General features: G+C 71.7%; 45 protein-coding genes and 2 riboswitches (1 of these 47 running past the window's edge). Of the genes, 19 read left to right on the forward strand and 26 right to left on the reverse strand.

The genetic code is table 11. The annotated features are described in order from the left end of the window. Positions 1–90 precede the first annotated feature (90 nt). The 4 genes from NE236_RS08370 to NE236_RS08385 all read right to left on the reverse strand — a co-directional run bounded on the left by NE236_RS08370 (position 91) and on the right by NE236_RS08385 (position 5,538). Positions 91–1,728 carry a dipeptide ABC transporter ATP-binding protein gene (locus tag NE236_RS08370; protein ID WP_252841276.1) on the reverse strand — a complete coding sequence of 546 codons (1,638 nt, stop codon included), beginning with the start codon at positions 1,726–1,728 and terminating at the stop codon, positions 91–93. Further along, entirely contained in the window at positions 1,725–2,714 is a 990-nt protein-coding gene (locus NE236_RS08375; RefSeq protein WP_252841277.1) for an ABC transporter permease, read from the reverse strand. The genes NE236_RS08370 and NE236_RS08375 overlap by 4 nt, the downstream gene beginning before the upstream one ends. Positions 2,715–2,837: 123 nt before the next feature. After that, positions 2,838–3,797 carry an ABC transporter permease gene (locus NE236_RS08380; RefSeq protein WP_252841278.1) on the reverse strand — a complete coding sequence of 320 codons (960 nt, stop codon included), beginning with the start codon at positions 3,795–3,797 and terminating at the stop codon, positions 2,838–2,840. A 37-nt stretch (positions 3,798–3,834) separates the two neighbouring features. Further along, a complete protein-coding gene (locus NE236_RS08385) occupies positions 3,835–5,538 on the reverse strand; it encodes an ABC transporter substrate-binding protein (protein WP_252841279.1) in 1,704 nt (567 codons plus the stop codon). A 230-nt stretch (positions 5,539–5,768) separates the two neighbouring features. Here NE236_RS08385 and NE236_RS08390 point away from each other — a divergent pair, with 230 nt between their 5' ends. Continuing rightward, entirely contained in the window at positions 5,769–6,698 is a 930-nt protein-coding gene (locus NE236_RS08390; protein ID WP_252841280.1) for a hypothetical protein, read from the forward strand. 243 nt (positions 6,699–6,941) lie between these two features. Then, complete coding sequence (locus NE236_RS08395; protein ID WP_252841281.1) at positions 6,942–7,640, forward strand: COG4315 family predicted lipoprotein; 699 nt, start codon at positions 6,942–6,944, stop codon at positions 7,638–7,640. A 4-nt stretch (positions 7,641–7,644) separates the two neighbouring features. Here NE236_RS08395 and NE236_RS08400 read toward each other — a convergent pair whose 3' ends face one another. Next, positions 7,645–8,382 (reverse strand): M50 family metallopeptidase, encoded by a 738-nt coding sequence (locus NE236_RS08400; protein ID WP_252841282.1) that lies wholly within the window; start codon positions 8,380–8,382, stop codon positions 7,645–7,647. Between the two features lie 143 nt (positions 8,383–8,525). Between NE236_RS08400 and NE236_RS08405 the strand changes: the two genes are divergently transcribed. Continuing rightward, the gene (locus tag NE236_RS08405) at positions 8,526–9,635 is read left to right on the forward strand and encodes a DegT/DnrJ/EryC1/StrS family aminotransferase (protein WP_252841283.1); all 1,110 of its coding nucleotides are present in this window, start codon (positions 8,526–8,528) and stop codon (positions 9,633–9,635) included. Between the two features lie 46 nt (positions 9,636–9,681). Here NE236_RS08405 and NE236_RS08410 read toward each other — a convergent pair whose 3' ends face one another. Next, positions 9,682–11,385, reverse strand: coding sequence for a substrate-binding domain-containing protein (locus tag NE236_RS08410; protein ID WP_252841284.1), 1,704 nt, complete (start codon positions 11,383–11,385; stop codon positions 9,682–9,684). A 336-nt stretch (positions 11,386–11,721) separates the two neighbouring features. Further along, the gene (locus NE236_RS08415; RefSeq protein WP_252841285.1) at positions 11,722–13,050 is read right to left on the reverse strand and encodes a tetratricopeptide repeat protein; all 1,329 of its coding nucleotides are present in this window, start codon (positions 13,048–13,050) and stop codon (positions 11,722–11,724) included. Between the two features lie 184 nt (positions 13,051–13,234). Between NE236_RS08415 and NE236_RS08420 the strand changes: the two genes are divergently transcribed. Next, positions 13,235–14,566, forward strand: coding sequence for a class II 3-deoxy-7-phosphoheptulonate synthase (locus NE236_RS08420; RefSeq protein ID WP_372494274.1), 1,332 nt, complete (start codon positions 13,235–13,237; stop codon positions 14,564–14,566). Positions 14,567–14,786: 220 nt separating this feature from the next. Here NE236_RS08420 and NE236_RS08425 read toward each other — a convergent pair whose 3' ends face one another. From NE236_RS08425 to NE236_RS08435, 3 genes are all read right to left on the reverse strand, one after another. After that, positions 14,787–15,815 carry an NlpC/P60 family protein gene (locus NE236_RS08425; RefSeq protein WP_252841287.1) on the reverse strand — a complete coding sequence of 343 codons (1,029 nt, stop codon included), beginning with the start codon at positions 15,813–15,815 and terminating at the stop codon, positions 14,787–14,789. Positions 15,816–15,820: 5 nt separating this feature from the next. Then, a riboswitch (cyclic di-AMP (ydaO/yuaA leader) is annotated at positions 15,821–16,007 on the reverse strand. A gap of 203 nt (positions 16,008–16,210) precedes the next feature. Beyond that, positions 16,211–17,200: a CHAP domain-containing protein gene (locus tag NE236_RS08430; RefSeq protein ID WP_252841288.1), complete on the reverse strand. Its 990-nt coding sequence runs from the start codon at positions 17,198–17,200 to the stop codon at positions 16,211–16,213. Then, positions 17,199–17,348, reverse strand: a riboswitch (cyclic di-AMP (ydaO/yuaA leader). It overlaps the preceding gene by 2 nt. Positions 17,349–17,612: 264 nt before the next feature. After that, entirely contained in the window at positions 17,613–18,992 is a 1,380-nt protein-coding gene (locus NE236_RS08435; protein ID WP_252841289.1) for an LVIVD repeat-containing protein, read from the reverse strand. 317 nt (positions 18,993–19,309) lie between these two features. Here NE236_RS08435 and NE236_RS08440 point away from each other — a divergent pair, with 317 nt between their 5' ends. The 5 genes from NE236_RS08440 to NE236_RS08460 all read left to right on the forward strand — a co-directional run bounded on the left by NE236_RS08440 (position 19,310) and on the right by NE236_RS08460 (position 24,571). Continuing rightward, positions 19,310–20,497 carry a glycoside hydrolase family 64 protein gene (locus NE236_RS08440; RefSeq protein ID WP_252841559.1) on the forward strand — a complete coding sequence of 396 codons (1,188 nt, stop codon included), beginning with the start codon at positions 19,310–19,312 and terminating at the stop codon, positions 20,495–20,497. A gap of 132 nt (positions 20,498–20,629) precedes the next feature. Further along, on the forward strand, positions 20,630–21,394 hold the full coding sequence (locus tag NE236_RS08445; RefSeq protein ID WP_252841290.1) for an SDR family NAD(P)-dependent oxidoreductase: 765 nt from the start codon (positions 20,630–20,632) through the stop codon (positions 21,392–21,394). A gap of 64 nt (positions 21,395–21,458) precedes the next feature. Then, positions 21,459–22,604 carry a galactonate dehydratase gene (gene dgoD / locus NE236_RS08450; RefSeq protein ID WP_252841291.1) on the forward strand — a complete coding sequence of 382 codons (1,146 nt, stop codon included), beginning with the start codon at positions 21,459–21,461 and terminating at the stop codon, positions 22,602–22,604. 25 nt (positions 22,605–22,629) lie between these two features. Next, entirely contained in the window at positions 22,630–23,442 is an 813-nt protein-coding gene (locus tag NE236_RS08455; RefSeq protein ID WP_252841292.1) for a bifunctional 4-hydroxy-2-oxoglutarate aldolase/2-dehydro-3-deoxy-phosphogluconate aldolase, read from the forward strand. Between the two features lie 88 nt (positions 23,443–23,530). Continuing rightward, a complete protein-coding gene (locus tag NE236_RS08460) occupies positions 23,531–24,571 on the forward strand; it encodes a sugar kinase (RefSeq protein WP_252841293.1) in 1,041 nt (346 codons plus the stop codon). 3 nt (positions 24,572–24,574) lie between these two features. Here the strand turns inward: NE236_RS08460 and NE236_RS08465 are convergent, their stop codons facing one another. Further along, a complete protein-coding gene (locus NE236_RS08465) occupies positions 24,575–25,234 on the reverse strand; it encodes an SDR family oxidoreductase (RefSeq protein WP_252841294.1) in 660 nt (219 codons plus the stop codon). Positions 25,235–25,282: 48 nt separating this feature from the next. Then, entirely contained in the window at positions 25,283–26,209 is a 927-nt protein-coding gene (locus NE236_RS08470) for an NADP-dependent oxidoreductase (protein ID WP_252841295.1), read from the reverse strand. A 155-nt stretch (positions 26,210–26,364) separates the two neighbouring features. On the opposite strand from NE236_RS08470, the gene NE236_RS08475 reads away from it, so the two are divergent. Next, positions 26,365–27,576, forward strand: coding sequence for an RNA-guided endonuclease InsQ/TnpB family protein (locus NE236_RS08475; RefSeq protein ID WP_252841296.1), 1,212 nt, complete (start codon positions 26,365–26,367; stop codon positions 27,574–27,576). A 100-nt stretch (positions 27,577–27,676) separates the two neighbouring features. On the opposite strand, the gene NE236_RS08480 is transcribed toward NE236_RS08475, so the two are convergent. From NE236_RS08480 to NE236_RS08530, 11 genes are all read right to left on the reverse strand, one after another. Beyond that, the gene (locus NE236_RS08480) at positions 27,677–27,934 is read right to left on the reverse strand and encodes a hypothetical protein (protein WP_252841297.1); all 258 of its coding nucleotides are present in this window, start codon (positions 27,932–27,934) and stop codon (positions 27,677–27,679) included. A gap of 50 nt (positions 27,935–27,984) precedes the next feature. Continuing rightward, positions 27,985–29,892: a TRAFAC clade GTPase domain-containing protein gene (locus NE236_RS08485; RefSeq protein WP_252841298.1), complete on the reverse strand. Its 1,908-nt coding sequence runs from the start codon at positions 29,890–29,892 to the stop codon at positions 27,985–27,987. Between the two features lie 4 nt (positions 29,893–29,896). Continuing rightward, the gene (locus NE236_RS08490) at positions 29,897–32,317 is read right to left on the reverse strand and encodes a GAP1-N2 domain-containing protein (protein ID WP_252841299.1); all 2,421 of its coding nucleotides are present in this window, start codon (positions 32,315–32,317) and stop codon (positions 29,897–29,899) included. Continuing rightward, on the reverse strand, positions 32,314–33,468 hold the full coding sequence (locus NE236_RS08495; RefSeq protein WP_252841300.1) for a TRAFAC clade GTPase domain-containing protein: 1,155 nt from the start codon (positions 33,466–33,468) through the stop codon (positions 32,314–32,316). The genes NE236_RS08490 and NE236_RS08495 overlap by 4 nt, the downstream gene beginning before the upstream one ends. Before the next feature lie 263 nt (positions 33,469–33,731). Beyond that, positions 33,732–36,257 carry a SaeA-related protein gene (locus tag NE236_RS08500; RefSeq protein ID WP_252841301.1) on the reverse strand — a complete coding sequence of 842 codons (2,526 nt, stop codon included), beginning with the start codon at positions 36,255–36,257 and terminating at the stop codon, positions 33,732–33,734. Further along, the gene (locus NE236_RS08505) at positions 36,257–37,846 is read right to left on the reverse strand and encodes an Hsp70 family protein (protein WP_252841302.1); all 1,590 of its coding nucleotides are present in this window, start codon (positions 37,844–37,846) and stop codon (positions 36,257–36,259) included. Before NE236_RS08505 ends, NE236_RS08500 begins: the two co-directional genes overlap by 1 nt. A gap of 1 nt (position 37,847) precedes the next feature. Then, the gene (locus NE236_RS08510; protein ID WP_252841303.1) at positions 37,848–38,486 is read right to left on the reverse strand and encodes a nucleotide exchange factor GrpE; all 639 of its coding nucleotides are present in this window, start codon (positions 38,484–38,486) and stop codon (positions 37,848–37,850) included. A gap of 557 nt (positions 38,487–39,043) precedes the next feature. Further along, a complete protein-coding gene (locus NE236_RS08515; protein WP_252841304.1) occupies positions 39,044–39,661 on the reverse strand; it encodes a GTP-binding protein in 618 nt (205 codons plus the stop codon). Beyond that, positions 39,642–40,004, reverse strand: coding sequence for a DUF742 domain-containing protein (locus tag NE236_RS08520; RefSeq protein WP_252841305.1), 363 nt, complete (start codon positions 40,002–40,004; stop codon positions 39,642–39,644). The genes NE236_RS08515 and NE236_RS08520 overlap by 20 nt, the downstream gene beginning before the upstream one ends. Positions 40,005–40,055: 51 nt before the next feature. After that, complete coding sequence (locus NE236_RS08525) at positions 40,056–40,460, reverse strand: roadblock/LC7 domain-containing protein (protein ID WP_252841306.1); 405 nt, start codon at positions 40,458–40,460, stop codon at positions 40,056–40,058. Then, positions 40,460–43,309 (reverse strand): sensor histidine kinase, encoded by a 2,850-nt coding sequence (locus NE236_RS08530; protein ID WP_252841307.1) that lies wholly within the window; start codon positions 43,307–43,309, stop codon positions 40,460–40,462. Before NE236_RS08530 ends, NE236_RS08525 begins: the two co-directional genes overlap by 1 nt. A gap of 395 nt (positions 43,310–43,704) precedes the next feature. Here NE236_RS08530 and NE236_RS08535 point away from each other — a divergent pair, with 395 nt between their 5' ends. From NE236_RS08535 to NE236_RS08565, 7 genes are all read left to right on the forward strand, one after another. Continuing rightward, positions 43,705–44,517 (forward strand): sirohydrochlorin chelatase, encoded by an 813-nt coding sequence (locus NE236_RS08535; protein WP_252841308.1) that lies wholly within the window; start codon positions 43,705–43,707, stop codon positions 44,515–44,517. 64 nt (positions 44,518–44,581) lie between these two features. Beyond that, positions 44,582–45,799 (forward strand): ABC transporter substrate-binding protein, encoded by a 1,218-nt coding sequence (locus NE236_RS08540; protein WP_252841309.1) that lies wholly within the window; start codon positions 44,582–44,584, stop codon positions 45,797–45,799. A gap of 9 nt (positions 45,800–45,808) precedes the next feature. Then, the gene (locus NE236_RS08545; protein WP_252841310.1) at positions 45,809–46,864 is read left to right on the forward strand and encodes an ABC transporter ATP-binding protein; all 1,056 of its coding nucleotides are present in this window, start codon (positions 45,809–45,811) and stop codon (positions 46,862–46,864) included. An 89-nt stretch (positions 46,865–46,953) separates the two neighbouring features. After that, complete coding sequence (locus NE236_RS08550) at positions 46,954–48,159, forward strand: ABC transporter substrate-binding protein (RefSeq protein ID WP_252841311.1); 1,206 nt, start codon at positions 46,954–46,956, stop codon at positions 48,157–48,159. Then, complete coding sequence (locus tag NE236_RS08555; protein ID WP_252841312.1) at positions 48,159–49,040, forward strand: ABC transporter permease; 882 nt, start codon at positions 48,159–48,161, stop codon at positions 49,038–49,040. The genes NE236_RS08550 and NE236_RS08555 overlap by 1 nt, the downstream gene beginning before the upstream one ends. A gap of 76 nt (positions 49,041–49,116) precedes the next feature. Then, the gene (locus NE236_RS08560; protein ID WP_252841313.1) at positions 49,117–49,923 is read left to right on the forward strand and encodes an ABC transporter permease; all 807 of its coding nucleotides are present in this window, start codon (positions 49,117–49,119) and stop codon (positions 49,921–49,923) included. Between the two features lie 54 nt (positions 49,924–49,977). Next, a complete protein-coding gene (locus NE236_RS08565; RefSeq protein WP_252841314.1) occupies positions 49,978–51,408 on the forward strand; it encodes a gamma-aminobutyraldehyde dehydrogenase in 1,431 nt (476 codons plus the stop codon). A 53-nt stretch (positions 51,409–51,461) separates the two neighbouring features. Here the strand turns inward: NE236_RS08565 and NE236_RS08570 are convergent, their stop codons facing one another. After that, positions 51,462–52,466 carry an aldo/keto reductase gene (locus NE236_RS08570; protein ID WP_252841315.1) on the reverse strand — a complete coding sequence of 335 codons (1,005 nt, stop codon included), beginning with the start codon at positions 52,464–52,466 and terminating at the stop codon, positions 51,462–51,464. Positions 52,467–52,539: 73 nt separating this feature from the next. Beyond that, positions 52,540–53,400 carry an aldo/keto reductase gene (locus tag NE236_RS08575; protein ID WP_252841316.1) on the reverse strand — a complete coding sequence of 287 codons (861 nt, stop codon included), beginning with the start codon at positions 53,398–53,400 and terminating at the stop codon, positions 52,540–52,542. A 212-nt stretch (positions 53,401–53,612) separates the two neighbouring features. Between NE236_RS08575 and NE236_RS08580 the strand changes: the two genes are divergently transcribed. Then, positions 53,613–54,539, forward strand: coding sequence for a LysR family transcriptional regulator (locus NE236_RS08580; RefSeq protein WP_252841317.1), 927 nt, complete (start codon positions 53,613–53,615; stop codon positions 54,537–54,539). A gap of 64 nt (positions 54,540–54,603) precedes the next feature. Next, positions 54,604–55,110, forward strand: a complete 507-nt coding sequence (locus tag NE236_RS08585; protein WP_252841318.1) for a DinB family protein — start codon at positions 54,604–54,606, stop codon at positions 55,108–55,110. Positions 55,111–55,219: 109 nt separating this feature from the next. Here the strand turns inward: NE236_RS08585 and NE236_RS08590 are convergent, their stop codons facing one another. Beyond that, positions 55,220–57,671, reverse strand: the 3' portion of a protein-coding gene (locus tag NE236_RS08590; RefSeq protein WP_252841319.1) for a DEAD/DEAH box helicase. Its footprint extends 1,178 nt past the window's final position; only the last 2,452 of its 3,630 coding nucleotides appear in the window; its start codon lies beyond the right edge, outside the window — the gene reads right to left on this strand; the stop codon is at positions 55,220–55,222.

A 57,671-nucleotide genomic window follows, 5' to 3' on the forward strand; every position in this document is an offset into this window, starting at 1 on the left:
CACGACCCGCATGACGTCCGGCGCCGGCCGCCCCTCCCAGGGCGGCCGGCGCTTCGGTTCTCGGCCTCGCACCCTGGCCGGCCCATACCGTCATGCCAGGACGGGCACCGCTGTGAGAAGCGCGCGGGTGTACTCGTGCCGCGGCGACGCGTACAGCTCGTCCACGTCGGCCAGCTCGACCAGCGCGCCCCCGCGCATCACCGCGACCCGGTCGCTCACCTGGCGGATCACCGCCAGGTCGTGGGACACGAAGACGATGGTCAGGCCGTAGTCCTCCTGGACGTCGCGCAGCAACTCCAGGATCTGGGCCTGGGTCGAGACGTCGAGCGCGGACACGGGCTCGTCGCAGACGAGCAGCTTCGGCCGCAGGGACAGCGCACGAGCGATGCCCACGCGCTGGCGCTGCCCGCCGGAGAACTCATGCGGGTAGCGATCGTGCCGCGCCGGGTCCAGGCCGACGCGCTCCATCAGCTCCCGCGCCGTCTGGCGGGCCTCTCCCGCCGGCACACCCCGCACCCGGAGCGGGTCGGCGATGCCGTCGCCGACCGTGCGCCGCGGATTCAGCGACGACGTCGGGTCCTGGAACACCATCTGCAGATCGCCCCGGATCGAGCGCAGGCGCTTCTCCGGCAGGCCGGTGACGTCCCGGTCCTCGAACGAGATCCGGCCCGAGGTGGGGGCGAGTAGCCCGACCATCATCCGCACGAGGGTCGTCTTGCCGCTGCCGCTCTCCCCCACGACGCCGAGGGTCTCGCCCCGTCGTACGTCCAGGGACACGCCGTCCACGGCCCGTGTCGTCTCACGGCGCAGCCCCCGGCCCGGCCGCCGGAACTCCCGGGTGAGGTCCGTGACGGTCAGCAGGGGATCGCCGGGTTCGCGCCGGGCCGCCCGGGGCGCGTCCAGGCGGGGAACGGCGTCGAGGAGCGCACGCGTGTACGGCCGCGCCGGGGCGCGCAGCACCTCCCGCACCGGCCCCTGCTCGACGGCACGGCCCCGGTGCATGACGAGGACCTCGTCGGCCGAGCGCGACACGACGCCGAGGTCGTGGGTGACGAGCAGCAACGCCATCCCAGTGTCGGCCCGCAGCTCGTCGAGCAGGTCCAGGATCTGCGCCTGCACGGTGACGTCGAGGGCGCTGGTCGGCTCGTCGGCGACCAGGATCTCCGGTTCGCAGGCCAGCGCCATCGCGATGAGGGCGCGTTGCCGCATGCCGCCGGAGAACTCGTGCGGGCGGGCCCGCGCCCGCCGGGCCGCGTCCGGGATGCCGACCCGGTCGAGCACCTCGACCGCCCGCGCCCACGCGGCCCTCCGGCCCGCACCCGAGTGGGTGCGGTACACCTCGGCGATCTGGTCGCCGATCCGGTAGTACGGGTCGAGCGCGGATAGCGGATCCTGGAAGATCATCGCGATGCGACGGCCCCGCAGCCGCCGAACCCCTTCGTCGTCGAGCGCGTTGACGTCGACGCCGCCCGTTCCATCCGTGATCTCCGCGCCGAGCAGGATCCGGCCGGTGACCCGGGCGTCGGTGTGCCGGTGCAGGCCGAGGAGGGCGAGCGCCGTGGTGCTCTTGCCGGACCCGGACTCGCCGACCACGCCCAGGGCGCCACCGGCGGCCAGGTCGAAGGACACCCCGTCGACGGCGCGGAGCACGCCTCCGCCGGAGGAGAACTCGACGGTCAGGTCACGCACCGACAGGACGGTGTTCCCATCGGCCCCGTTGCCGGTCACGCCAGGACCACCCTTCGGTCGACCGTCGCGTACAGCAGGTCGGCGGCGGTGTTGGCCAGGACGACGGCCAGCCCGGCGGTCAGCGTCAGTCCGGCCACGACCGGCAGGTCGACGTTGTTCGACGACTGGACGATCAGCTGGCCGATGCCCGGCAGCCCGAACAGGGTCTCGGTGAGCATGGCGTTCACCAGGACGACGCCGAACTCCACGGCGTTGATCGAGATCAGCGGGGTCAGGGCGCCGCGCAGCGCGTGCCGCCCGATGACGCGGCGTTCGGGCAGGCCGTACGCGCGGAAGGTGCGGATGTGGTCCTCCGAGAGGGTCTCGAGCATGCCGGTGCGCGTGAGCCGCGTGAAGATCGCGGACTGCAGGATGGTCAGCGTCAGCCAGGGCAGGATGAGGTTCCGCGCCCAGCCCGCGGGGTCCTCGGTCAGCGGCACGTACACCGGGAAGTCGAGCCACTGCAGCCATCCGCAGAAGACCATGAGCAGCAGCAGGCCGCTCACGAACACCGGGGTGCCCAGGCCGCCGAGCACGAAGACGGTGATGAGGCGGTCGGTGAGGCGTTTCTCGCGCAGGGCCGACACCAGGCCGAGCGAGACACCGGTGACCGTCCACAGCACGAGGGCGCCCGCGGTGAGCGACAGCGACACGGGCAGCCGCTGGGCGATCAGCGAGAGGACGGGCAGGTCGGTCTGGAAGGAGTAGCCCAGGCACGGCGCCGCGCAGTGGGTCACGTCCGGCCCGGAGCTGTAGTCCCGGCCGACGACCAGTCCCTCCAGGAAGTGCCAGTACTGCGCGGTGATCGGCTGGTCGAGGCCGAGCTTGTGGTGGACGACGGCGAGCTGGGCGCCGTCGCAGCCCTTGCCGCAGACCAGGATCGCCGGGTCGGCGGGGATGGCGTAGAAGATGCCGTAGACGACGGCGGTCATCACGACCAGCAGCACGAGCAGGCTGCCGAGACGGCGCACCAGGTAGAGGATCACGGGTGGCCTCGCAGTGGCTGCTTCGAGCCCGGGGGGACGGGCGGCAGGTACAGGGTCATCGGCGGCCTCGCCGGGGCCGCTTCGAGCCCGGGGCGACGGGCGGCAGGTAGGGCAGGCAGAGGGTCACCGGCGGCCTCGCGGGGACGCCTTCGGATCCAGGGCGGCGCGCAGTCCGTCGGCGAACAGCGTGAACGCCAGGACGGCGGTCAGCAGCGACAGTCCCGGCACCAGGACGTACATCGGATCGGCCCGGAACCAGGTGGTGGCGGTCGACAGCATCTGTCCCCAGGAGGAGGTCGGCGGGTGCACGCCCACGCCGAGGAAGGACAGCCCCGCCTCGGAGACCATGTTCGTGGGGAGCAGGATCGCCGCGTAGGTGAGCACCTGGGGGAGTGCGCCCGGCAGGATCTCGCGCAGGGCGATCCGCGCCGGTGACGCGCCCGACAGCCGAGCCGCTGCGACGTAGTCGCGGGTCTTCAGGGACAGCACCTGGCCGCGGGTGAGCCGGGCCGTCCCGCCCCAGTTGAACAGGCCGATGACCAGCATCAGCAGCACCGGCCGGGGGAACGACTGCGGCACGATCGCCAGCAGCGCGATCGCGAACATCAGCTGCGGGAACGAGATGGCCAGGTCGATGAGCCGGCCCAGCGCGGCGTCGGCGACGCGGCCGCCGAATCCCGCGGCGAGCCCGATCGCCACGCCGAGCAGCAGCTGCACGACGAGCGTGCCGAACGCGACCGTGAAGGAGATCCGCGCCCCGTAGAGCGCGCGTGCGAACAGGTCACGGCCGGTGGTCGGCTCGACGCCCAGCCAGTGGTCGGCGCTGACGCCGCCCAGGGCGCCGCGCGGCACGCCGCCGCGCGCCGAGTCGAGCAGCTGGATGTGGAACGTCGTGGTGTCCTGGCCCTCGATCGCGGCCAGCAGCGGGGCGAAGACGGCGGCCAGGATGAGCACGACCGTGACGACCAGGCCGGCCATGGCGGGCCGGTCCGACCGCAGCCGCCGCAGCACCTGGCGGGCACGGGCCGGCGGCCCGGACGCGGGGGCGCCCGGACCGCCGACCTCGGTGACGAGCTCGGTCACGGCGCCGCCCGGCTGCGCGAAGCCCTGCGAGGGCGCGTCATTTCACCGAGACCATGGCCACGTCGTACGAGCCGCGCCACTGGTCGAGGTAGGGGTTCTTGACGTTCTTGCCGTAGAGCCGCAGGTAGATCGGGTGGAACAGCGGCACCGTGAGCGCCTGCTCGCCGAGCTCGGCGTCCAGCGCTCCCCAGCGGGGCCGGGCCTGGACCGGGTCGGAGATCTTGTTGGTCGCGTCGAACTCGGCGTTCACCTTCGGGTCGTCGTACTGCGCGAAGTTGTAGTTGCCGCCGTCCTTGAGGATCTGCCGTCCGTCGAAGATCGGTGCCAGGAACGGCCCGCCGGTCGGCCAGTCCGCGCCCCACCCGGACAGGAAGATGCCCGGCTCGGTGGACGGCTTGGTCTGGACGGACCGGTAGCTCGCCTGGTCGTACGCCTTCAGGTTCACCGTGATGCCGGCCTGCTTGAGGGCCTCCTGGACCGCGGTGGCGACGGCGGGCCCGTCCTGGTGGGAGTCGCTGTTGCGATGGGCCAGCGTGATCGACAGGTTCGACTGCCCCGCTTGGGCCAGCAGCTCCTTGGCCTTCGTCGGGTTGCCCGTCGGGCCGGCGGGGAAGGCGTCGTACGGTTGGTAGCCGAAGGCCGCCTGGTCGGGCAGGAACGTCGTCGCCGCCGTGGCGAGCGAGCTGCCGCCGACGGCGATCACGGCCGCCTGACGGTTGACGGCGTAGGAGATCGCCTGCCGGACGCGTACGTCGTCGAACGGCTTGACCTTGGTGTTGAACGCGATGAAGTTCGTGTAGCCGAACTGACCGCGCACGGTGCGCTTCTTCAGGTTCGGGTCGGTGGAGATGCGCGCCAGCTCGGCCGGGCTCAGGTCGGTGTCCGTGGTGATCGCGTTCGCGTCCTTGCCGGAGCTCGTGCTGAGCCGCTGGTTGATCACCGCCGCGCTGAGGCCGTACGTCGCCTCGATCCGGTCGGGGCAGGCGAGGCGCTGGTCGTCGGCCGCTCGCGACCAGTTGGGGTTGCGCACCAGCGTTAGGCTCTTGTCCTGCACGTGGGTCTGCACCTTGTACGGGCCGCTGGAGATCGGGTGCTTCTCGAACGCGGTACCGCCGTCCTTGGCCTTGGGCACCGGGGCGAACTGCGTGGCCGTCGCGACGTACGGGAAGTCGCCCTCGGGCTTGCGCAGCTTGAAGACGATCGTCTTGTCGGTGGGGGTTTGGATCGAGTCGAGCTCCTTGCCCTTGTACGGGCCCGTGTAGTCGGCGCCGCCGACCAGCCAGTCGCGCAGGTAGGGGATGCCGCCCGGCAGCTCGGGTGCGAAGGAGCGCTCCACGCCCCACTTGACGTCCTCCGAGGTGATCGGCGTGCCGTCCTCGAACTTCAGGCCGTCGCGGAGGTGGTAGGTCCAGGTCTTGGCGTCGTCGCTCGGCGTGCCGGTGTCGGTGGCCAGATCGGGGGCCACGGTGGTGCCCGCCTCACCCGGCACCCGCTTGCGGGTGGTCAGCGTGCGGAAGACGAGGGACGGGACGGCTCCGCCGCCGGAGGTGTAGATCCGCGCCGGGTCGAAGTGCTCGTCGGTCGCCGAATCCTGGTTCAGGATATAGAGCGTCCCGCCCTGGCAGTTCTTCGGGTCGAAGGACGAGCCGCCGGAGGCGGAGGTGGAGCCGCCGGAGGAGCACGCGGACGCGGCGGCCAGGACGGCGGCGGCGGTGAGCAGGACGGGGACTTTTCGCAGCATCGAGGGTTTCTCATTCGGGAGGGAACGACGGCACGGCCCTGCGGTGGCAGGGGTGATCGGAATATATACTTTCTCGGTAGGGAACATAAAGATCTCTGCTCGTGTAGGTCCGCCGCACACCGCCACGGGTGTTCCTTCCCGGCCGGATCCATGGTCAACTGAGGGGCGTGCCGCCCGCAGTCCCGCGGCCGGCACCCGACCGTGACCGGGGACGCCAGGGACGGAGGGTGATGAATCCGCGGTGGGAGGCATGGGACCTGCTGGGCGGCGAGTACGACGTCCGGGTGCTGGAGCCGTCGCCGCCCGCCGTGACGACCCCGCCGTGGTACGCCGACGACCCCCTCGCGGGCCCGTACGGCGCCAAGCTGGTCACCCCCGTGTGCGGGCTCGGCCGCACCTGGGACGAGCTGGCCCGCGAGCGTCCCGAGCTGGCGGGCTTCTGCGCCGACCGCTGGCTGGGCGCCTGGCGCCGGCTGGCCCCGCTGCCCCGGGACTTCGCCGCGACCCGCCGGTCACTGCACGCCCTCGCCGAGCACGTGGTCGCGGCGGCCCGCCACACCGCCAACGGCAAGATCGGGCTGCGGTTCACCCGTGGCGGCTTCGGCACGCCGTACTTCGGCGCCGACCGGCAGGTGCGCGTGGAGGCCGGCCGGCTGGTCGTCGACGACGCCTCCCACGCCCCCAAGACCCTCGGCGAGGCCGCCGACCTGGCCGGTGTCCCCGTGGGGATGCCTCCGGACGTCTACACGCCCCAGACCCCGGCCGACCCCGAGCTGCCGCTCACCGTCGGCCCGCCCGCCGCCGAGGCGCTCGGCGCGTGGTACGGCTTCGCCTGGGCGGTGCTGGAGCAACTGCGCTTCGACGCCCGCCCGCTCGACCCCGGCCGCGTGCAGCTGTGGCCCGAGCACTTCGACGCCGCCCTCGACGCGGGAGACGAGGCCGCCGGCCGGCGGGCCGCGTTCGGCGCGTCCCCGGGCGACGCCGAGCACCCGGAGCCGTACCTCTACGTCGCGCCCTGGACCAGGCGGGCCGGCGCGTCCTGGAACGACGACGCGTTCGGCGGCGCGTCCCTCCCGTACGCCGCGCTCCTGGCCGCCGACGATCAGCGCGCCACCGCGCTCGACTTCTTCCGCCGGGGCCTCGACGCGCTGTCCCGGTGAGTTCCTGGACCGCGTCATCATCGCGTCCGGTCATCGGCATGTCGGGTCAAGCATCCGCCTTGCCGGTTAAAGAAACCCGCCGTTTCCACTTCGAGGGCCGTCGCGGCGGGTAACCGAATTGCCGGGGCACATTGGGCGGCCTCGGGAGAAGACGTTCCCGGCTCGCGGACGCGGGGCATGACGGCGAACCACGGCGTGCGTCCGTACGTGCCCTCCTACGTCATCGGGGGAAAGGAACGGACAATGCGTAACGGAGTCATTGCCGCCGGAGTGCTGGCCCTGGGCCTGCTCGGCTCGGCCTGCGGCGAGGGCAGCAAGACCACGCCGGAATCGCAGGGCGGCGGGGGACCGTACGCCCAGCCTTCCAGCGCCCCGCCGGCCTCGTCTCCAGGGGTGTCCCCATCGGAGTCCGCGTCGGTGTCCCCGTCGGAGTCGGCATCGGTGTCGCCGTCCGAGTCGGCGATGCCGTCCGCCCCCGCCGGCGCCGGGGTCGTGAACGCCAAGAAGACCAGGCTGGGCACGATCCTGGTCGACGGTACCGGCAGGACGCTCTACATGTTCGAGAAGGACAAGGGCCAGGGCGGAAAGTCCACGTGCACGGGCGCCTGCGCCAAGGAATGGCCGCCGTTCGTCGCCGGCGGCACGTCCGCGTCCGGGTCGCCCGGCGGGTCGCCCGGCGGGTCGCCCGGCGGGTCGCCGAGCGGGTCGGCCAGCGGGATGCCCGGAGTGTCGCCCAGCGCGGGACCCGGCGTCACCGCGTCGAAGCTGTCGACGACGACCCGGCCCGACGGATCCAAGCAGGTCGTCTACAACGGCTGGCCGCTGTACTACTTCGAGGAGGACAAGGCGCCGGGCGACATGAAGGGCCAGGGCGTCACCTCGTTCGGCGGGCCGTGGTACGTCATCGGCGCCGACACGGGCGACCCCATCACCAAGAAGTAGTCGCTCACCAGCCTGGCAGCTGCGGCATCGCGTCCGGCAGCAACCAGGACCCGCCGGCCAGCAGTGCGGCCACGGCGATCACGCCGAAGCCGAACACCCACAGCAGGCCGGGCATGCCGGTCAGGCGGGCCAGCTGGTCGGCGTCGGAGTCGGGTGCGCGGCCCCCGGAGCGCTTGCTCTGCAGCTCCACGACGGGCCGCGCCCCCGCGAGCAGGAGGAACCATGTGAACGCGTAGGCGAACGCCGCCTGCACGGTGGCCGATCCGAACCACGACACAACGAAGATCACAGCGCCGGTCGTGAGGACCGACAGCACGCCGTACATGTTGCGGACCATGACGAGGATCACGGCGAGCAGGACGATGCTCGCCCACAGCAGGGCCGTGATGTGCCCGACGGCCAGCAGCCCCGCCGCGCCCAGGCCCAGCAGCGGTGGCGTGGCATAGCCGGCGAACGCGGTGACGATCATGCCGGGTCCGTGCGGCTTGCCGCGCGACACCGTCACGCCCGAGGTGTCGGAGTGCAGCCGGATGCCCTGCAGCTGCCGTCCGGTGACCAGCGCGGCGAACGCGTGCCCGCCCTCGTGCGCGATCGTCACGACGTTGCGCAGCACGTGCCACACCGAGCGGATGGACACCGCCACGAGCGCCACCACGCCGGTGGCGCCGACAAGCCACCACTGGGGGTGCGGCTGCGTGCCGACGACCTCGTGCCAGACGCCGCCGATCGTTGCCGTGTCCAATGCGTCACCTTTCCTCATGACCTGCTCGTCCGCCCCCGTACGAGGTACGACGCGTCCCGAGACGGTGGAGTTTCCGAATCGGGCGAACCCGTATCTTCCCCCAAGGTGGCCAGTAGGGTAGGGGATCTATGAGCGACCCGTTGATGAGCGTTTATCCTCCGCTGGAGCCGGCCACGCTGGTCACCCGGCGGTCCCTGCAGTTCCCGTTCAACTCGGACGGGCTGACGCTGACCCACCTCGGACGCGGCGCGATCTGGCTGGCCCTGAAGGCCCTCGGCCTCGGGCCGGGCCACCGGCTGGCCATGCCCGCCTACCACTGCGGCTCGGAGGTCGAGGCGGCCCGCCTGGCCGGCATCGAGGTCGTGTTCTACCGGGTGCTCCCCACACTCGAGGTGGACCAGGAGGACCTGTTCCGCGTGGCGCGGCAGTGCCACGCCACCTACCTCATCTCCTACTACGGCTTCCCGATGCCGCCGCTGCCGCAGGGCACGCGGGTGATCGAGGACGCCGCGCACGCGCTGTTCTCCTACGACGGCGGGGCCGCCATCGGCTCGCGCGGCGACGCGGCCATCTTCTGCCCGCGCAAGTCCCTGGGCGTGCCGGACGGCGGTGCCGTGCTGATCCGCGGCGGTCACATCGAGGCCGAAGGCCGGCCGCCGTGGAAGCGCATGGCCCGCTCGGTCGCCTCCCAGGGCATGGGATGGGCCGCCCAGTCGCGCGCCGGCGTGCTGCGGGCCCCCGCGACCAAGGTCTTCCGCAAGGTCAGCAAGGCCGAGCAGGCGGTCGAGGAGGGCACCCTCACCGAGACCGTCATCGGCGAGTGGAACCTCGAGGTCGCCGACCTGGAGGTCGCCGCCTCCAAGTCCTCCCGGATGACCGAATGGGCCGTGCACGGCGCGGACGGCGAGAAGATCCGCGAGCACCGGCGCCGCAACTACCAGGTCCTGCTGAACGCCCTGCCCGAGGTCTGCCCCGACCGCTGCCGCGGCCTGCCCGATGGCGTCGCGCCGCTGTACTACCCCGTGCGCGTCCCGGAGCGCGACCGGACCATCGCCGAGCTGCAGCGGCGCGGCGTACGGTCCATCGAGATCTGGCCGGTGCCGCACCCGCTCCTGGACCGCCACCGGTTCGCCGAACTCGAGCCGCTGCGTCACCAGATGCTCGCCCTCCCGGTCCACCAGGGCCTGTCCCCCTGGCACATGGAGCAGGTCGCCAACGCCGCCCGCGAGGCCATCGCCGCAGCACACCGGTAGACGGTGCGGTGCCACGGCCGCGCACCGGTGAGTACGCGCGCTGGGTTCAGGGCGTCTGGACGCAGAGCGGGTTGCGGTCGCCGTTCCGGTCGATGCACGGCGGGTAGCCCCGGATGCTCAGCTCGGCGCGCGCGTTGGCGCTGCCCAAGAACGCGATGAAGTTCTTCAGCAGTGAGGAGTCGTCCGGAGCGCCCGCCGTGTAGAGGAACTCCACGGTCCAGAACGGATAGCCCTGGGCGATGCTGGTGGCCTCGGGGAGCCTGCCGTCGAGCGTCACCACGTGGAACTTCTGTAGCCGGGCCGCCTCGATCTTGGCGGTCGGCGCGTCCGCGTACCCGATGGCGCCCGGCGTCTGGGCGACCTTGTCGATCAGCTCGCCGGTGGTGCGCAGCTCGCACCGGATCGTCGGCGCGTGCAGCGGCGGGCTGCTCTCCCGGCACTCGGTCGAGGACGCCGCGCCCTCCGACCGCCCGAGCAGCTTGTTCTGGAAGATCTGACGGCTGCCGGACTCACCGTCGCGGCCGACGATCCGGATCGGGACGTCCTTGCCGCCGAGCTCCTTCCACCGGTGATAGCGGCCGCGGTAGACGTCCCGGAGTTGTGTCAGGCTCAGATTCGTGATCCCGGTCGTGTCCGAGAGGATGACGCTGTAGACCACCACCGCGACCGGGTGACTCTTCAGCTCGATGGCCGGGTGGGTGCTGTCCGGCCCGTCGTTGAGCACCGCGAGACCGCCGGGGTCCTGGGCGCCCGCGGCGGACAGGTCGTGCATGCCGGCCCGGCTCCCGGCCAGTTGCAGGTCGATCGTCGCCGAACCACATGCCTTGTGGTACTGGCGGGCGATCTCGTGCAGCGGATCGGAGAAGGCACTGGAGCCCTCGACGCGCAGGTGTCCGCTCGCGCAGTGCAGCGCCGGGTCGGACCTGCCCTGGTAGTAATTGGCGAGCACGTTGCCGGTCAGCGCCACGGCGAGGACCATCCCGGCGGTGATGGCCGCCACGGGCCAGCCCAGCCTCCGCTGGCGTTTCTCGTCCTTCACCCATCCGCTGGTCAGGGCGCCGCCCGCCTCGATCTTCTTGCTGATCGTGTCGTCGGCCGAGTCGTCCTGCTCACGCAGGACCACGACGAGTTTGAAACGTTGCCGGCGAGGCAGGGAAAGGCCGGCCAGCCGGACGCCGTTCCACTGCCGGGTGTCCTCGGCCTGCTCGGGCGGCGGGCCCTTGACCAGGCCCGCCAGACGGTCGGCCAGCAACCGGCGGAGCGTTCTCACATCGGGGCGGCCATTGCTCTGAACGACGCCCTTCGGGCCGACGGAGAAGAACTCCAGCCGGTCCCGGACGGCCTCGTGAAGCTGTGCGGTGCTGGCGTCGGAGATCCGCGCGTTCCATATGACGCGGCCCTTGAAGGTGAACGACAAGGGCTTGATGAAGTCGGACGGCTCGATGTCGTATCCGCCGGTGTTGCGCACGCGGATGACGACGATGCTGAGCCGGTCGAAGGTCCGCGCGTACTCCCGCAGGCTCGGGTCCGTCACCGTGGGCCGGTCGTCCCCGTCGTGCAGCGCCACGGGGCTGAGGCCGATCTTCGAGTTGTAGAGCACCCGGTAGTTGATCCGCCTGCGCCGGACGAGGTAGCGGTCGGCGAGGGGACTCGTCACGAGCAGGACGATGAGAACCCCCAGGAATGCGTTCTCCTGGCGTTGCGCGATGAGCTCGGCGATCGCCTGAGCCATGGCCAGCATGCCGCCCATGAATCGCCTCCCCGTGTGAGCGGTGCAATGATGCTAGAGCGCACAACGGGGAACTCCGTGCGGCGGCGGGAGAATTCACCGGCCTTTCACGGTGACGCCTTCCGCGGTCCCATACCGGGTTACTTCTGCGGCGCGGCGCCGGTGAATTCGGCGAGGAAACGGAAAAGGCGCTCGACCCGGGAACCCGGGTGAGCGCCTTTCCGCACCTCTCGCGGCGAAGGATCTTTACGGCGGTCGGACCGGCCTGACCGTCATGTACCTGACGTTCGCGCGCCGTTCTCCCTCTGGAGATCCCAAGACCGCGGGCGGCCCGTGGGCCGCCGTCGCGCCGTGTTCTCAGATCTTTCGGATCAGGACAATCGGGGTCTGCTCGTCCTCGTTGCCGGCCGGGTTGTCGGACAGGACCTTCTCGACCCACTTGCGGTCGACGCCCTTGGACGCCCCGACGACCCACGCACCGGTGAGGTGGTTGGCGTCGACGACGCAGACGTGGCAGCCGAGCGCCGCGGACAGGTCCTCCGACAGCTTGTCCGGCCGGCCCGGGCCGAACAGCAGGTGGTGGTCGTGCGGCGGGAGCGCCGCCGCCACGTCGTCGATCATCGCCGCGCCGGGGCCGGCGACGCGGTAGAACCAGCCGCGCTTGCCGACCAGCTTGCCGGCCGCGCCGGCGGCGGCGCCGAGAAGGACCTTCGCGCGGCCGGCCTCGAGGATCGCGCCCTGCATCCCGGCGGGGCTGTGCAGTGGGCCGATCTTGCCGACGAACTTGCTGAGCTGCTTGGCCATGCCCTCTGGCGTGATCAGCTCCAGCGGGATCATGCGGCCCTGGCCGGCCGAAGCGGGGCTCTCCGACAGCGCGAGGATGTCGTCCGGCTGCAGCATGCCCTGCGTGGCCTCCTGGATGATCGGGAGGATGCCGGTGCGCAGGGTGATCATCTTCGTCTTGATCGGGATGCGGCGGGCGCCGACCGCGCGCTCGTCGACCGGCGGGATGTTCGGCGCCTTGTCCGGCGCGACCTCGCCGAACTGCTGGTGCAGCATCTGCTTGATCTGGGTGTTGCGCGGGTAGATCGACGCGCCGCGCTGCAGGATGTCGCGGGCGCCCGCCGGGTCACCCGCCTCCAGCCGGAGCGAGGCGAGGAGCGTGTAGTCCGAGGCGTAGACCAGGTAGTCGGGGGCCAGCGCGATCAGCTCGGTCTGGTACTTCAGAGCGCGCACCTTGTCACCGCGGTCCACCGCCCACTTCGAAAGTCGCTTGAGAGCGTGCCGACGCAGCTGGGAGTCGTTGACGACCGACTCGAGGATCGCCTCGGCGTCGTCCATGCGCCCGCCGTCCTTCAGAACGTCGGCCAGCGTCAGGGCGTACCAGGGGATGGTCGGGTACTTCTCGCGCGCCTGCCGGACGATCTGGGCGGCCCGGTCGTAGTCGCCACGCCATTTGAACGCCTCGGCCAGCGCCGCGGTGGCGAATCGCGTGTCACCACCGGCCGCGACGGCCTGGTGGGCGATCTGCTCGGCCTTCCTGTCGTCACGCTCGTTCGTGAGGACCAGCCAGGACAGCAGGGACAGACCGTCGCCGTCGAGATCCGCCCGCTTCGACTCGAGGAGCTGCTGGGCCTCCTCCGGCTTGCGGAGCCAGATGTCATAGGCGCGGCTGTTCGTGCTCATTGTCAGAACCTCATGCGTCGTCGGCGATCTTCGGGATCGGGCCATCATCTCAGAGTTTCGCGGTGTCCGACGCGGCGGTCGTCCTTCACCGGCATCGCCAGAGTGGGAGAGAGATGGGCGAGCGGGGGGGAATACACAGGTTGCATGACCCGGGCTTGTGGCCCGCTCGATACCCTTGGGTCTCGTGGACCTCCTCGATTCCTGGCGCGACCTCCCGGCCGCACAACAGCCCGAATGGCCCGACCCCGCCCGGGTCCAAGATGTCGCGGTGCAACTGTCCAAGCTCCCGCCGCTCGTGTTCGCCGGCGAGTGCGACCGGCTCAAGGCGCACCTGGCCGCGGTGGCGCGCGGCGAGGCGTTCGTCCTGCAGGGCGGCGACTGCGCCGAGACGTTCTCCGGCGCGACCGCCGACGACGTGCGCAACAAGCTGAAGACCCTGCTGCAGATGGCCGTCGTGCTGACCTACGCCGGAAGCGTCCCGGTCGTCAAGATCGGCCGGATGGCGGGGCAGTTCGCCAAGCCGCGGTCCAAGCCGGTCGAGGTGCGCGACGGCGTGGAGCTGCCCGCGTACCGGGGTGACATGGTCAACGGGTTCGACTTCACGCCGCAGAGCCGCGTGCCGGACCCCGAGCGGCTGCTGCGCGCCTACCACGCCGCGGCCGTCACCCTGAACCTCACCCGTGCCTTCACCCAGGGCGGCTACGCCGACCTGCGCCAGGTGCACGCCTGGAACCACGACTTCGTCGCCGAGAGCCCCGCCGGCCGGCGCTACGAGCGGCTGGCCGGGGAGATCGACCGTGCGCTGGCCTTCATGCACGCCGCCGGCGCCGACCCGGAGGAGTTCCACCGGGTCGAGGTCTACTCCAGCCACGAGGCGCTGCTCCTGGACTACGAGCGTGCCCTGACCCGTGTCGACTCGCGGTCCGGTCTGCCGTACGACGTCTCCGCGCACTTCCTGTGGATCGGCGAGCGCACCCGGCAGCTCGACGGCGCGCACGTGGAGTTCATGCGCCACATCCGCAACCCCATCGGAGTGAAGCTCGGGCCGACCACGACCGCCGAGGACGCCCTCGAGCTGATCGAGCGGCTGGACCCCGACCGGGAGCCCGGTCGGCTCACCCTCGTCACCCGTATGGGCGCCGAGCGGATCCGCGACCATCTTCCCGCCCTGGTGGAGAAGGTCACCGCGAGCGGCGCCCAGGTCGCGTGGATCTGCGACCCCATGCACGGCAACACCTTCGAGGCGGACAGCGGGTACAAGACCCGCCGGTTCGACGACGTGCTGGAGGAGGTCGCCGGCTTCTTCGAAGTGCACCGGGCGCTCGGCACCCACCCGGGCGGCGTGCACATCGAGTTCACCGGCGACGACGTCACCGAGTGCGTCGGCGGCGGCCACGACATCGTCGAGGACGACCTGCACCAGCGGTACGAGACCGCCTGCGATCCGCGGCTCAACCGCGGCCAGGCCCTCGACCTGGCGTTCATGGTCGCGGAGATGTACCGCATCGCGAAGTGAGCATCGGCGGGTCCGGGCCGCCGCCGTGAGCGGGCCGGACCCGCCGTTCGCGGAACGCGGCTCGGATGGTCTCCACGGCGCGGGTCCGTCGGCGCTGCCGCCGGTCCGGCCGGGAGGCCGGCCGACAGGCTGGTCGGCAGGTGCCGCGAGCGCGTAGGACCTTCCGCTCACGGGAGCGCCGCCCGGACGGTCGCCTCGGGCCGGCCCCGCTTCGGTCAGATCACGCGACGCGGACGGCGCCGGCGAACGGACGGGTCGACAGGTCGGCGACCCGGACACGGTCGCCGGTGTGCGGTGCGTGCACGAACTTCCCGTCGCCGATGTACATCCCCATGTGGTGGATGTCGGAGTAGAAGAAGATGAGGTCTCCGGGCTCCAGCTGGTCCCGGGAGACGTGGACGCCGGCGTTCCACTGGTCGCCGCCGTAGTGCGGCAGGTTCACGCCGACCTGCCGGTAGGCCCACATGGTCAGGCCCGAGCAGTCGAACCCCCGGCCGGGCACCGCGCCGCCCCACACGTACGGCACGCCGACCTGGGACAGCGCGGCCCGTACGGCGCCGACCGCCTTGCCGGGGCCGCCGGGGATGGGAGGCACCTTCTCGCCCCTGCCTGCGCGCTCGACGGCGTCCTGCAGCAGCGGCTTGCGGACCTTCTCCAGGGCCGCGCGGATGGTGGCGCGCTGCCGGACGAGCCGGCTTCTCAGGACGGCCGCCTGCGCGGCGCGGTCGCGGGCGTCCTGGCACGTCCACTGGGCGTTCTGGATGGCCTGGGTGAGCTGCCGGATCTGGGTGTCGTCCTGCTGCGTGAAGTAGTGCAGGGTCGCGGCCCGGTCCAGCAGCGCGCGCGGGTCGGATGCGGCGAGGAGGGTGGGCGAGCCGTCGTTCGCGCCGTCGTTCGCGCCGTTCATGTAGCGCATCGCGGCGAACCGGCCGACCTTGCGCTGTATGACCTTGAGCGCCTTGGCGGCACGGACCGAGGTCTGACCGGCCACGACGGCCGCCCGCTGGGCCTGCTCCAGACGGACCTTGAGGCCGTTGTACTGCTCGGTGAGCTGCTCGAGCTGGTTGCCCAACTGGTCGGCGCGCTGCCGGAGCGCGTCGATGCGGGGACCAGGCCGGGCGGACTGCGCCAGTGCGGGCGGTGCGAGCCCGGCGATGACGAGGGCGAAGGTCACGACGGCCGTACGGCGGGCCGTGCCCTTCCCCGGATGATGAGGTTCGTGCGGATCCGCGGGGCGCGATGGCTCCATCCAGGTGTTCCTCTCCTCAGGCCGCCTACCGGGTTAGCTGACGGGTTCGGACAGAGAAGAAGCCCTACCGCGTGCCGTCGGCGACGGTCGCGGATTCACCCCGGATGCGAAGGCGGGGAGACGTCCCGTGGCTCCGCGTGTGGGTCCCCGGTTCCCCGGCGCGCGTGGCTGCGCGACGGGCGATTCGGCGGTCCGGCCGTCTCTCGGCCGGTGATGACTCGCTGGAGATTAACGGATAGTGACGGGGCGTCCAACGAGAACATGCGGAGATGGCCCGGGGGATCGCAGGATGGTCACTCCGGGTGATGCGCGGCTGGTCCTTTGCGCCTAGAAACGACGATCCCCGCCTCCTTCCGGATCGGAGGAGGCGGGGACCGCTCTGCTCAGGGGCAGTCTCAGGAGAAGACGGACTCCGAGGGGTTCTGCGACACCGCCGAGTGCAGGGTGTTCCAGAAGGCCAGCTCGACGTCCTCCTCCAGCTCCGCGATCTTGCCCCAGAACTCCTGGTCCTCGGCCTTGGCGGCGACCTCCGCGGACAGGACGGGCATGACCATGGTGCCGGCGTCGGCCGCGTCCAGATCGGCCACGCTGACCTCGGCGGGCAGCTCCACCGGCGTGCGGTGGTGCTTGCCGCGCTTGCGGACCCGTACGTTCGGCGCGGAGACGGGCACCTTGACCTTCGACTTGCCGATGGCCAGGGCCACGGTGCCGAACAGCACCACGGCGAGCAGCCCGGTGAGGGCGGCCTGCTGGTCCGGCAGGGGGGACGACGGGGCGGCGGGGTCGGGTGCGGCGGTCGTGTGCGAGTCGACCTGCGTCTGGACGTCCTGGCCGATCTCCTTGGCGGCGGGCGGGGGCGCGGAGTGCTTGGGAGCGTACTTCTGCTCCGTCTGGGCCGTCTGGGCCGTCTGCGCGGGCGCCGCCTTCACCTTCACCTTGGAGGGGTAACCGAAGCCCACGACCTGGCTGATGTCCCGGGTCGCGCGCAGCAGCGCGTTGTTGTGGTTCGCCTCGATCGTGTGCAGCGTGTGGCCGTCGACCCGCTCGACGATGCCGACGTGCTCGATGTCGCCGACGCCCTTGCCGCCCGACCAGGAGAAGAACACGATCGCGCCCGGCTCGGCCTTGTGACCCCAGGCGTCGTGCTTCTTGAACCACTTGGCGTGATCGGGAGTGGAGGCGAACTGCCCGGTCCAGTCCTCGACCCCGGCCTTGTCGGCCGCCCACGCGAGGAACATGTCACACCAGGGGGCGTCCTTGTAGTAGGAGCCCTTGTCGATGTGCTTACCGTACCAATCGCCAAACTTCGTGTAGCCGCTGGCTTTCTCGTGGTAGCCGAGCTGGCTTTTGGCGACATCAAGCAGTTTCTGACCTATCGAATCCATATCTCCCCTTAGGCCGCCTACCGGGTTAGCTGACGGGTTCGGGCCAGAGAGGAGCCCTACCGTGCGTGACGGATTCACCCCGAGGGACAGTTGGGTCCCCGGCTCCCGCGACGCTGGCTGCGCCGCCGGGATTAGGCGGTCGGCCTGCAACCCCCTGATTGGAGGTTGGTCACAGCCCGATCTCGGCGAAATGTAGCCGAACTCTCGCAACAACGGCAACGCGTTCGGAGGCGAAAGTCTGGCATCACCTGCTCACCGAGCGTAGCTGCGCGCGGCCGCGTCCAGCCGGGCAACGGCCGAAAAGGCGCTCTCACGTGCGGCGGAGCGGAATGCGGGCATCAGACGGAAAGCCCGAGTGCCGTGCCCGTCACTACAGAAAAAGTGACGAACACGGCACTCGGCCGACGCTTCCTCAGCGGAAGTCGGGCCGCAGGATGTCGATGCCGCGGGTGTTGTCCGCGACGTACACGTATCCGTCGTGCCAGTACGGTGCCCACGACATGGCGTCCGCGGGCCGGTAGTAGGCCACCTGCTTCGGGTGCGCCGGGTCGCGCACGTCGAGGAAACGGGTGCCCTGCGTGTAGAAGGACTGCGCCAGGATCCCGTGGTGCACGGCGAAGTAGTGGGCGGAGCAGTCGTCGGTGTCCGTCCGGCTGCCCTCCTGGCCCGCCACGCTCCACGTGCCGACCGTGCGCAGGCGGAACGGCTTGTCCGGCGTCGAACGCCAGCCCTCGCCCCCGTACGAGCCGCGCAGCGAGGCGATCACCAGCCGACCGTCATCGGCGCAGCCCGGGTTGAACGCCTCCTCGGTGATGTAGACGAGGTCGCCGCCGCCCGGTGCCTCGTGGGCGGTCGAGCCCACCGGCCGGAAGGAGTTGTGCATGAACTTCGACGGCGCCGCCGTCTCGCTGACGCCGCCACCCGCGTACGGCACGGGGTCCCAGGCGCGGGCCACGCGCATGGCGTGCCGGACGGGGTCCCAGTGCAGCCCCTCGGTCCAGTAGCCGCGGACACCGCCGCGTCCGGACGCCCACGTCACCCCGGCCGCGTCGACCTGGATGTCGTGCACGTAGTCGGTCGTACCGTCATTGCGGCCGAGCTCGATCGGCTGCGGGAAGGTGTGCGGGTGGCGGGGGTCTCGTACGTCGGTCACCCAGACCGGGCGGCCGCCCCAGTCGGCGGGCATCCAGTCGGCCCTGGCGGGGCCGCCCGTCCACAGGTAGCGGCAGTCGTCGACGCAGCTCGTCGTGTGCCCGGTGGGGATCTTCTCGTACGCGAGCTGCACCGGCTTGGCGGGATCGGCCAGGCTCACGACGTAGACGCCGGACTCGCCGGTGTGCGTGTTGCCCCCGAAAGCGCGGGGGTCACGGGCCATGAACACCAGCTTCCGGTGCGGGTCGGCCTCGGTGTCCTCCGTCTCCCACATGCCCGGCATGGACAGCGAGCCCAGGGCCTTGGGCGCGGCCGGGTCGGTGACGTCGTAGGTCTTCAGGCCGAACTCCCCGGAGACGTACATCACCTTGCGGTGCCCGTACGTGAGGAAGCCGAGGGAGATCGCGCCCTTGGCGTCGGGGAGGGTCGCCGCGAGGCGTACCCCCTTGATGGCGCCGGACGGGGGCTGCGGGGCGGCGTGGATCTGGTGCGCGTCGACGTCCTGCTGGACGGCGGGCTTGGTCGCGTGGCTCTCGTCGTCGTCGCCGGGTGGGCAGGCGAGGGCGGGGCCGGCCACCATCGTGACCAGGGCGGTGGCCGCGGCCAGGAGGGTCAGGGGCAGGGTGCGGAGGGTTGTCACATCTCTCCTTGGGTCCGGGTGACAAAGGAGCATGATCCGATCGGGACGCTATACAGCGCCGTCAAAGGGATCAAGAGCTCGGCGTCCGGCACCCGGCGGAATGCGGCCGGGCTCCCGTGGCGACGTGCGCCGCCGCGAGGACGTCCCCGTCATCGTCGCCGGACCGGGAATTCGGGTCTTACGCGCAGCGCGGTCGTTTATCCCATCCCTAACCGATCCTGAAGCGCGCCTTAAACCCCGTTCGCCGCGGCTTCCCGTCCGCTTCGCTGAACACCTGACGTGGTCGTAGGAAAGAGGGGCAACTCGTGAACAGCAGGATGATCGGCAGAAGGTCGTTCCTCGCGTCCGGTGCCGCCCTCGGCGCCCTCGCACTCGGCGGCGGGACGACGGCGTGCGCCCCGTCCGCCCGGGTCCGGCGCACGGCGGCGACCGCGGGCGGCCTGCCGCTCACCGCGGTGAACCGGACGGGGCGGTACACCAGCGGGTCGATCTTCATGTACGTCGTCGGGGTCGACCCGGCGACCGGCGCCCAGGGACACGTCACGGCGGACGGCAGGTTCGTCCCGTGCGCTTCGTCGGACAACGGATCCGACGGGTACACCGACTACGCGATCCCGCTGAGCGCGTCCGGCGGGCCCACCGTCGCCCTGCCGAAAATGTCCGGCCGGGTGTACTTCTCCGTCGGCGACCGTCTGCGGTTCAAGGTCGTCACCGACGGCAACGGCAGGCCGGCCCTGCAGTATCCGGCAGGCTGGGTGAGCACGGACCCGAACTACCGGATCCTGCACGACTGGATCGAGTTCACCCTGAACGACGCCGGGATGTTCTGCAACACGACGATGGTCGACATGTTCAGCGTCCCGCTCGCCATCCGGCTCGCGGGCGCGCGCACGCAGACCACCGGCACCCTCGTCGCCGGGGGTCGCGACCGGATCTTCGCCGCGCTGGCGGGGCGCGCGGAGTTCTCCCGGCTGGTCGTCGGCGACCGGCTGCGGATCATCGCGCCCGGTCACGGCATCGAGGCCGGTCTCTTCCCCGCCGACTACTACGACGCGTACATCGACGCGGTGTGGAGCAGGTACCGGCAGGCGCCGCTGACGGTCCGGACGGACGCCGGCACGTACACCGGGACGGTCACCGGCGAGCGCCTGACCTTCACCGGCGGCACCCGGACGCCCGCGTCGATCGCCAGGCCCTCCACCCGCGACGTGCTGTTCTGCGACGGCGCGCTCGCGGCGCCGAACGACGGCGTCACCGGTCCGGTCGCCGCGATCCTCGGCGCGGCGTTCAACCGGTCGACCCTGCTCTCGGACGCGACCCAGCCGGTGACGGACGCGGCCCGCTACTACCGGGAGCCGGTGACCAACCACTACGCCCGGGCCACGCACGAGGCGGCCGCGGACGGCGCCGCATACGGCTTCGCCTTCGACGACGTGGCCGGCCACGCCTCCTACATCCAGGACACCGCGCCCACGTCCGTGACGGTGACCCTCACGCCGTTCTAGAGCTCGGCGCCGTCAGGGGCCGCGACGTCCCCGATGGCGTTCCCGCGTCACCCCCCGACCGTCGGCCGCCCCGTCCTTGGTGTTTGAATCATGGGGGAGACGAGCGTGCCGGTGACGGAGGGGCGACGGTCAATGAGTGAGACGACGTCCGGGCGGTACGCCGGCCGGGTGGGCCTGGTGACCGGGGGAGCGTCCGGCATCGGCGCCGCGACCGCCGTCCGCCTGGCGGCGGAGGGCGCGGCCGTGCTGATCGTCGACGTGTCCGCCGAGGGTGAGGCCGTCGCGGCCCGCGTCCGGGAGGCAGGGGGCCGTGCGGCGTTCCTGGCCGGAGACGTCAGCCGCGACGAGACCTGGGAGCGCGCCGCGCGCACGGCGGAGGAGTCGTTCGGCGCCGTCGACGTCCTGGTCAGCAACGCGTACGTCGTCGAGGTGGCGCCCGCGCACGCCATGTCGCCCGACTCCTGGCGCAGGCAGATCGACGTGTGCCTGACGGCGGCGTTCCTGGGCGCGCGGCGGCTCCTGCCCGGCATCGCCGAGCGCGGCGGCGCGATGGTGATCACATCGTCGGTGCACGCCCTCCTCGGGCTTCCCGGGCACCCGGCGTACGCCGCGGCCAAGGGCGGTCTGGTCGCGCTGACCCGGCAGCTCGCGGTGGAGTACGGCCCCGCCGCGCGGGTCAACTGCGTGATCCCCGGCCCGATCATGACCGCGGCCTGGGAACGGGTGGACGAGGCCGACCGCGCGAAGAGCGTCCAGGCCACCGTCCTGCGGAGATTCGGCGAGCCGGAGGAGGTGGCCGCGGCGATCGCCTACCTCGCGTCGCCGGACGCCTCCTTCGTCACCGGCACCACCCTGACCGTGGACGGCGGCTGGAGCATCACGCGGGACTCTGCGTGAGCCCGTCCTATGGTGGCCGCGGGCCGCACGGCCAGACCGTCGAGGCCTTCGCCAGGATGATCTGATGAAGATCACCAGGATCGAGACGTTCCTCGTCCCGCCCCGATGGATGTTCTGCCGCGTCGAGACCGACGACGGCCTCGTCGGCTGGGGAGAGCCCGTCGTCGAGGGCCGCGCCGAGGTGGTGCGCGCGGCCGTCGACGTCCTCGGCGAGTACCTCATCGGCCGGGACCCGCTGCGGATCGAGGACCACTGGCAGGTGCTGACCAAGGGCGGGTTCTATCGGGGCGGCCCGGTGCTGTCGAGCGCCGTCGCCGGGCTGGACCAGGCGCTGTGGGACATCGCGGGCCGCCACTACGGAGCGCCGGTGCATCGCCTGCTGGGCGGGCCGGTGCGCGACCGGGTCCGCGTGTACGCCTGGGTGGGCGGCGACGAGCCGGCCCGGCTTCGGGACGCGCTCGCCGAGCAGGTGGAGGCCGGCTTCACCGCCGTGAAGATGAACGTCTCGGGCCGGCTGTCCCGCGTGCCCACCGCGACGGAGATCGACCGGATCGTCGAACGCGCCCAGGTCGCACGGGACGTGCTCGGCCCCTCGCGCGACTTCGCGCTGGACGCGCACGGCCGGGCCACCGTGCCCGCGGCCCGTCAGATCATCGCCGCCGTCGCACCTCTGCGCCCCATGTTCGTGGAGGAGCCGGTCGCCCCGGAGTACCTGTCCCGGCTGGGCGACCTGGTGGCCGGCACGACGGTGCCGCTCGCGCTCGGCGAACGGCTCTACTCCCGCACCGACTTCCTGCCCGCCCTCCAGGCGGGGCTGTCGATCGCCCAGCCCGACCTGTCCCACGCCGGCGGCATCTCCGAGACCCGGCGCATCGCCGCACTGGCCGAGACGTTCGACGTGCAGCTCGCGCCGCACTGCCCGCTCGGCCCGATCGCGCTCGCCGCCAGCCTGCAGGTCGCGTTCGCGACGCCGAACTTCCTGATCCAGGAGCAGAGCGCCGGGATCCACTACAACACGGACGCCGAGCTGCTCGACTACGTTCTGGACCGGACACCGTTCACCTTCGTCGACGGATACGCCGCACGGAGCGACCGGCCCGGCCTCGGCGTCTCGGTCGACGAGGCGGCGGTGCGCGAGGCCGACCGTCGGCCCCATGCCTGGCGCAACCCGGTATGGCGGCACGAAGACGGTTCCCTGGCCGAGTGGTGACCGGAGATCAGAGGAGATGACCGGCATGGCCGAGAGCAACGGGGCCGAGAGCGGCATGCGCCAGAGCAGCGTGACCGAGAGCGGCAGGGCCGAAGCGAGCATGACCGAGAGCGGCATGCGCCAGAGCAGCGTGACCGAGAGCGGCAGGGCCGACGGGAGCATGACCGGGAGCAGCGTGCAGGAGAACAGCACGGCCGGGGGTGACGGGGCGGATCTGCTCGCGGCGCTGCGCGCCCGCCGGATCCTGGGGATCATCCGGGGCCGGGACCCGGACGCGTCCGTACGGGCGGCCGTCGCCCTGGCGGAGGAAGGCGTCGACCTGCTGGAGGTGTCGTTCACCGGGACCGACGCGGCCGCCGTGATCGCGCGGGTCCGCGCGGAGCTGGGGCCGGGGTTCCGGCTCGGGGCCGGCACCGTTCTGCGCGCCGCCGACGCCGACGCCGCGGCCGCCGCGGGAGCCTCCTTCGCGGTGACCCCGGCGTTGGGGGAGGGCGTGACCCGGGCGGTCGAGCTGGGGATGCCGGTCGTGGCCGGAGCGCTCACCCCGACGGAGCTGTGGCAGGCGCACCTTCTGGGGGCCACGGCGGTGAAGATCTTCCCCGCCGCCCCGCACGGACCGGGCTATGTGCGGGCGCTGCTGGATCCGTTCCCGGACGTTCCCCTCGTGCCCGTCGGAGGTGTGGGAGCCGAACAGGCGGTGGAGTACCTCACGGCCGGCGCCGTGGCGGTCGGCATCGGCTCGCCTCTCGCCGGCGACGCCCCGCACGGCGGTGACCTGACCGCCCTGCGCGAACGCGCCCGCCGTTTCCGCGAGGTCGTGGCACCGTGGACGGCGTGACAGGACACGGCATGACGGAGGGAACCTCCGGCCCCGTCGAGCTCGTCGACGAGCGGCTGCGATCCTCACGGAGAGGCAGGGCACGGACGTGACGCGGCGACGGGCCGTGACCGGGGGCCGCCGCCGGTCGACCGGCCGCGAGGACGACACCGGAGGCACACGGATGGGCGACGACCGGCGGATCGAGGTCGTCACGATCGGCGAGACCATGGCCGCCCTGCGCGGCGACGGCCCGCTCCGGCTGGGCGGCCCGCTCACGCTCTCGATGGCCGGCGCCGAGACGAACGTCGCGATCGGCCTGGCGCGCCTGGGCCACCGGGTGCGCTGGGCCGGCGTCGTGGGCGCCGACGAGCTGGGCGAACTGGTCCTGCGCACCCTCCGGGCCGAGAGCGTCGATGTGGGAACGGTCCGGTCCGACCCCACCGCGCCCACCGGCCTGCTGCTGCAGGAGCACCGGGTGGCGCACGTCACCCGCGTGCACTACTACCGGTCCGGCTCGGCCGGATCGGCGCTGCGGGCCGACGACGCCGACGCCGCGCTCCCCACCGGCGAGCCGGCCGGCATCCTGCATGTCACCGGCATCACCCCCGCCCTCGGCCCCGACCCTCGCCTCGCGGTCGAACGCGCCGTGCGCCGCGCCCGCGAGGCCGGCACGCGGGTCTGCCTGGACGTGAACTACCGCTCCCGCCTGTGGGCGCCCGACCTGGCGGCCCGTGTGCTCGGCGAGCTGCTGCCGTACGTCGATGTCCTCATCGCCTCCGAGGACGAGCTGCCCCTCGTCGCGGGCGGGGAGACGGGCGAGGAGGCCGCGGCCGCACAGCTCCTCGCCACCGGGATCGGCGAGGTCGTCGTCAAGCACGGCGGCGCGGGTGCGCGCGCCTGGTCGGCCGCCGGGTCCGTACGGATGCCCGCACGCGCCGTCCCGGTGACCGGCACCGTCGGCGCCGGAGACGCCTTCACGGCCGGCTACCTGTCCGGTGCCCTCGACGACCTGCCGATCCAGGACCGGCTCGAGCGCGCCGTCACCGTCGGGGCCTTCGCGGTCGCCGCCGCCGGCGACTGGGAGGGCCTGCCCACCCGCGACGAACTGGCGCTGCTGTCGGCGCCCGACGGCAGCACCATTCGCTGATCCTCAGGGGCGGGCGTGGGCGCGGACGGCCTCCTCGATCGGCGCGTCGCCGCCGACGAGCTCGAGCGTCCGCCCGGCCGCCCCTGGGGTGTCGAGCAGCGCGGCGATCACCGCGGCCACGTCGGCCCGGGGCAGCGCGCCGCGGGGCACGGACTCCTCCAGCCGCACGCGGCCGGTGGGCGGGTCGTCGGTCAGCCGGCCGGGGCGCAGGATGGTCCAGTCGAGGTCGCGCCTGCGCAGGTCCTCCTCGGCGGCCGTCTTCGCGTCGATGTAGGCGGCCCAGACCTCGTCGCCGCCCGGCTCCGGGGGCCGGCCGGCGCCCATGGAGGAGACCTGCACGAACCGCCGGACCCCCGCCCGTTCCGCCGCGTCGGCCATCAGCACCGATGCGGCGCGGTCGACGGTGTCCTTGCGGGCGGTGCCACTGCCCGGACCCGCGCCCGCCGCGAACACCACCGCGTCGGCCTGGTCCAGGTGGACCGCGACGTCATCAAGACTCGCGGACTCCAGGTCGCAGACGACGGGGGCCGCGCCGGTGGCCCTGACGTCGTCGGCGTGGTCCGGGTTGCGGATCAGTCCGACGACGCCGTCGCCACGCGCCGCGAGCAGTTCTTCCAGAAGGAGGGCGATCTTCCCGTGCCCTCCCGCGATCACGATTCTCATGCTCCTCACAACACCCTCAGACGGTGACGATCTTCCCTGGACGACCGATCACGCGATCTCCAGCACGATCTTGCCCCGAGTGTGACCCTCGGCGTTCAGGCGCTGAGCCTCGGCCGCATCGGCGAGCGGGACGATCTTCGCGAGGGCGACGGTGAGCCGTCCGTCGTCGACCAGGCCCGCGAGCGCGGCCAGATCCGTCGGGTCCGGCCGGACGAAGACGTACCGTCCTCCGCGGTCGATGACGGACGGGTCGACGATCGAGGCCCAGCGCCCCTTGGCGGTCAGCAGATCGGGGGTGACGTCGACCGCCTCCCCGCCGACCAGGTCGAGGGCGGCGCTCACCCCGCCCGGCGCGAGGCGGCGCACCGCGTCGGTGAGGCCCGGCCCGTACGCGACCGGCTCGGCGCCGAGCTCGCGCAGATGGTCATGGTTGTGCGGACTCGCCGTGCCGATGACGCGGGCGCCCTTGGCCCGGGCGATCTGCACGGCGAACGTGCCCACGCCGCCGGACGCGGCGTGGATGAGCACCGTGTCATCCGGCGTGATGGTGAGGGCCTTCGTGAGCGCCTGGTAGGCGGTGAGCCCGGCGAGCGGCAGCCCGGCCGCCTCCGCCCACGACAGGTTCCTCGGCTTACGGCCCAGCGTGCGCACCGGCGCCGAGACCAGTTCGGCGTACGTCCCGCGCTCGACATGGTCCTCGCGGACGTAGCCGATGACCTCGTCGCCAGGGGAGAACTCGCTGACGGCCGGGCCCACCCGTTCGACCACCCCCGCCAGGTCCCATCCGGGGATGACCGGGAAGTGGGTCGGGAACAGACTGTCGAGGTACCCTTCCCGGATCTTCCAGTCCACCGGGTTCACCCCGGCCGCCTTCGCCCGTACGAGCACGGAGTCCGGACCGACCCTGGGCTCGGGCACGTCGGTCAGTTCGAGCACCTCGGGCCCGCCGTATCGCTGCATCGTTATCGCTTTCACCTAGTCCTCCAGAGGATGCCCCGGCCTTCAGGCCGGGGAGGAATCCGGACTCCGTCAGGAGCGGCCCGGCGTGGCCGGGACGGCCTGAGAACGGAGTCCGCCGACATTCGGCCATTCGGCTTACACATTCGCATGACAGTTGTAATGTGTCGGTCATGCGGACGGCGTACAAGTGCCGGGCCTACCCCGGCCCCGAACAAGCGGCGGTGTTCAGCCGCACGTTCGGGTGTGTGCGTCTGGTGTGGAACAAGACCCTGGCCGAACGCCACGCGGCGTACCACCAGCGGGGCGAAAAAACCTCTTACAGGCAGACCGACGCGGCGCTGACCGGGTGGAAGAAGACCGAGGACCTGGCGTTCTTGTCCGAGGTGTCGTCGGTTCCGTTGCAGCAGACGCTGCGGCATCAGCACGCGGCGTTCGCGAACTTCTTCGCCGGCCGCACCAAGTACCCCCGCTTCAAAACCCGCAACTCCCGCCAGACCGCGCACTACACCCGCTCGGCGTTCCGCATGAAGAACGACGAGCTGCACATGGCCAAGACCACCACGCCGCTGAGGTTCGTGTGGTCCTTCGACGACGTCGAGGTGTCCACGCTCAACCCCACCATGGTCGTCATCTCTCGTGATCCGGACGGCCGCTGGTACGTCACGTTCGCCGTCGACACCGACACCCCCGAACCCTTGGAGGCGGCCGGGCACGCCATCGGTATCGATCTGGGGATCAAGGACTTCGCGGTCACCAGCGACGGGGAGCGCGTCGCCAATCCCCGGCATCTGGAGGGCAAGGCCCGCAACCTGGCCCGGTATCAGCGGCGGATGGCCCGCCGCGAGCGCGGGAGCGCCAACCGGCGTAAGGCCAAGGCCAAGGTCGCCCGCGCCCACCGCAAGGTCCGTAACGCCCGCGCCGACTTCCTGCACCGCACCAGCACCAACCTCGTCCGTCGGGCGGACACGATCGTGATCGAAGACCTCGCGGTCAAGAACATGGTGAAGAACCGGAAGCTGGCGCGGGTGATCTCCGATGCGGGGTGGGGTGAGTTCCGCCGGCAGTTGGAGTACAAGGCCGAACGCGCCGGGCGCACGCTCGTGGTGATCGATCGCTGGTATCCGTCTTCCAAGACCTGCTCGGCTTGCGGGCACCTGCTCGCGGAGCTGAGTCTTTCCACCCGGCACTGGACGTGTCCGGGCTGCCGTACCCGGCATGACCGGGACATCAACGCGGCCAAGAACATCCTTGCGGCTGGTCGAGCCGTAGCCGGGGAGAGATCCTCTGGTGATGCCTGTGGAGCTGGTGTCAGACGGCAAGGGTCCTCCCTTCCGCAGTCGGCGCTGAAACAGGAAACCCGCGCCGTGAGGCGCCCGGCCTAAAGGCCGGATCGGCCGCAAGGCCGATGGGAATCCCCCTTTCTTCAGAAGGGGGAGGAAGTCAAACACCAAGCGTTACCCGAGCCCCAGCGCTCACACCTCCTCAGTGGCGTGTCGCACCCGGCAGCCGATGTTTCGGCGGCGTATCGGTCCGGCCCGCCGTCCGCCACAGCTGGAGATATTGCGTACCGCCCCGCGTCGCCTGGGGGTTCATCGGGCCGGGCCGGACCACCACCGTGCGCGTCGCCATGACGAAGTCGCTCGACGGGCGGATGAGGAGCTGCCAGTCCAAGGTGCCGTACGCGGAAGTGTGCTCGGTCATCGCCACCCCGAGCGCGGGTCTGCCCAGGGGATCGCGCACCTGGCCGAGACTACGGACCCCTGGCAGCCCCGCCGGGATCGAGGGAGCGCTCAGTGGAACCGGGCGTATCCGGCCAGCCCCAGCACGACCAGCGCCGCCGGGCCCAGGACCAGCAGCGCGGTGAGCAGGGCACCGCGGCCGAGCTGATATCCGAGGGGGATGAGCCGTTCGGGCCGTCCGACGGCACTCCAGGGGTCGCGCCGCACGGTCGCGGGGCCCTCCATCGCGGCGGGCCGGTTTCTGGCGGCCCGGCTCCCGGCCTCCTCCGGACCCGCCGGAGCCCCCGGAAGGGGATCATCATCCGCCGGCGCGATGTTCCGGGGGATCGAACCGGCGTGATCCGGGCTCATGGGATTCCGGTCCTGTGCGTCGGCGAGGTCCCGGCCCGCGAGGTCGGTGGCCGGGGACAGTGGAGCAGCGTGATCCGGGCCCGCGGGATCCCGGTCGGGCCCGCCGATCGGGAGCCCGGCCGCCCAGCCGAACAGGTCGGCCAGCGCGGCCGGCGGGGTGTCGAGCCCGGAGGCGAGGTACCGGACCTCGCCCGCCGTGCGTTCGAGCGTGCGGATCGTGTTGCCGAGGCCGACGCCCTCCAGCCAGCCGCGCACGTCCTGGTCGACGCCCTGCCCGACCGACGTCCTGCGCAGGACGTCGGCCTTGGTGACGACCACGGCGATGCGGCGCTGCCGGCCCTGGTCGTCGCGGGAGCGCAGATCGGTCAGCAGCCGTTGCAGCGTGTCGGCCGGGTCCTCCTCGGAGGTCGCGGTCGCCGCCTGCACGAGCAGCCGTTCGTCCTGGGACAGCGCCGGGCGCAGTTCGGGCAGGGCGAACGGATCGATGACGAACAGCAGCGCCTCACCGTGGTCGAGATAGCGCAGCCGTTCGACCCGCGTCGCGCCGGTGTGCAGCTCACCGGCCGGATCGAACAGGTAGAGGATCCGGTGCCCGGCGGGCAGGGTGAGATCCAGCATCGTCGCGGCGGGCAACTCGGGTCCGGTCTTGGCGAGCCGCCCGCCGCCGTCGAGCTCGGCCAGCGCGCCGGCGTACGCGCGGGCGTCCCGTGCCTCGGCGAACTCCGCGCGCCCGCCCGCTCCGGCGGCGCAGGCGCGCAGGGCGCGCACCGCGAGGAACATCAGCGTCGTCTTCCCCGCGGCGGGCCCGCCGACGAACGGGAGCGGCTCGACGCGGGCCCGCCCGATCCGGCCGGGCAGCCGGCGCTCACAGTGCGGACAGTACGCGCTGAGCCGGAACCGGCCGAGCAGGATCATCGTGGGCAGCCGGGAGCCGCAGCGGCACACGTGGCGCAGGGCGCCCAGGCGGTTCGGCATCAGCCGGAAGTGCCGCGCGTCACATCGCGGGCAGGCGTACGCGGGCAGGGCCAGCCGCTGGTAGCAGCCCGGATGGGGGCAGGCCACCAGAATCCGGCGGTAGGCCGCCCAGAGGCGTTCGACCGCGCCGAGCACCGCGACGCAGACCGACCAGCCCGCCAGGCCGACGCCCGCCACGAGGACGGTCACCGCCGCGAAGACGAGAGCGGCGGCGGCGAGCGGCACGGCCGCCGACAGGAGGCCCGCGCACAGCGCCAGCCAGAGGGGGAACAGCGCCAGCCCCTGGGGGAGGGCGAGCATCCGCGCGGTCAGCGCGGTGACGCCCCGGCGTGCCCGGTCGAGGCACCAGGGGACCGTACGGAGCGCCACCGTCCAGGCGTCCCGCCACACCTGGCCGAGAAGGTACTGCGGGTACACCGGGTCCCGGGAACCGACGGCGGGACGGGGGACCGACGAGGGCCCGTCGACGGCGGTGGCCGTCAGGACCCGCCACGCGACGAGGAAGAACCGGCCGAGCCCGGCGCACGTCGCCCCGACCGCCGCGAGAGGGATCGCGAACGGTACGACGAACACGAACTCGGCCCAGACCAGGCCCACCCACAGGAGGAACGCGATGACGTAGACGACGGGCATGACCTCACGCCCCCCGCCGCCGCGACCCCCGCCACGCCGCGGCCAGCCGGGGGTCGCGGTCGGCGAGTGCCGATTCGATCCGCCGTCGGTCGAACCGCCCGAGCCCGTCCGCCCACTCCTCCAGGAGCGTGGCGGGAATGTTCGCGTCCGCGAGGCGTACGCCGATCTCCGCCAGGTCCGCCCGGCCGTGCCGGTCCGGGCCGGCGGCGAGCCAGTGCCGGATCAGGGCGTCGCGCACCGCGTCCGGCGTCGCGATCAGCACCCGGACCCGCGACAGCGGCGAGCGACCGGCGAGCATCCGCGCGACACCGGCCAGCACGCGCTCGTCCAGCGGCCCGCCGGGCCGCGACGCGGCGAGGAACCGGGCGATCTCCTCCTCCGACCCGGCTCGCAGCGCGTCACCGTAGGCCAGGACGGTCCGTGCGGCGTCGGCCAGGCCGGGCAGCCGGTCGTCGATCAGCCGCGCGAGCCGCAGAGTCTCCTCGGCGTCGAGCGGCACGGCGTCGAACACCCTGCGCGGCAGGGCGCGCAGGACGGCGAACCGCGGCAGCGGCGGGCCGAGCCGCTCGGCCAGCCACCGGCATTCCGGCACCGTCGGCGCCTCGCTCCACAGCACACCGAGCAGGTCCTCGATGTCCGGCAGGCCGTGGGCTTCGAGCGCGATCAGCTCGGCGGTGGCGGTCAGACGGTCGGCACGTGCGGACAGGACGAGCCCTCCGGTGCGCGGAGCGCGGGTCCAGTCGCGGTCGCCCAGGGCGGCGCACGCCTCCGGCGTCAGCATCGCCCGCCGGACCTCCGGAGGAGCGGACTCCAGCCCGGTCACGATTCCGGCGATCACCGCCTCCCGCCAGGCGGCGGGGGCCGCCCGAACCGCGGCGGCCACCTCGCCGGCGCCCCGGCGCGCGCAGGCGGCCGCCGCCGCGATCACGCGATCGCCGTCGACCGCGCCGCCGACGCGATCCGCCAGGCCGACGACCTCGGCGAGCGCCCGCAGGTCGGGCGCCCCGGCGAGCGCCGCCCGGAAGTCCTCCGGCAGGCCGTCGCGCAGCCGGACCGCGGGCAGCCGCCGCCGCACGCCCGGGTCGGCCAGGGCCAGCCGCACGCAGTGCTCGGCGGCCTCGGGGACGATCTCCGCGAGGGCCGCCGCCAGGTCGTAGCCGAGCACGGGCAGCGCCGGCGGGAGCCGGCCGCCGGGATCCAGGCGGTCGCCCGGGCGCATCCCGGCCTGTTTCCGCTGCTGTTCCCACGGCCCGGCCGACCGGACCCAGCCCGGAACACCCCGGTCGCGGACGAGCCGGGCGGCCACCACCTGCTCCTCGGCCGAGACGGACGTGTCCCCCCGGCACAACGCCAACAGCGCCGCCGCACCGTCCAGGCGGGAGACCCCGCCCGAGCCGCCGGAGCGCGCCCTCTCATCCTCACCGCCGGAGCGGTTTGCCCTGTGTGCGCCGCCAGGAACCCGTGTCGCCCCACTCTCCGGCGGGGAGACCGCGCCCGAGCCGTCCGCGCCACCGATGAGCTCGCCGACGGCGTCGATGCCGTCCAGGTCGCGGCTCCTCCAGCAGTCCGCGATCACCTGCGCGAACCGGCCCGGCGGCGCGCCGGTCCGTACGAAGGGGCCGTCGAGGCGGAAGCCGCCCTCCGGGCAGGCGGCCGGGACGGTGCCCACGACGAGGTACGGCGCGGCCTCCGGGTCGGCGGTGTAGGTGGTGAAGGACAGGCCGGCCGCCAGCTCGGCGGGCAGTGAGTACGACACGACCGCGATCCACCGGGCGATCAGCTCGACGTCCTCGGCGGCCAGGACCACCCGCCCGTGCCCCGCGACCAGCACAGTGGCCACGGCGTCGAGGACGGCGGCGAGGCGGTCGTGGGAGCGGTCGCCGCCGAGCCGCCCGGCCAGCGACTCGGGATCGAACGCCGCCCCGGGCGGCAGCCCGGCCGAGGGATCCCAGGACGGCGCTCCGTCTCCTGGCACGTCACCCGGCGAAGAACCGCCGAGCGGGGCGTCCCACAAGCCGGAGTCCTCCGGAGAAGAGCTGCGAAGGCGGGCATCCCACCAGTGGGCGTCCCACACCGGGGAGTCCCAGAATTCGATCGGCCGCAGGCCCGCCATCTCCTCCGGCGTCGCCACGATGGCCTGCCCGAGGAAGTTGCCGTACCGGCCGGAGTAGTCCCGGCCGGTGTAGCGGCAGCGGGCCAGCACGGCGTACGGGCCCTCCCGCCCGTAGGCGAGCGCGGTGGGAAAGTCCGCCAGCTCGTCGGGGCCGGGAGCGGGCGGTGCACCCGGCGGCGGGCGGTACGCCATGTACGCCGTGACGGCGCGGGTGACGTCCGGCGGCGTGCCCTGGCTCATCGCGACGAACTGGAACCCGGACCGGCCGGTCGGGCCCCGGGCGGCCGACGTGTAGGTCAGCCGCCAGATCATCCGCGCGCCCCGTCGAGCATCCCGAACCGGTACAGCAGCCACAGCAGCGGGTCCTCGACGCGGTACGGGCGGATGCCGCCCGTACCGACGGCCCCGTCGCGTGGCACGCCGCCCAGCGCGGACACCCCGAACAGGCCGTACTCGGCGTACTCGTGAGCGAGGTAGCGATCCAGTTCGCCGGCCTGCCAGTCATGCAGCAGCGCCCGGACCTGCTCGTGCACGGCCTCCCGGTCGTCCAGGTCGAGTACGTCGGACCGGTCGCGCTGCCGCTGCAGCGTCCCCTCCAGCGGAAGTGCGTCGATCTTGGTGAGGGCCACGGCGGCGGGAACCGGCAGCCGCCTGCCGTGCGGGACGTCGCGACCCGCGCGCAGCAGCTCGGTGACCCGGGCGATGACGTTGACGGGGTCGCCGTCCGGATCACCGTCCCCCGTCTTCAGCTCGAGCGGGTCGATGAGGAAGATGATCGCGTCCGCCGCCGAGAGGTAGCGCAGATGCAGGTCGGTGACGTCCCGGCTGCGCAGGTCCTCACCCGCCGTGTCGAACAGCACGAGCGTCAGGGACATGTCGCGCTGCCGCAGGTGCCGGCGCCGGGTGCGGGTCAGGAGGTACACCAGCGGATCGCGCGGCGCCGTCACCGCGCTGGCGGTCGCGGGCAGGAGGCGCCGCTCCCCGAACAGCGGGCGGTGGAAGTCACGCTTGTAGCGCTCGATCGTCCGGTCGTCGCAGGCGACGAGCGAGGTGCCGAGGTCCGCGCCGATCCGGTGGGACAGCTCGTGCAGCAGCACCGCGATGTAGGTGCTCTTTCCGGAGTTCTTCGCGCCCACCAGCGCCACGATCTTGCCGGGCGTCTCGCAGTACGCCGCGGGCAGCGGGTTGTGGCACTCGGGGCACGCGCGCCGGGCCGTCGTCTGGCCGCATTCGGGACAGACGGCGCGGCGGGCCGGAGCCCGGCCGACCCGCAGGCGGGCCGGCTCCGGCGGGGCGAACACCGGGGGCAGCGACGCGGTCGCCGTGGACCCGGTGTAGGCGGCCAGCCTCTCGTCGAGCCGGGGTGCGCAGCCCGGACCCCGCCCGGGACTGCCCGCGCAGCGGAACGCGATGCGTTCCCGGGCCACCCGCGCGAAGCAGTAGGGACAGGTGATCGACGGCATCAGGTCTCGCGTTCCGGTGGGGTGGCCAGGCTCGCGAGGCGGCGGGGGCGGGTGACGGGCGGCATCAGGTCTCGCGTTCCGGTCGGGTGGCCAGGCTCGCGAGGCGGCCGGGGCGGGTGACGGGCGGCATCAGGTCTCGCGTTCCGGTCGGATGGCCAGGCTCACGAGGCGGCGGCGGGTGACGGTCCGCATCAGCCCTCGCGTTCCTGCATCAGCCCTCGTGTTCCGGTCTCGCGTCCCATGCGTGTCCCGTGCGTCTCTCATCAGCCCACCTTCAGGTGGCGGACCGGAGGGTCGCGCAGGTCGATTGTGTCGTCTTCGGCGAAGCAGCGCAGCCAGAACGGCCGGGGCAGCCGCGGCAGCGTCACCTCCAGGCGCGCGGGCACGTCCAGGTCCTCCCAGGACATCACGGTCCGTCCGTCGCCAGGCCGTTGCGGCATGGGGCCGGCCCGGGTGACGAGGACGAGCCGCCGCAGGCGTACGGGGGCCGCGGCGGACAGCGTGACGGTCAGGGGGCCGCGCAGGCGGGGGCGGCGCACCTCGTAGGCGACGGTGGTCCGGCCCGGCACCGTGGTCGTCACGGGCGTGCCGGTGACCCGCTGCCCGTGCGCCGTCGCCGCGGCGGCGACCTCGATGGTGACCGCCTCGTCCGTGGGAGCCGGGAGGCGAACGCCACCGTGGGCGTCGTAGCCGGCCCGGCCGACGGGCAGCCGTCGCGTCTCCCCGGTCCCGGACCGCCAGGCCACCTCGACCTCGGTGACGTCGGGCGGCCAGTCGAACCCGAGCGTGATCACCTCACCGTGCCGCTGTGCGATCAGCTCGCGCGGGGGCGTCAGACTGACGTGCTCGCGGTGCGCGCCGATCGTGGCGAGGTCACCGGCGACCGACACGGCCAGCAGCACACCCGGGCCCGCCCGGACGGCCAGGCCGCCCGGAGCGGGAACCGCGCGCAGGATCCGGCCGACGCGGCGCACCTCCTCCATCGGCAGTGTCGTGCCGGGCGGCCACGGCGGCGGCCCGTCCATCGCGACGAGCTCCACCTCGCCGTCGGCCGGCGGGTCGAAGGTCACGACGAGACGCCCGGCGGGGTCGTGCTCGACACCGAGATCCTCGACGGGATGGGGCCGGGCGGCGGGGGTCGCGGCGGCGTGCACGCCGGACGTAACCGCCTCCCGGCCGTCGGCGTCGAGATAGACGGCGGCGATGCGGTAGTGGTACGTCGTCCCGTTGCGCACGGTCTCGTCGCGGAAGCCGGTGCGCGCCGCCGGGACGGGCGCGCCGTCGCGGGTGACGACGACGCGGCCGGCCTCCGGCGGGCAGGACCAGCGGCCCGCGACGACGGCGTCCGCGGCGGTCACGGTGAGGTCGGCGGGCTCCGGGCGTCCGAGCACCGGCCCGGCGACCGCGGGCGCCGACGCGGCCGCGCCTCGTACGGCGAACACCGCGTAGTAGACGGGGGCGTTCAGCGGAGGCGCGGGGTCACGGGCGTGCGCGGCCTCCGCCGCGAGCCGCTCGCCGTCACCGGGATGCCGGGGGACCCTCCCCAGGCAGCGGACCACGACGTGCCCGATCTCACCGACACGTGAGGGTGACGGCGACCAGGACAGCGCGACGGCGAGGCCGTCGACGGCCGCCTCGAGCCGCCCGGGCGCCCCGGGCGGCAGCCCGGTCTGCAGATCGGCGGCCCCCGGCAGGTCACCGACCAGCCGGAGCGCGTCGGCGAGCCGCAGCCACGCCCCGTCGGGATCGGACAGCAGCAGGGAGGCCGCCTCCTGGCGCAGCGCCGTCGCCGCCGCGACCCGCCGCCGCGCCTCGTCCGCGAGGACCTGCGCGTCACCGACCGGCTCGCCGGCGATCGCGGCCAGCTCGGCGGCCGCCTGCACCTCTCCGGCGTCGATGAGGTCGCGCAGCCGTGCGGCCAGGCCGCCGGCCGGGGCGTTCTCCCGCCGCACCGCGAACACCAGACGGCCCGCGTCGTCGCGGTCCACACCGAGGTCGTCGACCGCGAACCGCAGGAGCGCCCCCTCCGAGGCCCGCTGCTGGTGGCGCTCGCGCATCCGGTCCACCACGTCGTAGCGCACCAGCTCCGCGAGCCGTCCGCCCACTTGGCGCACCGCCACCAGGACGGTGTCGGCGTTGGTGCGGTTGCCGTCGTGCGGCCGCCGGCTCCACTGCTCGCCGACCTGCTGCGCCGCGGGTCGCAGGTCGTGGACCGCGTCGAGAACGCGGCCGGCGCCCGGCTCGCCCGTCAGGAACTCGTGCAGGTGCCGCACGCCGAGGGCGTCGAGCGCGTCACGGGCGCGGGCGTAGCCGGCGTACGGCGGCGCGGTCGGCAGCGGGTCGGGCTCCCGGATCTCGATGCCGGCGTCTCGGGCGACGTCCGCGGCCTCACCGCCGATCTCCCGCAGGTCGGCGGGGGAGAGCATCCGCAACTGTCCGGCGGCGTCCAGCAGCCGGTCCCGCAGCTCGGCCCGGCGGTGCCCGGCCCGGTCGCCCGCCGCGGCGATCTCGGCTCGCAGCGGCGCCAGGTCGCCCACCGCGGCCCGCTCGAACAGCGGTGCGAGCCGCAGGTGGTCACCCTCGAGCCGGTCGATGAGCCGCCGGAACCGCAGCTGGCCGCGGGCCTTGCGCCAGCAGGTGCGCACCCGCTTGACCCGGTCGGCCACCTCCCGGGCGACGAGCGGATCCGGCAGGGCGTAGCGCAGGCACAGGTCGTCGGGCGGCTGGTCCCCGGCCGCCCGCGCGGGCTCCAGCACCTCCCGGACGTAGCGCCGTTCGTCAAAGACCACTAGTCGACGCGTATGTGGGCCAGGTCGGTGCGCGACTTGTGCACCTCTTCCTCGGACATGCCGCCGACCCGGACCTCGAGCGTGAGCTCCTCGGCGGTCTCCTTCTCCACGGCCGTGACGTGCAGCAGGCCGGAGGTGTCGAGCGCGAAGGTCACCTCGATGGGCCAGCCGGCGGGCTTGCCCGGCGGGATCTTCAGCTCGCCGTCGGCGATGGGGGTGTTGTGGGCGACCTCGATCGACTCGGTGCTGCCGGCCTGCTCGACCACGATGATCTTGACGATCGTCTGGTCCTCGTCGACGGTGCCGAACTCGCGCGTCTTTCCGCGCGGGAGCGCGTCGTTGGCGTGGACGAGGTGCACGACGTGCTCCCGCGCGGTGTCCGGGTCCAGCGCGATGACGCCGAAGGCGCGTGAGGCCACGGTCGTGATCTGCCGGGCCGCCATCCGCTCCTGCTCGGTCTCGGACAGGCCGGCCCGGGACGCCAGGTCCAGGGCCTTGTCCGTCTCGCCCTTGGCCAGGAGCTGCCGGTAGGTCTCCTCGAAGGCGTACAGCGCGGCGCCCTTGGCGACCGCCAGGTCGGGGTCCTGGAGCCGGGGGCTCAGGGCCAGCTCGTCGGCGAGCCGCCGCCGCACGGCGGGCATCTTGGTGGAGCCGCCGACGAGCACGAGGTCGTCGTAGTCGGAGACGCCCTTCTCGGCGGCTGTCGCGAGGGTACGGCCGGTGATCTCGATGCTGCGGTCGAGCAGGTCCTTGGTGATCTCCTCGAACTTCTCGCGGGTCAGCTCGACCGTCGCCACCCGGCCCTCGTGCATGACGCGCACGACGTGGCGGGTGCGCAGCGACAGGGCCTTCTTGGCCTCCTCCGCGTCGTGCCGCAGTTGCTGCTCGGTGTGCTTGTCGTCGAGGGGATCGCCGACGTCGGGATGCTCCTCCGCGAACCGCCCGGCGAGGTACTCCACGACCCGCGCGTCCCAGTCGGCGCCGCCGAGCTCGTGGTCGCCGTCGGTGCAGACCACGGAGATGTCGCCGCCGCGCAGGGTGATCACCGTGGTGTCGAACGTGCCGCCGCCGAGGTCGTACACCAGGATCGTGCGGTCCTCGGTCCCGCCCCCGTTGAGCACGCCGTACGTGATGGCGGCGGCGATCGGCTCGGAGATGATGTCGATGACGTTCAGCCCGGCGATGCGGCCCGCCTTGCGGGTGGCGTCGCGCTCGGCGGCCCCGAAGTAGGCCGGCACCGTGATGACGACGTCGTGGACCTCCTCGCCGGTCGTCGCCGTGGCGTCGGCCACCAGCTTGCGCAGGACGAAGGCGGAGATCTCCTCGGGGGAGTAATCGCGGGCGTGCAGCTCACGCGGGACGTCGTGGCCCATGTCCCGCTTGATCAGGCTCACCACCAGGTCGGGGAACAGGACCGCGGTGTCCTTCGCCGGCGCGCCGACGACGACGTTGTCGGCGGACTCGAAGTAGACGACCGACGGCGTCGTGTCGGTGCCCTCCATGTTGCGCAGTACGGCCGGGCGGCCGACGTCGTCGACGCGTGCGATGCACGAGTGGGTCGTGCCCAGGTCGATACCGTAGACAGCCATCTCAGTCTCCTCCGATGGGTTCGGCCGCCACCCGGGCGACGATCACCTCGGCACGTCGCGCGATCCGGTCACCACGGACGAAGCCGGTCCGCTGCACCCTCGCGACGGTGCCGTCGAGCTCCGCGTCGTCCACGTCCTCTGTGCCCGCCGGGCGGTGCCGTGCCGGGTCGAACACCTCACCGGCCTCGATGGCCATGCGGTCCACGCCCGTGCGGGCCAGCGCCTCGGCCAGCTCGTCGGCGATCGCCGCCAGCAGCCGCGGCGTATGGTCCGCGTCCACCGTCGCGCGCTCGGCCTCCCGCCGGACCAGGTCGTAGAGGCGGTACAGCGCGGCGCGCACCGGCTCGAACGCCGCCTGAAGCTCACCGTGGCGCAGCCGCTCGTTGTCCGCGTGCAGCCGGTCGATGACGCGCTCCCGGTGCGCCGCGCGCTCGTGCTCCCTGCCGACCGTCTCGGTCAGGCCGGCCAGGAGTGAGTGGATGTCGTCGAGGGACGCCGCGATCGCCCGGCCGGGATCGCCGGCCGACGATGAGCCGGTGCCGTCGGTGGGCGGATCGAGGGGTGCCCCGATCGCCCGGCCGGGGTCGCCGGCCGGCGGGGAGCCGCTCCCGTCGTCGGGGGGCTCGGGGTCAACGGGCATGGTCGCGCACCATAACTCTGAGTGACAAGGACGCCAGCCCATTGTCTCCATCACCGGAAGCGGGCACCACCCTTCCGGGGAGTTCGATGTTTCCGCCTGTTGCTTTTCCCCGATCCCGGACCTGACATTTCCGGTCCGACCTCGCTTTCGTCACGCAGAGTGATATTCAGGCAGATGGGTGACGTATCGCGTGAAAGCAAGTCATGGCCGTTCCGGCCGTCGGCGTGGCTGAATGACGATGACATGCCGGTGTTCGAAGGGGTTTGGCTTTTACGTCCGTGCCGAAATACGAGAATGGGACGACGATGAGGGAGGCAGAGGCCGGCCGATGCGCCGACTCAGTGCTCTGGACGCGCAGTTCCTCAACGTCGAGCCGTGGGGGACGGTCGCGCACGTCGCCGGCCCGGCGGTCCTCGACCCCGCCGGGACGCCGGGCGGCCGCCTCACGGGTCGCGTTCGGCTCGCGGCCCCTCGACGAGGTGAAGAAGGTCCGGCACGCCTAAGAAAAGAGCGAGCCTCCAGCCCTGAGCGCCCGGAAGGCCGCTGGACCCTGAGCGCTACCGGATGGCCGCGCCGGCCTGGCGCTGCCGCTCGGCCATCACGGCCAGCACGTGCTCCACCAGGGCGATCAGGACCTGCTTGCCGGACTCACGCCGGCGTACGTCGCAGAGGATCACCGGGACCCTGGGGTCCAGGTCGAGTGCCGCGCGGATCTCCTCGGTGTCGTATCCGATCGCGCCGTCGAAGCAGTTGACCCCGACGATGAACGGCAGCCGCCGCCGCTCGAAGTAGTCGATGGAGGGGAAGGAGTCGGCGAGCCGGCGGGTGTCGGTCAGCACGACCGCGCCGAGGGCACCGAGGGCCAGCTCATCCCACATGAACCAGAACCGGTCCTGGCCGGGCGTGCCGAACAGGTACAGGACGAGACCGTCGCGGATGGTGATGCGGCCGAAGTCCATCGCCACCGTGGTCGTGGTCTTGCGCTCCACACCGGAGGTGTCGTCGACGCCGACGCTGCGGTCCGTCAGCTGTTCCTCGGTCCGCAGCGGCTTGATCTCGCTGACGGCGCCCACCAGGGTCGTCTTTCCCACCCCGAATCCGCCCGCGACGAGGATCTTCACGGCGAGCGGCATGGCGGCAGCGCCCCGCGAGGGGTCAGAGCGCCTGGAGTCCATTGAGCACTTCCTTCAAAACCCGTTCGTTGGGAAGACGGTTCTCTGTTTCAGGCCGGCGTACGACGATCAACCCGTGGTCCAACAGGTCTCCGAGCAGGACCCGGACGACGCCCAGGGGGAGCCTGAGCTTCGCCGCAACCTCCGCCACCGAGAGCGGGCGCACGCACAGGTCGAGAATGGCGACGTGCTCCGGGCCGGCGTTCGGCGGAGCGAACGTCGACGTCGCCGCCGTCGCGATGATCGCGATCAGGTCGAAACCCTCGCGTGAGGCCCGCGTACGGCCGCGCGTCAGAGCGTATGGCCGGACCACCGGCCCGGCCTCGTCGTCGAGCCATTCGCTCATTCAGCCGTCCCGCCTCATGGCCCGTTGTCGTTCTCGCACGATGACGGGGCCTCACGATTCCACGGCCGAGCGAGGAAGGGTCGACATGTGCTGGCCCACGCGCTTGACCAGCATCGCCATCTCGTAGGCGATCATGCCGACGTCCGCGTCGGCTCCCGCCAGCACCGCGAGACAGGCACCGGAACCGGCCGCCGTGACGAACAGGAAGGCGTGGTCCATCTCGACGATCGTCTGGCGCACGCCACCCCCGCCGAACTGGCGTCCGGCACTGCGGGCGAGGCTCTGGAAGCTCGCGGCGACCGCCGAGAGGTGCTCGGCGTCCTCCCGTGTGAGGCCGGCGGACGAGCCGACCAGCAGGCCGTCGCTGGAGAGCACCACCGCCTGCCGCACCTGGGCGACGCGATTGACGAGGCTGTCGAGCAGCCAGTTGAGTTCCCCCGCAGAACCCGCTGACATCAGATGTCCTCCTCTTCGTGATGGGTGGCGGTCTGCTCGGCGTCTGAGCGGCCGCGCAGCCATCCCTTCTGAATGGAGCTCAGCATGGTACGTAGCTCCTCCGGCGAACGCTCGCTGCTCGTCGCATTGTTCACGGGCTCGACCTCCTCGCGAAGCTGGGGTGCCAGGTTCGCCTGCCGGACCCGGCGCGGGAGTGACGGCTTGGTCCCGGGAGCCGCGGGCTCGGCGGTGGTCTTGGGCGGCGCGGCGGCCTCGGGACGGAAGGTGTCCGCGGGCTCCTCGACCGGTTCGAACACCGAACGGCCCTGCGGCGCCGCCTCACCGCCCCGGGTCGGCAGCGGTGGCCGGTCGTCGGACGTCCCGCCGCGGCGGGACGGCAGCGGCGGGCGGGCGTCGTCGGCGCCGACGGAGGGCAGCGGCCACTGCCCGCTCCGCGTGCTCGCCTCCGTCCCGTCCAGGTCCGTGTCCCTTTCGTACGACGTCACGCCGGGGGAGTATCCACCCGTTCCAGGCGAGTAGTCGTTCGTTCCCGCCTCGTAGGCGTCCGTGCCCGCCGGCCCCGGATCGTACCTGGTCGGGGCGGCGTCGTGGCCGCTCAGGCTCGGCGCGTGCGCGCCCGGTCCCGTGCCGTACCCGTCGATCGAGAACGATCCGGTGTCGGGGTCCGCGGAGTCCTCGCCGGCCGATTCCGGCGACCGCGTGTCGGAGCCGTGGGAACCGGCGCCGCCGTACGGCTTCGCGTCGTACGGGCCCGCCGGGTAGGTGGCCTGCGGCCCGGTGTCGGCGCGGCGCTGGGGCAGTGGCGGCCGGTCCCCGCGCACCGCCTGTATCGGCCCGGTGATGGCGCCGGTGTCGGAGCCGTTCGGGTAGATCGGCGCGCCGATGGCGCCGATCGGGACGAGCGCGTCCTCACCGCGCCGGGTGGCCGGCATCGGCCCGGACTCCAGCTCGGGCCGCTCGTTACCACGGGCGACGATCGCGTCGGGCAGCAGGACGATCGCGGTCGTCCCGCCGTACGGCGAGGTGCGGAGCGTGACCTGCACGCGGTGCCGCTGGGCCAGCCGGCCGACGACGAACAGGCCGAGCTGGGCGCTGTTGGACAGGTCGAAGTCCGGCGGGTTCGCCAGCCGGTCGTTGGCGCGGTCCAGGCTGACCTGGTCCATGCTCAGGCCGCGGTCCTCCACCTCGAAGGCGAAGCCGTGCGCGACGAGCTGGCCCGTGACCTGCACGGTGGTGTCCGGCGGGGAGAACAGGGTCGCGTTCTCGATGAGCTCGGCGAGCAGGTGGATGAGGTCCGCGATGGCGGGGCCGGCGATCGCCACGCGGGGCATCGTGGCCACGGTGACCCGCGCGTAGTCCTCCACCTCCGCCGCGGCGGCGCGGGCGATGTCGACGGCCGGGACCGGGTTCCGCCAGCCACGGCCGGGTGCCTGCCCGGAGAGGATGATCAGGCCTTCCGCGTGACGGCGCATGCGGGTGGCCAGGTGGTCGAGGCGGAACAGGTCGTCCAGCTCGTCGGGCTCGGTCACCCGGCGTTCCATGGAGTCCAGCAGGCTGAGCTGACGGTGCAGCAGCGCCTGGTTGCGGCGCGCGAGGTTGAGGAAGACCTCGCTGATGCTGCGGCGCAGCGCGGCCTCCTCGACCGCGCCCTGGATCGCGGTCCGCCGGGCGGCGTTGAACGCCTGGCCGACCTGGTCGATCTCCTGGGTCCCGAACGACAGCGGCGGCGCCTCGGCGGCGACGTCGACCTCCTCGCCGCGGCGCAGCCGGCGGATGACGCTGGGCAGCCGCTCGTTGGCCAGGTCGAGCGCCGCGCGGCGCAGTCCGGTCAGCTCGTGGATGACCGAGCGGCCGACCCACAGCGACAGGATGAGCGAGGCGATGACGGCGACCAGACCAAGGGCCCCGGCCACCGCGACGCGCAGGATGATGCCGTCCGAGATGGGCTTGGCGCGCTTGGCGGCGGTCGCGGTCGACGCCAGCTCCAGGCCGCGCAGGCGCGTGACGATGGAGGAGACCGTGGTCTTCCACTTCACGTCCATGCCGGCCAGCGGGTCGGGGGCCGGCTGTTTGCCGCCCATGCCCCCCATGCCCATGCCCGTGGCCGCCTTGGGCTGCTGCGGCATGTGGTCGGTGAACTGGTTCTCCAGCGACTGCAGCCGGGAGTACTCGGGCGTCGAGACGATCCGCTGGTAGTAGGTGCGGTCGGCGGGGCGCAGGTCGGGGACGATCTCGCTGTAGAGGCTGCGCTGCGTGCCGACGAGCTTGGTGAACTGCACGTGCTCGGGGAACGTCAGGCGGCCGGCGGCGAGCGCGCCCGCCAGGAGCGCGTCCTCCTGCGACAGCACCTCGCGCGCGCGGGCCAGCGAGACCTGGGTCTTGGCGTCCTTGGTGATGTCCGGGTCGCTCAGGGTCGACAGCGAGGACTGGAGGGCGGTGATGTCGCTGATGGTGTCGCTGAAGTCGGCGAAGACCTGCGTGCGGCTCACGCCGCCGTTGTCGATCGCCCGCCGCTTGGCCTGCAGGGCGTCCAGGTGCTGGACCACCTCACGGGCCCACTGCTTGGCCTGGACGTTGGCGACCTTCTGCGCACCCGGGTCGGCGGTCAGTCGCCGGAACAGTTCGGCCTGGCGGTCGGTGACGAGCCGGCCGGACTCCATCGACGCCCGGTCGCCGGCCGACTTGCTGCCGAGGTAGACCATCGACAGGCGGCGCTCCTGCGCCAGGGCACTGCCGAGGGCCCCGGAGGGGTAGCCCAGGTGGTCCTGGATCGTGTTGACATGCCGAAGGTTCAGGCCGTCGCCCAGGGTGATGCTGGCCGCGAACGCCCACAGGGTGGTGAGGGACACCAGTGGAACGATGAGCAGCAGGATGATTTTGAAGCGGACTGACCGGAATGCACGGCCGACCCGGGACCGGGACGACCGCCGGCTGACATCTGATCCCACTCGTCGGTCCTTAGATTGCACCGCGACAGGCTCGACTTTCAGTGAGGCGGGGGAAACACCGTGTGAACGCGCGAGACTCTACTAGACATCAGGGCGGAGACTGGCGGTGTCTGTAAATATCGGGCATCAAACACCCGGCTACTTCCGGGTGAACCAGGCGCGTTTTGGGGCGAATAACCGCAGGTAGGAGTGCATTTATCGCCACTAGTCGCTCCGGTCGGGCCGAGAAGGGGATTTCGGACTATCGGTGACAAGGGCTCCGCATCCTCCCCTGACAACCCATAGAATCCGCGATCGTGATCCATGACGACCAGCCCCCGGAGACGCTCCCCGTACGTGGACGCTCGCCGCTGCCCGGCGGACGACACCGCCGGCCGGGCAGCGGTGAACTTCCCCCCGACGCACCGGTCCTCGTCCTGGCGGTCCCCGGGACGGTCCCGGACACCGGCAACGAGATCGCGGGGCTCATCCGCACGTCCCGTACCGACATCGACATCCGGGTCGTGCCCATCGCCGGTCCCGCGTTCGCGGACGCCCTGAGGGAACTGCCCGACGGCCGTTCGGCCGTCGTGGTGCCGTTGGTCACCGGCCCGCACCCGCAGGCGTACCACGACATCAACGCGACGGTCGCGGAGACCGGCGCGCGGGCGATTGTCACCGACCCGCTCGGCCCCCACCCGCTGCTGGCCGAGGCGTTGCACGTGCGTCTCGCGGGCAGTGGCCTGGCGCGTGCCGACCGGATCCGGCAGTTCAGCATCGGCGCGTCCGTCGACGGCGTCGTCGTCGCCACGGTCGGCGGTGACCCGGCCGTCCGGGAGGCCGACATGACCGCCGTCCTCCTCGCGGCACGGCTCGCCGTGCCGGTCGTCGCCGCGTCGATCGACGGCCGCCCGACGGTGGCCGACGCCGTGCGACGGCTGCAGGAGTCCGGCGGGCAGCGCATCGCGATCGCCCCGTTCGTCATCGGGCCGGAGATCGACTTCGAGCGCCTCGCCAAGCTCGCCGGCGAGGCCGGCCTCGGCTGCGCCGAACCGCTGGGCGCGCACTCCTCGGTGGTGCGGCTGGTCACCCTGCGCTACGAAGTCGCCCTGGACGAGGAGCCGAAATGAGGCTCACGGGACTGGCCTGCGCCGAGCGCTTCGGTCATGTGGCCGCCCTGGACGAGGAGATTGCATGAGGTTCGCGGGACTGGCCCGTACTACCAAGGCTCGCGCGCCCATGGGACTCACCAGGCTCGCGTGTGCGGCCGCGGTCGTCCTCACGGCGGCGGGCTGCGGTGGCGGCTCCACCGGGGGCCGGGCCGCGGAGGTGCCCCACCTCGCCGCCCAGCAGGAGATCGGCGCCTCCGAGGGCAGGCTGAACCTGGTGATCTGGGCCGGGTACGCCGAGGACGGGTCCAGCGACAAGACCGTCGACTGGGTGAACGCCTTCGAGAAGAAGACCGGCTGCAAGGTCAACGCGAAGGTCGCGGACACGTCCGACTCGATGGTCGCGCTGATGAAGACCGGGCAGTACGACGGTGTGTCGGCGTCCGGCGACGCGTCGCTGCGGCTCGTCTACGGCGGCACCGTCGCGCCGGTCAACACGAACCTGCTCAAGAACTACCGGGACATCCCGTCGTTCCTGAAGAACCAGCCGTACAACTCGGTCAAGGGCCAGATGTACGGCACTCCGCACGGCTACGGCGCCAACTACCTGATGTACCGGACGGACAAGATCCCGGGCACGCCCCCGTCCTGGAGCATCGTGTGGGACAAGAACACCGACGCGGCCGACCACGTCGTCGCGTACGACTCGCCGATCTACCTCGCCGACGCCGCGCTCTACCTCAGGGCGCACCGCCCGGACCTGAAGATCACTGATGTGTACGAGCTGTCGCAGAAGCAGTTCGACGCCGCCGCCGACCTGCTCAAGCGGCAGCGCTCGAACGTCAACCAGTACTGGTCGAACTACCTGGACGAGGTCCAGGCGTTCAAGGCGGGCGACAACTACGCGGGGACGGCGTGGCAGGTGACCGCCAACGTCGCCAAGTCCGAGAAGGCGCCCGTCGCGACCACCATCCCGACGGAGGGCGCCACCGGATGGTCGGACACCTGGATGATCGCCTCCCGCGCCGAGCACCCCAACTGCATGTACAAGTGGATGAACTGGATCACATCTCCCAAGGTGCAGGCGGCGGTGGCGCAGTGGTTCGGTGAGGCTCCGGCCAACCCGAAGGCCTGCAGATACGCGGCGAAGGGCTTCTGCACGCAGTTCCGCGTCGGCGACATCGGCTTCTACAAGCGCCTTGCGTTCTGGAAGACTCCCGTCGCAGACTGTGGCGATTCTCGCGGAGCGAGTTGCGTCGACTACTCCAAGTGGACGCAGCTCTGGACGCAGATCAAGGGATAGATGAATCAGATGAACACCGAAGAGCCCGGCGTCTCCGCCGCGGTGACCCTGCGTGGGCTTCGCAAGACCTTCGGTGAGGTCACCGCCGTCGACGACGTCGACCTGGAGATCCGCGACGGCGAGTTCTTCGCGATGCTCGGGCCGTCCGGCTCGGGCAAGACGACGGTGCTGCGGATGATCGCCGGCTTCGAGACCCCCACCTCCGGCGAGGTCCGCCTCGGCGACCGCGTCGTCACGAAGCTGCCCCCCTTCGAACGCGACGTCAACACCGTCTTCCAGGACTACGCGCTCTTTCCCCACATGAACGTCCTGGCCAACGTCGAGTACGGCCTCAAGGTCAAGAAGGTCGGCAAGAAGGAGCGCCGCGAGCGCGCCCTGCAGGCGCTGCGGTCCGTCCGCCTCGAGGGGTTCGACGGGCGCAGGCCGGGCCAGCTGTCCGGCGGCCAGCGGCAGCGCGTGGCGCTGGCCCGCGCGCTGGTCAACCGCCCGAAGGTGCTGCTGCTCGACGAGCCGCTCGGCGCCCTGGACCTCAAGCTCCGCGAGGAGATGCAGGTCGAGCTGAAGGCCATCCAGCGTGAGGTCGGCATCACCTTCCTGTTCGTCACGCACGACCAGGAGGAGGCGCTGACCATGAGCGACCGGGTCGCGGTGTTCAACGCGGGCCGGATCGAGCAGGTCGGGACTCCCGCGGAGGTGTACGAGAAGCCGGCGTCGGCGTTCGTGGCCGGGTTCGTCGGCACCTCCAACCTCATCGAGGGCGAGGCGGCCCAGTCCATACTCGGCCGGCCGGGCGTCTACAGCGTCCGGCCGGAGAAGCTTCGCGTTGAAACGGACCTCGACGCGAAGCTGCCCGAAGGCGAGCACTCCGCGACCGGCACGGTGGCGGAGGTCGTCTACGCGGGGGCGGCCACCCGGTTCGTCGTGGACCTCGACGCCGGAGGCCGGCTGGTGGCACTGCAGCAGAACCTGCAGTCCTCCTCGATGGACGTGCTGAAGCTGCGCGAAGCCCGGGTCAGGCTCGTGTGGCGTCGTGAGCACGAGTTCGCCATCCCCGGTCCGACGTGATCACGGCCGGTCACCGCCCGACCGGCCGTCTCGCCGTGGCGCGCGCGCCACGGTCTTCCCCGAGAAACCCCCATTTGATCGGAGTCTCCATGCGCCCCACGCGCCTCGCGCTCGTCGCGGTGGCCGCCGTGTCCCTCCTCGCCGCGGGCTGCGGCGGCAAGAGCGGCGGCTCGCACCACGGCGGGACCGATGCCGCAGGGTTCACGCCCCCGAAGATCGCCGCACTGTCTTCGCTGGGCCAGGGCGAGGGCCAGGTCAACCTGGTCTCCTGGGCCGGCTACGTGGAGGACGGCTCGAACAACAAGGCCCTCGACTGGGTCCACCCGTTCGAGCAGCAGACCGGCTGCAAGGTCAACAACAAGGTGGCCGGCACGTCGGACGAGATGCTCAGCCTGATGAAGACCGGGCAGTACGACGCGGTGTCCGCCTCGGGCGACGCCTCGCTGCGGCTCATCGCCTCCGGCACGGTCGCCCCGGTCAACACGAGCCTGGTGCCGAACTACGCCGACATCTTCCCGGATCTGAAGAACAAGCCGTGGAACTCGGTCGACGGCAAGATGTACGGCATCCCGCACGGCCGGGGCGCCAACACGCTGATGTACCGGACGGACAAGGTCAATCCCGCCCCTGACTCCTGGAGCGTGGTCTTCGACCCGAACTCCCCGTACAAGGGGCACATCACCGCGTACGACTCGCCGATCTACATCGCGGACGCGGCGCTGTACCTGAGCGCGACGCAGCCGGCCCTCGGGATCAAGGATCCGTACGCGCTGGACCAGAAGCAGTTCGACGCCGCCGTGAACCTGCTCAAGGAGCAGAAGAAGATCGTCGGTGAGTACTGGTCGGACGCCACGAAGACCCAGCAGTCGTTCAAGAGCGGAGACACGCTCCTCGGCACCACCTGGCAGGTGATCGCCAACGGGCTGATGGGCGAGAAGGCCCCCGTCCAGACAGTGCTGCCCAAGGAGGGTGCCACCGGCTGGTCCGACACCTGGATGGTGGCGGCCAAGGCGCAGCACCCGAACTGCGCCTACAAGTGGTTCGACTGGGTGGTCTCCCCGAAGGTGAACGCCCAGATCGCCGAGAGCTGGGGTGAGGCGCCGGCCAACAGCAAGGCGTGCGCCCTGACCGCCGACAAGAAGTTCTGCGACACCTACCACGCCGCGGACGCGCCGTACTGGACCAAGGTCCACTACTGGAACACGCCGATCGCCCAGTGCCTCGACGGGCGCAAGGACGTCACCTGCGTGGACTACTCCAAGTGGACGCAGGCCTGGACACAGATCAAGGGCTGATGAGCACCATCGCGACGCCCGGCGGGCCGGTTCGCCGGCTCGCCGGGCTGCTGTACCGACGGCCGTACCTCCGGCTGGCCGGGCTCCTGTCCGCGCCGCTGCTGTGGCTCGTCGTGGCCTACCTGGGCGCCCTGGCGGCGTTGTTCGCCGCCGCGTTCTGGACCACCGACGTGTTCACCGGTGAGGTCGTCCGGCAGTTCAACCTGGGCAACTTCCAGGAGCTGTGGAGTCAGGGCGTCTACCGGACGATCACGCTGCGCAGCGTGGGCGTGGCCGTGGCGGTCACCGTCGTCGACGGCGTGATCGCCTTCCCGATGGCCTTCTACATGGCCAAGATCGCCTCGCCGCGCGCCCAGCGCTGGCTGGTGATCGCGGTGCTGACGCCGCTGTGGGCGAGCTACCTGGTGAAGGCGTACGCCTGGCGGGTCATGTTCTCCGGCACCGGGGTGCTGAACTGGGTCCTCGACCCGTTCGGGATCCACGGCCCCGGGTACGGCCTGCCGGCCACCGTCGTGACCCTGGCGTACCTCTGGCTGCCGTACATGATCCTGCCGCTCTACGCGGGCCTCGAACGGCTGCCGAACTCCCTGCTGGACGCCTCCGGCGACCTCGGCGCCCGGACGTTCCGCACGGTCATCTGGCCGGTGGCGTTCCCCGCGGTGATCGCCGGATCGATCTTCACCTTCTCGCTGTCGCTCGGCGACTACATCACGGTGAAGATCGTGGGCGGCAAGAGCCAGCTCATCGGCAATGTGGTCTACGACAACGTCGGCGCGGCGAACAACCTGCCGTTCGCCGCCGCCGTCGCGACGATCCCGGTGGCCGTCATGGTGATCTACCTGGTCGCCGTGCGCCGCACCGGGGCCCTGGACAACCTCTGACGCTCCGCAGCACCAGATTGGGGGAAGCGATGTTCCGTTCCGGGCCCGACGCCGGAGACGCGGCATCGCGAGCCGGATGACGCTTTCGCGGGGAGCCCGCATCGGCCTGCGCGTGGCGATGGTACTCGGGCTCGGTGTGATCTACGTGCCGCTGCTCGTCGTACTGATCAACTCGTTCAACGCCGACCGGGCGTTCGCCTGGCCGCCCGCGCACCTGACCGGGCGGTGGTGGTCGGCGGCGTGGGACAACGGCGGGGTGCGGTCGGCGCTGTGGACGTCGGTGAAGGCCGGCCTGGGCGCCACCGTGGTGGCCCTGGTGCTGGGCACGATGGCGGCCTTCGCCGTGCAGCGCTACCGGTTCTTCGGCCGCGGCACGGTGTCGTTGCTGGTCATCCTGCCGATCGCGCTGCCCGGCATCGTCACGGGCATCGCGCTGAACAACGCGTTCCGTACGGTCCTGACGCCGCTGGGGATCCAGCTCGGCCTGTTCACCGTGATCGTGGGCCACGCGACGTTCTGCGTGGTCACCGTCTACAACAACGTCCTGGCCCGGCTGCGCCGGCTCGGCACCCGTGTCGAGGAGGCCTCGGCCGACCTGGGCGCCGACACGTTCCAGACATTCCGGTACGTCACGTTCCCGCTGCTGCGCTCGGCCCTCCTGGCGGGTGGGCTGCTGTCGTTCGCGCTGTCCTTCGACGAGATCATCGTCACGACGTTCACGGCCGGGGCGGGCGTGCAGACGCTGCCGATCTGGATCTTCAACAACCTCTTCCGGCCGAACCAGGCGCCGATCGTCAACGTCGTGGCCGCGGCCCTGATCGTGCTGTCCGTCGTGCCGGTCTACCTCGCCCAGCGCGTCTCCGGGGATACCCGCGGCCTGTAGCCGGGACACCCGTGACGGCAGACAACGCAGACAACCCAGGAAGGACCGACCGCTTTGAAGCGCACCGTCCGTAACTTCGTGAACGGCTCGCCGGTCGACGCGGCCGACGGCCGTACCGCGGACCTGATCAGCCCCGTCACCGGCGAGGCGTTCGGCACGGCCCCGATCTCCGGGCAGGCCGAGGTCGACGCGGCGTTCGACGCCGCGTCGCGCGCGTTCGAGACCTGGCGCGACACGACGCCGTCCGAACGCCAGCTCGCGCTGCTGCGCATCGCCGACGCCATCGAGTCGCGTGCCGACGAGTTGGTCGCGCTCGAGTCGGAGAACACCGGCAAGCCGATCGGCCTGACGGCGTCGGAGGAGATCCCGCCGATGGTCGACCAGATCCGGTTCTTCGCCGGCGCGGCGCGGATCCTGGAGGGTCGCTCGGCAGGGGAGTACATGGCCGGCCACACCTCCTGGATCCGGCGCGAGCCGATCGGCGTGTGCGCCCAGGTCACGCCGTGGAACTACCCGATGATGATGGCGGTCTGGAAGTTCGCTCCGGCCATCGCCGCGGGCAACACGGTGGTGCTGAAGCCGTCCGACACGACTCCGGTGACGACGGCGCTGCTGGCCGAGATCGCCGCCGAGTTCCTCCCGCCGGGCGTCCTCAACGTCGTCTGCGGCGACCGCGACACCGGACGGCTCCTCGTCGAGCACCCCGTCCCGCAGATGGTGTCGATCACCGGTTCGGTGCGCGCCGGTACCGAGGTCGCCCGGTCGGCCGCCGCCGACCTGAAGAAGGTGCACCTCGAGCTGGGCGGCAAAGCGCCGGTCATCGTGTTCGACGACGCGGACGTCGAGGCCGCGGCCCAGGCGATCGCCGAGGCCGGGTACTTCAACGCCGGCCAGGACTGCACGGCCGCGACGAGGGTGCTGGCCGCGCCGGGTCTCCACGACGACTTCGTCGCCGCCCTGACCGAACAGGCCGCTCGGACCCGCACCGGCCTGCCCGACGACGAGGACGTTCTGTACGGCCCGCTCAACAACGCCGTCCAGCTCGACCGGGTCGCCGGCTTCATCGACCGGCTGCCCGATCACGCGTCCGTGACCACCGGCGGCTCACGCCTTCGTGAGCAGGGCTTCTTCTACGAGCCGACCGTCGTGTCCGGGCTGCGCCAAGGCGACGAGGCCGTACAGAGCGAGATCTTCGGCCCGGTCATCACCGTGCAGCGCTTCGCCGAAGAGGACGAGGCCGTCCGCTGGGCCAACGGCGTGAAGTACGGCCTGGCGTCCTCGGTCTGGACCCGCGACCACGGCCGGGCGATGCGCGTGTCGCGGCGGCTCGACTTCGGCTGCGTCTGGATCAACACGCACATCCCGCTCGTCGCCGAGATGCCGCACGGCGGGTTCAAGCACTCCGGGTACGGCAAGGACCTGTCGATGTACGGCTTCGAGGACTACACCCGCGTCAAGCACGTGATGTCCAACATCGAGTCCTGAGTTCCTGATCTACATTGTAAAGGTGCGGGCCGCGTCGCGGCGAGCGCGGCCCGTCAGCGGCCCGGGGCGACCGGTCCATCCCCGGCGCCCGTGCTCCCGATCGCCGCCGCGATCTCGTCGAGATCCTCGGGGGTCAGTTCCAGGGACGCGGCCGGCAGCCAGCCGTCGATCTGGTCCGGGCGCCGGGCGCCGACGATCGCGCCGGTCACCCCGCGCCAGGCGAGGGTCCAGGCCACCGCGACCGAGGCGGCCGGTACGCCGCGCCGCTCCGCGACCGCCGCCAGAGCGTCGGCGAGTGCGAGGTTGGCGTCGAGGTTCGTCGTGAAGTCCGGGTGGCGCTTGCGCCAGTCGTCCTCGGGGAGGTTCGCGACGCGCTCACGGGAGAACGCCCCGGTGAGCAGCCCCGACTGCATCGGCGAGTAGACGATCACACCGGTGCCGTGCTCGGCGCACCAGCCGATCTCGGCGGCGGCGGAGCGGCGGATCGCCGAGAACGGCGGCTGGAGCGAGTCCACGTGTCCCAGCTTCTCGGCGGTCTCCAGCCGGCCGACGTCGTGGTTGGACAGGCCCACCGCCCGTACCTTGCCCATCGCCTTCAGGTCGAGCAGCGTCTGCCAGTACTCCTCCAGCGGCGTCCCGTCCTGCGCCGGCCAGTGGACCTGGTACAGATCGATGCGCTCGACACCCAGGCGCCGCAATGAGTCGTCCACCTCGCGGCGAATGCTGTCCGCGGCCCCGATCCGCCGGGGCTGCGCCTCCGGGTTCGCCGGGTCCCAGACATTGCCGCACTTGGTGAAGACGTACGGCCGGTCGGCCTCCGGGATCTCCCTCAGGGCGCGCCCGACGACCTCTTCCGAATGCCCCAAGCCGTAGATCGCGGCCGTGTCGATCCAGTTGACGCCCTGCTCGACGGCGTACCGGATCGCCGCGACCGACTCCGCGTCGTCCTGCGGTCCCCACGCGAACTTCCAGCCGGAGCCGCCGATCGCCCAGGCCCCGAAACCGACCCTGCTGATCTCCATGCCGGTCGTGCCGAGCGGTTGAGCGGGAAGTGCCACGTCGTCTCCTCTTCGCATCGTCGTCTACGTCGCCGTACCTCGTACGGCCTCGATCCCGGGGCCGACCGGCCGGTCAGGCCGCGTCCAGCTCCGCGATCTGCTCCGGTGTGAGCTCCAGGTCGGCCGCCGCCGCCGAGTCGCGGATCGTCTCCGGCCGGCTCGATCCCGGAATCGGGATGACGACCGGGGACTTCGCCAGCATCCAGGCCAGGCAGACCTGCTGCGGACTCACCCCGTGCGCCCGCGCGACCCGCGCGAACGCCGCGTGGGCGGAGCCCATGTCGCCGGCCTTGGAGATGCCGCCGAGCGGGCTCCACGGCAGGAAGGCGATGCCCAGCTCGTCGCACAGCCGCAGCTCCGGCTCACTGCTGCGGAACCTCGGTGAGAACTCGTTCTGCACCGAGACCAGACGACCGCCGAGGATCTCCTGGGCCTGGCGGATCTGGCCCGGATTCGCGTTGGAGATGCCGGCCATGCGGATCTTTCCCTCGTCCAGGAGGTCGCGCAGCGCGCCGACGGACTCGGCGTACGGGACGGCCGGATCGGGCCGGTGGAACTGGTACAGCCCGATCGCCTCGACACCGAGCCGCTTGAGCGACGCCTCGCACGCCCGCCGCAGATGCTCGGGCGACCCGTCGAGCGTCCAGCTCCCGTCGCTGGGGCGCACGTGACCGCCCTTGGTCGCGACCAGCACCTCCGAGGTGTCGCCGCCGTACGAGGCCAGGGCCTTGGCGATGAGGGACTCGTTGTGCCCGGCATCGTCCGCGCCGATGTGGTACGCGTCGGCCGTGTCGATCAGGGTCACGCCCGCGTCGAGGGCCGCGTGGACGGCGGCGATGGAACGGCTCTCCTCGGGCCGTCCCTCGATCGACATGGGCATCGCCCCCAGCCCGATCGCGCCGACCTGGACATCGCCGATCCGGCGAGTACGCATCAAAAGCCTCCGAGGCATCCGTCAGAAGGAATGGAACGATCGTCGCGTCGCGCGGCGCCGCGGGGGACCGCCGCACGACGGCGACCCGGGCCCCAGACCCGGAAACCGGCGGGCATGCCCCCCGGCCGCTCGACCTCTCTCAGCCTGCTGGCCGGGGGAGCGGGTGTCCAACAGAAGAAACCGATGAGATCAAGCAGTTAGAGTGCTGAATCGTGGAACTACGGCATCTCGAGTACTTCGTGGCGGTGGCCGAGGAAGCACACTTCACCCGCGCCGCGGAACGCCTGCACCTGGCACAGTCCGGCCTGTCCGCGTCGATCCGCGCGCTGGAACGCGAGCTCGGCGCGCCGCTCTTCGTCCGCAGTACCCGGCGGGTCGAGCTGACCGAGGCGGGCCGGGCCCTGCTGGCCGAGGCGCGGCGCACCCTCGCGAGCGTCGCGGCGGCTCGCAACGCCGTTGCCGCCGTGCAGGGCCTCCTGCGCGGCACCCTGTGCATCGGCACTGAACAGTGTCTGGGGGTCGTCGACATCCCGGCGGTGCTCTCTCGCTTCCGGGCCGTCCACCCCGGCGTGGAGATCCGGCTGCGCCAGGCCGGCTCCTCGCACCTCGTCGAAGAGGTCCGCGCCGCGCGCCTGGACCTGGCCTTCGTGGCGATCTCGGGAGACCCGCCGGCCGGTGTCACCCTGACGTCGCTGACGACGGAGCCCATGATGCTCGTCTGCCATCCGGACCACCGGCTCACGGCGAACGAGGCGGTCGACTGGTCGCAGCTGGAGGACGAGGTCTTCGTCGACTTCCACGCCGACTGGGGAGCGCGCCAGATCACCGACCGGGCGTTCGCGGCGGCCGGGCTGCGCCGGCGCGTCGCCCTGGAGGTCAACGACGTGCACAGTCTCCTCGACTTCGTGCAGCACGATCTCGGCGTGGCCCTGGTGCCCCGGCCGATCGCGTACAAGAGGAAGAAGAACGTCCGCGTCCTGCCCCTGCGCGCGACACCCCCGTCCTGGCGGGTGTCGGTGGCGGTCCCCACGGACGGCCCGACGAACAACCCGGCCTCCCAGGCGCTCCTCGGCATCGTCGGCGACTCCCTGCCCCTCCCCGTCATGACGGCCCCGGCCCCCGTACCGGCCGCCACGTGATCCGGACCGTACGGTTCCGCGGTCGTCGGCCGGGGTGGTCCGGCAGGTACGCAAGAATTCGGTCATGACCATTGAACGGATCGGCCCGCCCCTTATCGGGGGAGAACGCGAGATGCTGCGCGCCTTCCTCGACTACCACCGCGCGACGCTCGCGATGAAGTGTGAGGGCCTGTCCGACGAGGAGCTGCGCCGCGCGTCGATGCCGCCGTCGACGCTTTCCCTGCTCGGCCTCGTCCGGCACATGGCCGAGGTCGAGCGGACCTGGTTCCGTATCGTGATCAACGGGGAGGACATCCCGCTCGTCTGGTCGGACGAGCGCGACTACCAGGTGGCGTACGACGCGAGCGCGGCGACGCGGTCGGAGGCCTTCGACGCCTGGCAGACGGAGGTCGAGCACTCCCGCCGGATCGAGGAGTCGGCGGAGTCGCTGGACGTCACGGGCCATCAGCCGAAATGGGAAGAGGACGTGTCGCTCCGCCTGGTGATGCTCCACATGATCCATGAGTACGCCCGGCACAACGGCCACGCCGACTTCCTCCGCGAGGCCATCGACGGCACCGTCGGCGCCTGAGCAGACCGGTCGAACCCCAGATGGGGACGTCGAATTCCACGCCCCGTCTCCTGTTCTCGCTGCCGGATGCGCTTTTCTGACGATGACCTCAACTACGGCGCGGTGACGTTCACCCAGCGGTGCCACTGCTCGACGGCCAAGAGTGGCGCGGAAGTTCGGTCGCCAGCGTGTCGAAGTAGCGTTTCTGGCTCCACACTTCATGGTTGCCGATAACGAACAGCCGGCGCTTCGCACGGCTGACCGCAACGTTCAGCAGGTTAGACGTTTCGGAGGCCCAGTCCCGCGCACCTTTATGGTGCTGAGGATGCGTGCCGAGGACGAGGATGACGACGTCGGCTTCCTTGCCCTGCATGGTATGGACAGTCCCGATGTTGGCGTTGATGAACTCCGAGACCTGCTTCTCGTATCCCTTCACGCCCGGAAGTGGTGAGGCTGCCCAGTCGAGAGCTTGGACGGCGGCCTTGCATCCCTTCACCACGTCCCGGAAGGGGCTCAGCACCCGGATCCGATCGAGACCGACACCGCACCGGCGGTGCAGTTTTTCCAGCATCTGCGTGAGCGCGGTTCCCTCGGCGGGCACCCACTTGCCCTCCGTATCAGCGCTCACCACATCGACCCAGCTGCTCCGCGAGTACGTCCGCTTCTCGTCCGGGAACTGTTTTTCCGCGGTCCCGTACACCATCAGATGGTCGTAGGCGATGGCATTGCTGATCTCGAACATCGGGCGTTCGCACCGGCGGTGCACCCGCAGCGGGGCGCCCACCCACACCGTCTCCAGCTCCCCGTCCTTTCGACGCCGCGCCACGGACGTTCCCATGCGGTTGACCCGGTCGGCGACGCTCTGGGCGGATACACGGGACGGTAGCCATTCCGGCCCGACGCCGTAGCACTGCCGCAGCAGCTCCTGCACGGCCTCCGGCAAGGGGACGACGGGTTCGAGCTGGAGTGGGTCACCGACGAGCACGGCCCGCCGGGCACGCCACAGCGCCCCGACCGCCGCCTGCGGGGCGGCCTGTCCCGCCTCGTCCACGAGTACCCATCCCAGGGATTCCCGCCCCAGTGCGCTGAACAGCCGTCCGCACGAGGCGAACGTCGTCGAGACGACGGGCACCAGGAGGAACAGGGTCTGCCAGGCGGCGAGCTCGGCGTCGGGCGGGGGAGCGCCCCTTTCGCCGCTGAGCTTCTTGGCGAGCTGTAGCAGATTGATGCGGATGGTCCTGGCCGCGTCCGTGACGAATGCCCGGTGCAGGTCGAGGGCGGCAAGGAACAGACGGGTTCGAGCCCGTAGCCACTCGTCGTCCGACCAGGGAGCCGACAGCTCCCGCTGCTCGTCATCACGTTCGTCCCAGTCGCCGGGGAAGGAGTCGCCCCATGCTGCGCGGGCGCGTTCGATCCGGCGCTCGTCCGCGGCCCGCCGGGCCGCGATGGCTTTGGCCGCCTCGGCCACCTGATCGGCGGCTCGCCGGGCTGCTCTCTCGTGTTGGATCGCGGCGTCCGCGCGCGCCCGGGCGTCGGCCAGAATCGTAAGCTGCGCGGAGAGCCGCGCCTGTAGCCTTCCGTCGCGCTCTCGCCATGCCTGAATCGTTCTGCCGGCGCCCAGCAGCGATCCGAGACCACGTGGCCGAGTGGCGGCGTGCTGGTCGAGTTCGATGTAGATCGCCTGTACTGCGTGCTCCGCGGACCGGGCCTCTTGGTCGGCGTATTCTCGGCGCCGGCAGATCTCCGCCCAGTCCCGTTCGGTGTCGGCCGCCCGGAGCTTCGCCTCCCGCTCGTCGGCCACGGACGTACGGTGACGCAGCGCGTCTTCGGCCGCGCCACGTTCGTTGCGCATCCGCGTCACATCGTCCAACGCCTTCCGGAAACGGGCGACCGCGTCCGGCCAGCCCGTCGGCGTCGGCGGTGTGTCGTCCGGCAGCGAGGCGGGACGGGTCGTCCCTTCCGGAAAGCGCTCCTTCGCCGGCGGATCATAGAGCACCGGGTCGGCTTCCAACTGTTGCAGCAACTCCTGCATTCCGACGGCCCTGTTGCCGCCCCACCAGAATCGGTCCAGGAACAATCGCCGTTTCTCGCGGTTGCCAAGCGGTACTGCCACCGTTCCCCACGCGGGGGCTCCGAGCAGCGAGGTGGCCTGCTCCAGGAAGTACGAGGTCTCGCCCTGCCATTCGTCGCCGATCGCGCCGAGCGCGGGAAGCTCAGCGGTGATGTTCTCGACCGCGCCATTGTTGGACGCGGCGACGACGACCTCGAAACCGGTCAGGCTCGGATCCAGTGCCCGTACGCTGCGGCTCATGCCATCGTCCGTCGTCCATGAGAAGCGACTCTTGAACGCCTGGTCGGGCGTGGCGAATTTGGACAGGCGTACGGCCCGTTCCACCACGATCGCGGCGATCAGGTCGCGCAGCAGAGTGGACTTGCCGGTGCCCGGCGGGCCGTTCACGGAGAACAGCCCGGCACCGTGCATGAGTTCGGCGACGATGCCGTTCACCGCGAACTGCTGGCTCAGGGCAAGGGGCTTGTCGGTGTCCGCAGGCCAGCGGCCGAGCGTGAACGCTGCGGGGCTC

Origin of the sequence: Actinoallomurus purpureus, assembly GCF_024055795.1 — a bacterium.
Classification (GTDB): domain Bacteria; phylum Actinomycetota; class Actinomycetes; order Streptosporangiales; family Streptosporangiaceae; genus Actinoallomurus; species Actinoallomurus purpureus.

Bases quoted from the DNA above. Each gene is read 5' to 3' on its own strand.
- NE236_RS08385 (WP_252841279.1), bottom strand. From the start codon at position 5,538: ATGCTGCGAAAAGTCCCCGTCCTGCTCACCGCCGCCGCCGTCCTGGCC.
- NE236_RS08390 (WP_252841280.1), top strand. From the start codon at position 5,769: ATGAATCCGCGGTGGGAGGCATGGGACCTGCTGGGCGGCGAGTACGAC.
- NE236_RS08395 (WP_252841281.1), top strand. From the start codon at position 6,942: ATGCGTAACGGAGTCATTGCCGCCGGAGTGCTGGCCCTGGGCCTGCTC.
- NE236_RS08405 (WP_252841283.1), top strand. From the start codon at position 8,526: ATGAGCGTTTATCCTCCGCTGGAGCCGGCCACGCTGGTCACCCGGCGG.
- NE236_RS08410 (WP_252841284.1), bottom strand. From the start codon at position 11,385: ATGGGCGGCATGCTGGCCATGGCTCAGGCGATCGCCGAGCTCATCGCG.
- NE236_RS08415 (WP_252841285.1), bottom strand. From the start codon at position 13,050: ATGAGCACGAACAGCCGCGCCTATGACATCTGGCTCCGCAAGCCGGAG.
- NE236_RS08425 (WP_252841287.1), bottom strand. From the start codon at position 15,815: ATGGAGCCATCGCGCCCCGCGGATCCGCACGAACCTCATCATCCGGGG.
- NE236_RS08430 (WP_252841288.1), bottom strand. From the start codon at position 17,200: ATGGATTCGATAGGTCAGAAACTGCTTGATGTCGCCAAAAGCCAGCTC.
- NE236_RS08440 (WP_252841559.1), top strand. From the start codon at position 19,310: ATGATCGGCAGAAGGTCGTTCCTCGCGTCCGGTGCCGCCCTCGGCGCC.
- NE236_RS08445 (WP_252841290.1), top strand. From the start codon at position 20,630: ATGAGTGAGACGACGTCCGGGCGGTACGCCGGCCGGGTGGGCCTGGTG.
- dgoD (WP_252841291.1), top strand. From the start codon at position 21,459: ATGAAGATCACCAGGATCGAGACGTTCCTCGTCCCGCCCCGATGGATG.
- NE236_RS08455 (WP_252841292.1), top strand. From the start codon at position 22,630: ATGGCCGAGAGCAACGGGGCCGAGAGCGGCATGCGCCAGAGCAGCGTG.
- NE236_RS08465 (WP_252841294.1), bottom strand. From the start codon at position 25,234: ATGAGAATCGTGATCGCGGGAGGGCACGGGAAGATCGCCCTCCTTCTG.
- NE236_RS08475 (WP_252841296.1), top strand. From the start codon at position 26,365: ATGCGGACGGCGTACAAGTGCCGGGCCTACCCCGGCCCCGAACAAGCG.
- NE236_RS08485 (WP_252841298.1), bottom strand. From the start codon at position 29,892: ATGCCCGTCGTCTACGTCATCGCGTTCCTCCTGTGGGTGGGCCTGGTC.
- NE236_RS08490 (WP_252841299.1), bottom strand. From the start codon at position 32,317: ATGATCTGGCGGCTGACCTACACGTCGGCCGCCCGGGGCCCGACCGGC.
- NE236_RS08495 (WP_252841300.1), bottom strand. From the start codon at position 33,468: ATGCCGTCGATCACCTGTCCCTACTGCTTCGCGCGGGTGGCCCGGGAA.
- NE236_RS08505 (WP_252841302.1), bottom strand. From the start codon at position 37,846: ATGGCTGTCTACGGTATCGACCTGGGCACGACCCACTCGTGCATCGCA.
- NE236_RS08510 (WP_252841303.1), bottom strand. From the start codon at position 38,486: ATGCCCGTTGACCCCGAGCCCCCCGACGACGGGAGCGGCTCCCCGCCG.
- NE236_RS08515 (WP_252841304.1), bottom strand. From the start codon at position 39,661: ATGGACTCCAGGCGCTCTGACCCCTCGCGGGGCGCTGCCGCCATGCCG.
- NE236_RS08520 (WP_252841305.1), bottom strand. From the start codon at position 40,004: ATGAGCGAATGGCTCGACGACGAGGCCGGGCCGGTGGTCCGGCCATAC.
- NE236_RS08525 (WP_252841306.1), bottom strand. From the start codon at position 40,460: ATGTCAGCGGGTTCTGCGGGGGAACTCAACTGGCTGCTCGACAGCCTC.
- NE236_RS08540 (WP_252841309.1), top strand. From the start codon at position 44,582: ATGAGGTTCGCGGGACTGGCCCGTACTACCAAGGCTCGCGCGCCCATG.
- NE236_RS08545 (WP_252841310.1), top strand. From the start codon at position 45,809: ATGAACACCGAAGAGCCCGGCGTCTCCGCCGCGGTGACCCTGCGTGGG.
- NE236_RS08550 (WP_252841311.1), top strand. From the start codon at position 46,954: ATGCGCCCCACGCGCCTCGCGCTCGTCGCGGTGGCCGCCGTGTCCCTC.
- NE236_RS08555 (WP_252841312.1), top strand. From the start codon at position 48,159: ATGAGCACCATCGCGACGCCCGGCGGGCCGGTTCGCCGGCTCGCCGGG.
- NE236_RS08560 (WP_252841313.1), top strand. From the start codon at position 49,117: ATGACGCTTTCGCGGGGAGCCCGCATCGGCCTGCGCGTGGCGATGGTA.
- NE236_RS08575 (WP_252841316.1), bottom strand. From the start codon at position 53,400: ATGCGTACTCGCCGGATCGGCGATGTCCAGGTCGGCGCGATCGGGCTG.
- NE236_RS08585 (WP_252841318.1), top strand. From the start codon at position 54,604: ATGACCATTGAACGGATCGGCCCGCCCCTTATCGGGGGAGAACGCGAG.